Consider the following 40,797-nt stretch of genomic DNA (forward strand, 5'->3'; position numbering starts at 1 on the left):
CTCTGCGTCCTCTATTGAATTGACCTGTGCAGCGCAGACCGCAGGAACACCATCGTGCCCATGCTCCGCGTGGGCATGCCGTTCTGGACGCTCTGCGTCCTCTCTTGAGTGAATCTCGCTCTGGGCCAACTTGCAGTGCCCTGAATACCCGCTATTTTTAATCTGACCGGGCTCTGCGCGATGCGATCGGACGGAAGGCGCTCGTACAGGTATCAAGTTCGTCTGCACCGCGCAGATAACCATTGAGTCGTGTACAACGCTGCACTGTTCAGGGATCGAACCCATGATGTCGAATCATTCCAGCAGTACTCCTGCGCAAAGTCGTCCGCATTTCATCTGGTTTTCTCTGATTCCCGTCATACCTGCCGTTGCCTGGATCCTCACGCAATCCGGTACGAGTACGACCAATCTGCTTGCTTGTGCGGCACTGCTCGCTATCGGTCTGGGTGCCTGTGCACTGGCTGCCCGCACCCAGCAGAACGACGTGCGTCGGGCTGTTGCTCAAGCGCTGGACCATCACCAGGCACATAACGCTCAAATTAGCGCCATGGCCTCCCATGCCCAGCTCAACGAAGTCTTTCTCGGTGCCATGCCGATCTGGGCCAAACAGGTCGAAAGCTCGCGCCAGCAAACCGAAACCGCCATTGTCGAGCTGAGCAGCCGATTCATGGGAATTTCCGAACGCTTGCAGGAAACCGTACAGGCCTCGCAGCACGCTGCCGGTGAGCTGGACGGTCAGAATGCTGATGGCGCTCTGAAAGTCCTGTCCCAGAGTGACAGCGAGCTGAGCCAGGTGATTGACTCCCTTAAAGCCACCCAGGCCAGCCGCGACCAGACGCTCTCCCAGGTTCGCAGCCTGACCGCCTATACAGGCGAGTTGCGCACCATGGCCGCGGACGTCGCAGCGATTGCTGCGCAGACCAACCTGCTGGCCCTTAACGCCGCGATTGAAGCGGCGCGCGCAGGTGAAGCCGGCCGTGGCTTTGCCGTGGTCGCCGACGCGGTGCGCAGCCTGTCGAGCAAGTCCAGCGAAACCGGTCAGCAGATGTCGGCCAAGGTCGACATCATCAACAATGCGATCACGCAACTGGTGCAGGCCGCCTCCAGCGGTGCTGATCAAGACAGCCATTCGGTGGCAGCTTCCGAGCAAAGCATCCAGAACGTCCTGGAGCGCTTCCAGAGCATTACCGGTCGCCTGGCCGAATCCGCCGACCTGCTCAAGCAGGAAAGCTACGGTATTCGCGACGAAATGACCGAAGTCCTTGTAAACCTGCAGTTTCAGGACCGAGTCAGCCAGATTCTCGCTCACGTACGCGACAACATCGACTCTTTGCACGCGCATCTGTTGCAAGCCAGCCAGTCTCCCGATGAGGCCGTCGCCATCGACGCCCGGCAATGGCTGGCGCGCATGGAGTCCACCTATGCGACCGACGAGCAACGCCGTACTCACCGCGGCGAATCGGCAGCACAGCAGGATTCGCAGGAAATCACGTTTTTCTAGGAGTAGATCATGGCTAAGAGTGTATTGGTGGTAGACGATTCAAGCAGTGTCCGGCAGGTTGTCGGCATCGCGCTGAAAAGTGCCGGATACGACGTTATCGAGGCCTGCGATGGCAAAGATGCACTGGGCAAGCTGACCGGGCAGAAAGTGCACCTGATCATCAGCGACGTGAACATGCCGAACATGGATGGCATCACGTTCGTCAAGGAAGTGAAGAAGCTGGCCAGTTACAAGTTCACGCCAATCATCATGCTGACCACCGAATCTCAGGAATCGAAAAAGGCAGAAGGTCAGGCGGCAGGCGCCAAGGCCTGGGTCGTCAAACCGTTCCAGCCAGCGCAAATGCTCGCAGCGGTTTCCAAGCTGATCCTGCCCTGAGATCAAGGGCCATGGAGGCCAGCATGCCAACCCCAGACGACAATCAGGCTGACGCCACCCGCGTGCAGATCGACGGCGAGCTGACGATCTACACCGTGACCGAACTCGCCGCACGTTTGCTGCCGCAGATCACTGGTGCGGCGCGAGTGGAAGTCGACTTGTCGCAAGTTACCGAGATGGACGGTGCCGGCCTGCAATTGCTGGCAGTCATCCAGCGCGAAGCCGGCAAGACCGGGACCTCGCTGCACATGACCGGGCAAAGCAAGGCAGTCACCGAAACCTTCGAGTTATGTAATCCCGGTGTCGTGCTGTAGCGCGTCCATTTGCATTATTGCCGAGTGATCGACCAAGGAAGCCATCGTGAGTATTAACCTCGATCAGGCACAGCAAACGTTCATTGTTGAAGCGCGTGAGCTGTTGCAGGCCATGGAGGAATCCCTCCTGCAACTCGAAAGCGAACCCGGCGATCAGGACGCGATTGGCGCAGTGTTCCGCGCAGCGCACACCATAAAGGGTTCTGCCGGGCTATTCGGGCTGACGCCTATCGTCAGCTTTACCCACATCGTTGAAGACGTGCTCGACCGCCTGCGTGAAGGCAGCGTGTCGGTGGACGCCGGGCTGATCGCGGTGTTGCTCAAGTCCGGCGATCACATGCTTGAGTTGATCGATGTAGTAGCCAGCCGTGGCGAGCCATTGCAGCCGCCCGCTCTGGAACGCGAAGCGGCGCTGCGTCAGGCGTTACAGGTCTATCAGGCACCGGGCAATGCCCAGCCTGCTGACGAGGCGCGAGCGCCGAGTGTGATCGATGAACAGCCTGCCGAAGTGCTATGGCATATCTCGCTGCGTTTTGGCGTGGATGTGTTTCGCAACGGCATGGACCCGCTGTCGTTCCTGCGTTACCTCAATACTCTGGGGCAAATGGTTCAGGTCACCACAGTCACCGACAGCATCCCGGCGTTGGAAGCGTGGGACCCGGAATCCTGCCACCTGGGCTTCGAGATCGATTTTCGTTCGTCTGCCGGGCATGCCGCGATCAACGAAGTGTTCGACTTCGTGCGGGAAGACTGCGCCGTAGAAATCACCTTGATGAGCGAGACAGCAGACCACGTCGAGCCTACCGGCACCGAGCTGGTCTCGCAGACCGAACACAGCCCTGCGGTTGCCAGCGGCGAACTGCTGGGCGACCAGCGTGCCGTGCCGCGTACGCCTGCTGCGGCAACAGCTGTAGAACGCCCTTCTTCGGCCAGCGAGCAGAAAAACAAGGACGGCCGTTATGTGCGCGTCAATGCCGACAAGCTTGATGAGCTGATCAATCTGGTCGGCGAACTGGTCATTGCCAGCGCCGGGGCCAGCCTGCTGGCCCGTTCGTGCGACAACGACCCGCTTCAGGAAGCCAGCTCGACCGTGTCAGGGCTGGTCGAGCAAATTCTGGATGGCGCGCTGCACCTGCGCATGATCCCCATCGGCGACACTTTCAATCGTTTCCGCCGCGTAGTACGTGATGTCAGTCAGGAGCTGGGCAAGGACATCGACCTGATTATCAACGGTGCGGAAACCGAACTGGACAAGACAGTTGTCGAAAAGATCGGCGACCCGCTTATGCACCTGCTGCGCAATTCCATGGACCACGGCATCGAAAGCGCCGAAGCACGGCGCGCGGCAGGCAAACCGGCAAAAGGTCATTTGAGCCTTAATGCGTACCACGACTCCGGCAGCATCGTCATCGAAATTGCCGACGACGGTGCGGGGCTCAACCGCGAGCGTATCCTCGACAAGGCCCAGCAGCGCGGGCTGGTGGCAGCGGGTGCGAGCCTCACCGATCAGGAGATCTACAACCTGATCTTCGAGCCCGGCTTCTCTACCGCCGAGGCCGTCACCAACCTGTCAGGGCGTGGTGTCGGCATGGATGTGGTGAAACGCAATATCACCTTGCTGCGCGGCACTGTGGACCTGGACAGCCAGCCCGGTCAGGGCACCATCGTGCGCATCCGCCTGCCGCTGACGCTGGCGATCATCAATGGTTTTCTGGTCGGTATCGATCAGTCGACTTACGTCATCCCGCTGGACATGGTTCAGGAATGCATCGAGCTGGACGAACAGAATCGTCACCTGACCCGCGACAGCGGCTACCTCGACCTGCGTGGCGAAGTGTTGCCGCTGGTCTACCTGCGTGATCACTTCAACCATGAAGGCCCGGCTGCACGGCGCCAGAACGTGGTGGTGGTGCGCTACGCCGAACACAAGGCCGGGTTGGTGGTAGATGACCTGCTCGGCGAGTTCCAGACCGTTATCAAACCGCTGGGCAAGCTGTTCGGCGCACTGCGCGGCATCAGCGGCTCGACGATTCTGGGCAGCGGTGCGGTGGCGTTGATTCTCGACATACCGGCCTTGCTCAACCAGATCGTCCAAATGGAAGCCCGCTCGACCCAGGCACCTCAAGCCCTATTGCCCACTTCTCGCTGACGGATTCGCAATTCCCAAGGAGTTACTTCAATGAAATGGTTTTACGATCTGAAGATTTCCACCAAGCTGATTACCTCGTTCCTGGTGGTTCTGGCGTTGACCGCGGCCATGGGAGTCTTTGCCATTATCCAGCTGGGCCAGGTCAACCAGGCCGCCCAGGACATCAAGGAAAACTGGATGCCGTCCATGCGCGCGGCGTCGGGCATGCGCTTTTACGCAGCCAACTTCCGGCTGAAGGAAAACCGCCACATCGCCGCCGACTCTGCCCAGGAAAAGACGCAGATGGAGCTTGAGGCAGCAGAATCGCGCAAACAGTTTGAAACGCGGCTGGCCACTTACGACAAGTTGATCATCAGCGATCAGGACCGTCAGATGTTCAGTGCCGTGAGTGCCTCCTGGTCCAACTACCTGAAAGTCAGCGACAATCTGTTCGCTCTCTCCCGGCAGGGCCAGGAGACCGAAGCGCGTGCCTTGCTGCGCGGTGAGTCCAAACTGCACTTCGACGAAGTCACCAACCAGTTGCAAAAGATGGTCGAGCTCAACGACGCCGGGGCGACTGCCGCTGGCGACAAAGGCACGAGTCTGTACGAAAGCGCGCGCATCTCGATCATTGCCGTGCTGGTTGCAGCCTTGCTGGTCGGTCTGGGTCTGGCGCTGTTCATTGCACGGATTATTTCCCGCCCATTGAAAGAGGCAGCGACTGCCGCCGAGCAACTGGCTGAAGGCAATCTGAACGCCCACATCGGGCACGGTTCCAAAGACGAAACCGGCATGGTGCTGAACGCCATGCGCAACATGGTCGGCAAGCTGTCACACATTATCGGCGAAGTGCGTAACGCCGCCGACAACCTGGCCAGCGCATCGGAAGAAGTCAGCGCCACCGCGCAATCAATGAGCCAGGCCACCAGCGAACAGGCGGCCAGCGTCGAAGAGACCAGCGCGTCGGTGGAGCAGATGAGCGCCAGCATCAACCAGAACACCGAGAACGCCAAAGTCACCGATGGCATGGCCAGCAAGGCTGCCAAGGAAGCGACCGACGGCGGCGAATCGGTGCAGCAGACCGTCGTGGCGATGAAGAAAATCGCCCAACGCATCAGCATCATCGACGACATCGCTTACCAGACCAATCTGCTTGCCCTCAACGCGGCCATCGAAGCAGCCCGCGCGGGCGAACATGGCAAGGGCTTCGCGGTAGTGGCCGCCGAGGTGCGCAAGCTGGCTGAACGCAGCCAGGTCGCGGCTCAGGAGATTGGCGAGCTGTCGTCAAGCAGTGTGGAAATGGCCGAAAAGGCCGGCAAGCTGCTGGACGAAATGGTGCCGTCGATCAACAAGACGTCGGACCTTGTGCAGGAAATCAGCGCGGCTTCAGAAGAGCAGGCTGCCGGTGTGGCGCAAATCAACACCGCCATGACCCAGCTCAATCAGGTCACTCAGCAAAACGCATCAAGCAGCGAAGAACTGGCCGCCACCGCTGAAGAGATGAGCAGTCAGGCCGAACAACTGCAACAGGCCATGAGCTTCTTCACCCTCGATGCATCGCCAAGGAATGTCGCACAAGGCAGCCCTGTCGACAGCCGCAGCAGCCCGAACCGCCAGCCCCCGCGGCCACCGCAACAGGCTCCGCGCAAGGCGTTTGCGCAAAGCATGGCGGGCACCCCGGACGAATCGGAATTCACTCGTTTCTGATGACTGGCTGCTGATTGCCGGCCTCGATAGCGATTCACAGGGAGAACGACATGGGCTCATTGGTCACGACTCGACAGACCGCCACGGCGGTCGAGGAAGAGGCGCAGTACCTGACTTTCATGCTCGGTGGCGAGATGTTCGCCATCGGCATTCTGGGCATCAAGGAAATCATCGAATACGGCAGCCTGACGGTGGTGCCGATGATGCCCGCCTTCGTGCGCGGGGTGATCAACCTGCGCGGTGCCGTAGTGCCCGTGGTTGATCTGTCGGCGCGCTTCGGGCGACAGAACTCGGACATCACCCGGCGCTCGTGCGTGATCATCATCGAGGCCAGCAGCGAGGACGGCCAGCCGCAGGACATCGGCCTGCTGGTCGATAACGTCTCGGCGGTGCTGGAAATACCGGCCTCGCAGATCGAACCGCCACCGAACTTCGGTGCGCGCATTCGTGCCGACTTCATCAGCGGCATGGCCAAGGTCGACGGCAAGTTCGTCATTGTCCTTGAGGTCGATCGCGTGTTGTCTATCGATGAGATGTCCAGCCTCGCCGAAGCAAGCCAGTCGCTGCCTTCCGACACCGACGCGACGTGAGGCCTGCACATGCCTGACACAGCGTCGCTCACCGATCGCGAATTCGGCCAGTTCCAGAACTGGCTGTACAGCGCTGCGGGCATCAAACTGACGCTGGCCAAGAAAGCGCTGGTCGCCGGCCGCCTGTTCAAACGACTCAAGCATTATCAGCTGGACAACTACGGAGAGTATTTCAAGCTGATCATGAACGATCAGCGCAACGGCGAGCTACAAGTGGCGCTGGACCTGCTGACCACCAACGAAACGTACTTCTTTCGCGAACCCAAGCACTTCGATTTTCTGCGTCAGCAGGTGCTGCCCAAGGTCACGCACGGCAAAATGTTCCGCATCTGGAGCGCTGCCAGTTCGTCTGGCGAAGAGCCCTACAGCCTGGCCATGACCCTGGCCGAACAACTGGGCACCACGCCTTGGGAAGTGGTCGGTTCGGACATCAGCACCCGCGTGCTGAGCAAGGCGCGCAGCGGTCACTACCCCATGGAACGCACCGAGACGTTACCGCAACCTTTGCTGTTCAAATACTGTCTGAAAGGCATAGGTCGCCAGGAAGGGACCTTCCTGATCGACAAGTCGTTGCGCAGCCGGGTCAGTTTCGTGCAGGTCAATCTCAATGACACCCTGCCGGATCTGGGCGAGTTCGACGTAATCTTCCTGCGCAACGTGATGATTTATTTCGATCAGGAAACCAAAAGCAAAGTGGTGGCGCGGTTGATCCCGCGTCTCAAGCCAGGAGGCTATTTCATCATCAGCCACTCAGAAAGCCTGAACGGTGTAAATGACATGTTGAAAATGGTCTCCCCTTCGATTTACCGCAAGCCATGATCAAGCCCGTCGGCGTGGTCGAAATAGTCCTGGCTCCCGGCGAAGTGGTCTTCGAGACCCGGCCTGCGCGCTTGCGCACATTGTTGGGCTCGTGTGTAGCAATCACGTTCTGGCACCCGTGGCGGCGTATCGGTGGTATGTGCCACTTCATGCTGCCAGGACGTATTCGCAAGGGTCAGCCACTGGACGGCAAATACGCTGATGAAGCGCTGGAGATGCTTATTAGCCATGCGCTGGCCAGCGGGACGCTTCCGGAGGAATATCAGGTCAAGCTGTTTGGCGGCGGCGAGATGTTTCCGGCGCAGCGCCACGACCAGCAGATGCACAACGTCGCAGATCGCAATATCAATGCGGCGCTGACGCTGGCCGACCGGCATCGCCTGAAGCTGATGGCTCAGGACCTGGGCAGCACCGGTCATCGCAACATCATCTTCGACCTGTGGAACGGAAACGTATGGGTCAGGCACCAACCAATGGAAGCAATCGAAAAAGATGCCAAACAAAAAAATCAGCGTATTGCTGGTCGATGATTCGGCCGTCGTTCGCCAGGTACTCGTGGCCATTCTCAACGACACCCCCGATATTCATGTCATGGGCGCGGCGTCGGACCCGATATTCGCCATGGCCAAGCTGGCTCAGGAATGGCCGGACGTCATCGTGCTGGACGTGGAAATGCCACGCATGGACGGCATCACCTTTCTCAAGAAGATCATGAGCGAACGGCCAACGCCAGTGGTGATCTGCTCGTCGCTGACCCAGAAAGGCGCAGAAACTTCGTTGCAGGCGCTGTCTGCCGGGGCGGTGGAAATCATCACCAAACCTACCACCGGCCTGAAGAACTTCCTCATTGATTCAGCCGCCGAGCTGGTCGCGGCAGTCCGCGCAGCGGCGAACTCCAACGTCAAAAACCTCGGTAAGCGCACGGCTCCGCCCGTTCTGGCCCCGGCAAGCAAACTCACCGCAGACGCCATTTTGCCCGCAGCCAGCGGTCACGCCATGGCGCAGACCACCGAGCGCATTGTGGCCATCGGCACCTCGACCGGCGGCACCCAGGCACTGGAAGCGGTGCTGACTGCCCTGCCCCGCGTCTGTCCCGGTATGGTCATCGTTCAGCACATGCCGGAAAAATTCACTGCCTCGTTCGCCGAACGCCTCAACGGCTTGTCGCAGATCGAGGTACGCGAAGCCAGAAACAACGACCGCATACTGCCCGGCCTGGCCCTGATTGCACCTGGCGGCAAACATATGATGGTCACGCGCAGCGGCGCCTATTACCACGTTCAGGTGATCGACGGCCCACTGGTCAACCGCCACCGCCCTTCAGTGGACGTGCTGTTTCGTTCGGTCGCCAAATTCGCTGGCAAGAATGCTACGGGCATCATCATGACCGGCATGGGCGACGACGGCGCACGCGGATTAAAGGAGATGCTTGATGCCGGCAGCTCGACAGTGGCTCAGGATGAAGCCAGCTGCGTGGTATTCGGCATGCCCAAGGAGGCGATCAAACTGAACGCGGCGCAGCGGATCATTCCGTTGCAGGAGATTCATCAGGTGATATTGCATAGGTGAGATTGGAGGAGCGCCCTGGCTTGGGAACATATCAAGGTCAGGTTCGCCCGCATCATCGTGAAGACAGGCCCGGGAGAGCCGAGCATGGCCCACAAGGTAGATGAGTATTGTGAGGTCAGCAAACTTCATCAGTGCGTCGAGCTGTATGCCGGTTTGATCGAAGACTGGGCAAACACTCAATCCACTGCTGCAGCGCAACACACTAACGCCTCACAATAATAGCCTTTTAATATTAAGCCACTGTCTTAGCACACCTGTACTATTTCTTTAGCGTGCGCACTGGTTAAGTATTGTAACGGTCACTAACACCTATCAGGCAATTACTGAAATGCCTGTAATGCGTTAATGGCTTACTGACCAGAAACTTTGAAATAACACGACAAAAGGTGATTTCAAATGAATAAGGAATTGATGATGCGCGAACTCGATAATGAAGAGCTGGCACAGATCGGTGGCGGTATGACAGTAGGAGAAGGCGTGACAGCCATAGGCGTAGTGGCCGCTGCTGCGGCGCTGGCTCCGGTGACTGCCGTCGGTGCGGGTGTCATATTGGTCGGCGTGGCAGGGGCCAGCGCGATTGACGCCTTTCAGACCTACCAGATGGCGCAGTAATACGCCTTGCCATTCCGGGTGGGCAGCGCAGTGCAGGCACCTACCGGGAAAACAGGAGAACATTATGATGCCCGATCGTCATAAGCTCTTTGGGAAAACCGTCAATTCGCAGGGACTGTTCTGGCTGGCAGCGCTTGCGTTTCTTATTGCCGCCAGTCTTGATTTTCAATGGCATTACATTGGCCTTGCCGGCATGTTTACAGCGGTGGCCGCCATCGCTCGGCGTCGGCAGGAAACCTGACAAGCCCAGACTCATGATGAATGACTTGATCATCTAACCTCTTGCAACGGTTGGTCCGGCTGCAAAACTCACAGACCGCCAGCCTCTGGATACAACTTATTGCACATGAGGATCAAGTCACACAACCGCCAACTCGGTTTACCGTATTTTTCAATAACGACCACGAGGTTTGACATGATTATCCGCAATCAGAAAACCACTGGGACCATCGTCGACAATTATTCGGTTCATGCTCATGTACTGACCGACGCCGAGATGTACAGCGTCTCCGGTGGTGCCGATTTCACCATCATGCCGGTGCCTGGCATTGGCGTGATCAAACCGGACCCGATCTGCGTCTATCCATTCCCTGACGTGCCCCCGCCGTCGGATATTCGCGGGCCATTCATTACTGCCTGATGCAGCTGAATTCCCTGGCCCGTGTGCACGCAGGTCAGGGAATACTCATCCGCCGCTCGCGAATCGAGAGCAGGTTCAGGCGCAGTTCCGAAGGCCGCAACGGCTTGGACAACACTGAAACTTCCGCGCCCTGCATTGACTCAAGCACGACGTCCACTTCCCGCCCGGTAACAATCAGCGCAGGCACGTCCCAGCCACGGGCAGCTCGTATGCCCTCGATGCAGTCCAGGCCGTTGGCCACTGTGCCCAGATCGTAATCGGCGACGATAATGTCGCAATGAGTGGTCAGCCCCTCCGCCGATCGGGCGGTCTGCACTTCGCATCCCCATCGTTCAAGCAGCGCTGCGGTGGCCATCAGAACGTTCTGGTCGTCCTCCACCAGACACACCCTGACCCCTTTGAGCAGGCTCTCGCCCAATGCCTTCTTGGGTACCACCCGAACAGGCGCGCTCACCTCTTCAAGCCCATGAATGGTGACCGTAGTCCCGCGGTCTATTCGCGAGACAATCGCGATTTGCACATTGAGAATCTGGCTGAGCCTTTTGACGATGGACAACCCCAACCCGACGCCCTCCACGTCTTTGTCGCGCACATGGCGGATGCGGTAGAACTCGTCACAGACCCTGGGCAGATGTTCGGCAGCAATACCCCGGCCCTGGTCATACACACTGATCGACAGACGCCCCGCATGGCTGCGCACACCGATCAGCACCGGGTGGTCAGGGGCATATTTGAGCGCATTGGAAATGATGTTCTGCACCATCGTGGCGAGCAACGTGGCATCGACCCTGACCCAGCGCCGACAAGGTCGCACCCGAAGCTCTACACCGGCCCAGCGGGCGGCCGCAACGTTCTGATGAGCGACTTCATTGAGCATGTCACCCAGATTGACCACATCCAACTTGGCTGAAACCTTGCCGCTGTCCAGCGTGTAAATGTCCAGAATCGAGCGAAACAGCTGCGACACGTTGTGCAGGGAGCGATCGATGTTATCGACCAGTTGACGCTCATAATCGCCCAGCGGGCTGGACCGCAGGCAAGCGGTAAACATGCCGATGGAGTGGATGGGCTGGCGCAGGTCATGGCTGGCCTGAGCCAGAAACCGCTCCTTCTCGCGATTGGCCACGGTCGCCTGCTCTGACGCCTCGCGAGCCCTCACCAACAGAATGTGCGCATAGCCAGGCACCAGAATAGTGACGGCGACTAGCATCAAAACCATAAATGGCTGCGCCTGCCAGTACGGCGTCAATTGATAGATGACCAGTATCGCCAACAAGGCCAGGGACGCCGCAATTGCAAGATATCGCGAACCAAAGCGCATGCCGTTGCCTAGAGTGACCCAGACCATCACGCTGAAAACCGGCAGTGTTGCCTCCCCGCCAACGATCAGTCCGACGGAAATGGCAGTGTAGTCATGCACCATCCCGAGTACACGGCGCAACGCGAATACACCTGGATAGCTGATGATGTGCTGGCGCAAGACCAGAGAAACCACCAGAAAGCCCGCATAGTAGAAAATGATGGGCTGATAGGTGGCAACCTTGAGCCCCGGCAGAAGGCCAATCAACGATACATAGCTGATCGCAAACGTCGCCACGATCAACCGCAAGGTAGCCTGATCCAGTTCAGCGTTTTTCTTTCGGTCTTTCATGGACGCACCTCGTTGTGCCGCGAGCGCAGTACATTCTTGCGTCCTTGCAGTCGATCACGCAGGGCCTGGAACGGCATCAGTCGCCGATGTTCAGGCTGCCAAGGTCAGACGCCAACTGCAGCTTGGCGTTATGCCAGTTGACCAGAGACTCCACGCGTTTCTGAGTCGCCGCGCTCAGATCGTTTTGCGAGCGCAGAAGCTCAAGAATACTGCCAACGCCTGCTTTGTAACGACCCTGGGCAATTTCGTAAGACTTGCTGGCACTCTCGACAAAAAGACGACTGATTGCCAGCGCCCTCGTTCTGGACTCCAGGGTCTGTCGACTCTTCCAGACACTGAGCGCAATACTGTTTTCCACCTCGTGCAGGGCCTGTTCGCGGGCGGCGCTTTCGTAACGGGCGGCCCGCGCTCTGCGCCGATTGAGAAAGCCATCGAAAATCGGCACGGTGATTTGCACACCGATGGTCCAGGTGTTCACCTCCTGACGGGTTGAAACCTGCTCGATAGGCGTGTCCTGGCGGCTGTAATTGCTGAACAGCGACACCGTCGGCAGCCCCTGGGCTTTTGCCGCATCGGCCTTGGCCTGGCTCGCCGCCCAGTCGGCGCGGGCCTTTTCGATAGCTGGATGAGACGCCCTGGCCTGCTCCATCAGACTATTGACGTTGCCCAGAAACACTCCTTCATCGGCCCCGGGCTCATCCAGCTCAACCAGCTTGAGCGGTGCCGACGGCGACAACCCCAGCTGACTGGCCAACTCGCCCTGCACCGCCGCCAGATCGCCCTCCGCCATGACCCTGTTCAACTGTGCTTCGGCATAACTGGATTGAGCCTGGAGACGATCCGTCTGCTCGCCGGCACCCTCGCGATACTTTGCGTCAGCGGCTTTCAGACTGTTGGCCGCCAGACGCTCGGCGCTGATTCTCGCGTGCAACAACGCCATGTTCGCCTGCACTTGATAGAACACCCGGGCGGTGGCAAGCATCGACTTCTGCACCTCTTCGATCCGGCTGCTACTGGCGACATTCAATAACTGCCGGGCGCTTTCGACTTTGGCGGCGCGCAGACCAAAGTCGAACAATACCCAGCTCAGGTTGAGGCCGTAGACGCTGGTGTTGGAGTTCAGCCTGGAGTCGGCTTCTGGAAAACCCGGGTAGCGCGTGGTCTTGCCAGCCCGCCCCTTTTGAAACTGCCCCTGCACGGTCGGATAGTAAGCCGAATGCTCGGCATCCAGGTCAGCCTGCCGTGCCAGCTCGGTCAGCCACACCTCACGCAATTTCGGATCGGCACACAGCGCGACAGACACGGCCGTTGCCAGACTCAATGCGTCTGGCAGACGACTGGAGCCGGGGCATGCGTCCACACGGGCATCGGCCATGCACAACGACGCCATTAACAGGCCGAACGCGCTCAACAGACACTGCCAGCCAGCGCAACGAATCATGCCCCGCCGCCTCACGCTGAAGGAGCCTCATTGAGCACCGGGCCATCGTAGGCAACCCGGCCTTGCGCAAGCGCCACGACCCGATCCGCCGTGCGGATGGTTTCCGGGCGGTGGGCAACGATGATGCGGGTGATGTTCAACGTCTGCAGCGCCTGATTGACCGCGGCTTCCCTGGTGATGTCCAGGTGGCTGGTCGCTTCATCGAGAAACAGGAGTTGCGGGCGCTTGTAGAGGGCGCGGGCCAGTAGCACCCTTTGCTTCTGCCCACCGGACAGTACCGTGCCCATGTCGCCCACCAGCGTGTTATAGCCCATCGGCATCTGCGCTATATCATCGTGGACTGCAGCGAGATGCGCGCATTGCTCGATCCATTTCTGATCGGCACCGGTCTCGAAAAAACTGATGTTGTCGCCGATGGAACCGGCGAACAGCACATCGTCCTGAAGCACCGTACCGGTGATACGGCGCAGCCTGCCGATGTTTTCCGGCCCGACCGGCAAGCCATCCAGCAGAACACTGCCTGCGCAGGGCGCCAGAATGCCCAGCATGACATTGAGCAAGGTACTTTTACCGCCACCCGAGGGACCGACGATGGCTACCGATTCGCCTGCGCGGACATGAATTGACACGTCGTCCAGCACATACGGCTCGTGCTCGGAATAGCGAAAGCGCAATTGCCGTACTTCAAGGCTGGGCACCCTGTCGTTGCACGCGTCATCGAACGTATCCGGACCGGCAATCGGCTCGGCATCGTGCAGCACGATGTCGGCGAGCCGCTCACCGTGCAGGCGCAACATGATCACGTCGACAATCTTGTCGATCAGACCAGCCACCCGACCGTTGAACTGCTCCTTGTACGAGTTGAACGCAATCAGCATACCGGCGCTGAATTGCCCTTCCAGAACCAGTCTGGCACCCATCCAGATAACAATGATCGTGACCAGCCCGAACAGCACGCCGTTGAAGGCCCGATAGGCCAGTTGCAGTTTTTGCGGGTGCAGACCGGCATTGATTTCCTCGACCAGTAAAGCGCTCCAGGCACTGCAACGCTGCTCATGCCGATTGAACAGCTTGATGGTGCGCACGCCGCGCGCGCTTTCCAGAAAGTGCGACTGCTGACGAGCAGCATGGACCAGCTGGTTCTCGCTGGCACGCCGCAACGGCCCGAACCAGATCCAGCGCGCCAGGCCGTAGATAATCATCGCGACCACTGCAACAAGCGCCAGCTTCGGGCTATAGGCAATCATCAGCCCCAGTGTGACGACCGTCATCAGCCCATCCAGCAGGGCCTCAATGAACGATGTCGTCACGGTCTGCTGGATGGCCTTGAGAGAACCGAAGCGCGAGACGATATCGCCCAGATGACGACGCTCGAAAAATGCCACCGGCAGGCGCAGCAGATGGGTAAAGACATTGATCTGCCACTGTGACCCGAGCATCGTGCCCAGGTACATCAGCGCCCATGCACGGGCCAGCGCAACGGTGTGCTGAATGATCAGCAATAGGCCAAAGCCGATCGCCAGCACCGTCAACAGGTCCAAATCCGCGCTGACCAGCACCTTGTCGATAACGGTCTGCATGAAAAACGGACTGAGGATGGTACACAGCTCCAGCGCCAGGGCCAGAAGCAGCACCTGCGTCAGCACCCGGCCAAAGCCCTGTACTCGCCCCAACAGTTTGCGCAGCGGGATCGGCGGCTGTGCAGCGGCAGGCTGAAAATCACTTTCCGGCCACAACTCCAGTGCCACGCCGGTAAATGCTGCCGACACCTCGTCAAGCGTCAGCTTGCACACGCCACGCCCCGGATCATGCACCACCACACCGCGTGCGTTGACCTCCTTGAGCACTACGAAATGGTTGAAGTTCCAGTGCAGCACGCAGGGCAACTGCAACTGACCGAGCGCATTCAGCTCGACCCGCAACGCACGGCTGCCCAACCCGAGCCGCGCAGCCATGTGGGTCAGTTGCTTGAGGTTGACCCCTTTCATTGAGGGCGAGAGACGTTGCCGCAACGACAAGAGGTCACTGTGCTGGCCGTGATAGCTGGCGATCATGGCCATGCACGCCAGGCCACATTCAGTGGCTTCGGCCTGGAGCACAACCGGCAGCTTTCTCCCCACACCAAAAGCGAAGGTATTTCTCAGGTTCAAAGCCGCTTTCCTATTCCGCGCAAAGGCTCCAGCATCCATTCATAGAGCGGCAGCCTTTCCTGCATGATGTCGGCGTCCAGTTGCATGCCGGAACGCAAGCGCTCGTGCATGCCCTGGCCGTCGATGGTTTGAGACGCCAGGGCAACCGTGACCCGGTAGAAAGGCCCCTGTTCACGCATCGGCTCGGAAACGTTGCCCAGGGTCATGACTTCATCGGCCGGCAACGCGGTACGCGAGATCGATGACACCCTGCCCGGTTGCAGTCCAAAGCGTTGATAGGGATAGGCCTGGTAACGCAACATCACCGTGTCACCAGTGCGCACGAACCCCACGGAGCGGCTGGGCAGATACAGTTCGGCGTGCAGTTTTGCGTCGGCAGGCACAATGCTCAGTAACGGTCGCGTACTGTCGACTCGTGATCCATTGGAGACCGCGATCGCCGTGGCCTCACCCAGCGTCGGTGCGGTGATGAAAATCTCTCGTTTGGTTTCACTTTCGATCAAGCGGTCCTGATTCTCGGCCAGCCTGCGTCGCAGATCGGCAAGCTGCTTGCTCTGGTTGAACGGCAGCTCGACCAGTTCCGCCCGCAGCCTGGTGCTTTCGGCACGAACCGTCAGCAGCGAGCGATTCAGCTCTTCGCCCCGCAGGCGCATGTCCAGAACTGCATCCTGCTTTTCCTGAAGCTGATCACGGGACACGTAGTCCTGGCGTTGCAGGTTGGCGTAGCGCTCGGCAAGGCCCTTGGTCAAAGCCAGCCGCTGACGCGTCAGGTCGATCTGCGCGAGTATTTTCTGCTGCTCGGTTTCAAGCGCCGCGACCTGACGTTTCTTGCCCTCCAGCTCCTGAAGATGCAGAGCGAGCGTCTCGTCGATTTCCTGAGCGAGGCTTTCCTGACGACGTTTGATCGACAGGCTGATCGCCCGTTGCGCGCCACCCGCCTCACCGCTTTGTGTGTCGCTGGACAAGGCCATCAGCACAGCGCCGTCTGCAACCTGTTGCCCCTCGACGATGTCGAGCCGGGTGATCACGCCAGCTTGTGGTGAGTAGATCCTGATCAGGCCGGTTTCAGGCAGCAGTACGCCGCTTGCGGCTGTACGTTTGGTGTAGGTGGCGAAGGTCAGGAACAGGCCCATGCTGATGCAAAACAGCAACGCCACCGCAGCGGCCAGCCTCATCGATAATGGACTGACCAGCAAAACCGTCCCCAACGTACTGCGCTTTTGCGCATCAAGCGCTTCAGGTCGAAAGAGCATGAATGACCATCGCTTCAATCATCAGGAATGCTCCATAAAACAGGCACCACAAACGGACCACGCATTACAGTCCTGACGACAACTAACCTCAATAGCACACATGAACTAATGGCCAAAAGACACACTAACGAATAGCTCATTTGTGCTATTGAGGTGTGTGTAAGCGGTGACTTTAATGGTGTTGTCTTCCGTCGTTCAACGGTACGGAAGCCCTGATTTATCAATGACACTTTCAGAGGAAACAACGCCATGACTCAAGCAGTGAACCCACAACAGGCACATAATGCGCTTCCTGCCGGACCAGCACTTCGAGTGCTGAACGAGACCGAGTTGAGCCAGGTCGGCGGTGGTATTGAATTCAGCGCATTTGGTTACACCTTCGCAGGCGGAGAGTCGTTTGCGCCAGGTTTCAATTATGCATCCATCACCAACTCGCGGGGTATTCCGGTTTATTACACAACCTGGCAGAACTGACAGCGTTATCAATGCGCGGCTTACAGAACCCGGACATTGTCCGGGTTTTATGCTGACGGCTTCTATTTCTGAAGTGTGAATTCGGCTTTGTCAAAAGACAGCCAGCAAGCATCATTGTCGGTCCACTTTGATTCACTGGTGCCCAACACACCTTTCACAAGAACCCTGTCGCCCTTCTTGAAGCTGCTTATTTTTTTCTTGTTGACCAACAGGTCATCACGGGTCAAGCCCTGGCCCGTGCATTTGGGATTGGACGGATCGCTGAAGATGACCGCAATCTGATTCTGACCGACCGCCGTCCCGGTTTTAGTAATGCGCTGTACGACGCCAGGAATGATCAGTGTTTGAGCGTCCCATTTCTCTTTCGCGGTGACCTCATTGGTCTGCCAATCGCGCCATATTTCTGTCAAGGTTGTTTCTCTGGCTTCGGCCAGCCCTCTGAAATCCCCGCTCAGTACATCACCCGTTTGATCAAGAACGCCATTGGTCATTGACATGGCCTGATCAAGCCCCGCACACCCAGACAATGCCAGAATCAACGGAAACAAGGCTACACTTTTCATTCACACACTCCACTGACTGGCACACCAGGCACCTAACGCTGCCACTCATTATTTAAATAATTAACGTCGAATAACTTCGCACGCAACCGTAGTCACGGCGCAACAGAACATCAATAGTACAGATGCACTAAGTCATCACTGGCCAACTGATTAAACCGGACATTACTGTGTGCCACTAGTGCATACGCGTACGTGCCACTAGTACATGCGTGCTATTTCCATTCAACCTTCGCCTCTCAATACTCCCGTTGTTGGCACCCCGCCGAACGGAAACGCCTAAGCCCTCAGGGCTGGCAGCCACCCCTTGTGGTCTTTATGGAGTATCTGGAGTCGCTATGAACCCCTTATTCAAACTATCCCCGCTTGCTTTTGCGGTTACTCTTGCACTGCTTCCAGATGCTCAGGCAGCGGATTACGTTCTTACCAATGGTCAGGAAACCTTTAACAGCGACCGCGTCATTGATGGCTCGATCGAGGTGCGGTCAACTGACGGCAACTCTTCCAGCCTCACCATCAACAGTGGCGCAACCGTGACCAGCGAAGGCGGCAACATTGTTGGCCAAGCCAGCAGTACCGGCGTCAACCCGGCCCAGGCCAGCGTCATAGTCGAAGGGGCCGGTTCGCGCTGGGTAGTACCGCGTACCTCATTTGTACTGGGTAACACGATCGTTGTCGGTGGGGTCGGTCAAGGCGACCTGAACGTGCGCAACGGGGGTCAGGTGTCGGTGCGGGATCTGGATCTGGGTGATGTCAACGGCGCTCGCTCCAACGCATTTTCAAACGCGCAGTTGCTGGTGAGTGGCCAGAACTCCCTGGTCGACGCGGTCAATATCGAAGCCGGTGGGGTGTTTGTCTACAGGTCGAGCATAACGGCCAATGATGGTGGCAAGATCAACAGCCAGCAGGTAGACATCGACTCCGTCGTCAATCTTTCCGGCGCCGGAACCCGCTGGGACAACAGTGGCGCGTTCAGAAACAGAAACAACCTTACTCTCGATAACGGCGCAGTACTGACCACCGACTCGCTCTTACTGGGTTCGGCCATCATCGGCCGCAGCAATCAGGTGAGTATTTCCGGACAAGGCACCCGCCTGGCAGCGCAAAGCATGACGCTCGGCACCAGTGACTCTCGCACTTACCTGACGCTGTCCGACGGTGCCGAGCTGAGTTCTACCAACGGTATTCTCATCAGCACCATCAGCAGCATCAACAATCCGACACGCGGCACGCTTGCTGTGGGCGGTCCGGTCGTGACCGACCCCAACCGTACCGATATCGATTCGACGACTGCCGGAACAGCTCAGGCGGCCGGCCGACTGGACCCGCAAACCGCCATTAATTTCGGCACCGGCAACGGGGGGCATTTGGCGTTCAACCATACCGATACTGATCTGCAGGTTGCCAACACGCTGAACGGAACGGGCCGAGTGTATGCGTTCAACGGCAATACCACCTTGAGCGGCGACCTTACCGGGCTGGCCGGCAGCGTCGTTGTGCGCGGCGGGCGACTGGTGCTGTCGGGGAACGTCGACCAGGTCAATCAGCGCGGCAATACAGCCACGACCCAAAGCCTTTCGCGGTTTAACGTAGGCAACGGCACCCTGGTGGTCAACGGTATTGCCGGGCGCACCGAGTTCGGGACGTATACCAACAGCGCCCAGGTACTGGACGGAGGTGTTCTGGCCGGCGTCGGTCAGGTGGGTACTACGCAGGTAGCTTCCGGCGGTACCCTGTCGCCCGGCGAAAGCGCCATAGGTGCGCTGACCATACAAGGCGACCTCGACATGGCCGCTGGCTCACGTTACGCCGCGGACATCGCAGGCGACGGTAGAGCAGACAAGATCAACGTCAGCGGCACAGCCACCCTGCGCGGTACGCAGGTCAACGTGACTGCGCTGGATCCTGCGCAAAGCTATCAGAGCGGCAGAACTTACACCTTGCTCTCTGCTCAGGGCGGTGTGGTCGACGGTGCCGCCGCAGGGACCGCCTATGCCCAGGCGCTGACCAACTCGGCGTTCCTGAATGTCGGACTGCAGCGTACCGCCAATGATCTGAACCTCACCATCGAGCAAAAAAGCGTAGAGCCGACACCTACGCCAACCCCGACTCCAACTCCAACACCGGAGCCAACTCCAACTCCTGAGCCGACACCAACACCAGAGCCTACACCTACGCCCACTCCAGAACCCGCACCAACACCAGGCATCTTTCAGACGGTCATGCTGACTCAAAACCAGTTCAATACCGCTGGCGCGCTGAGCGTACTCGAGCAAAGCGGTGAGCCCCTGCGCCTCTACAACAACCTGCTGGTTCTGGATGCCGAAAGCGCTCGCAACGCAGCCGATCAACTGTCTGGCGACTACCTTGGCAGTACTTCAACAGCCCTGATCGCCAATAGCCAAGTGGTGTCCGGAGTGTTGGGCACCCGCATGCGTAATCTGCTGGATACGGGAACATTGCGCATGCCTGCCATGGCACTCAATCTGATGCCAAGCACACCGACCACGCAAAACGGTGCCTGGGTGCAGCCATTCGGCAACTGGACCAAGACAAGCGGCAATAACGGTGCCGGTGGTCTGCACCAAAGCACTGGCGGCCTGCTGTTCGGGGCCGATGGTAGCTTCACACCGGATTGGCGCGGTGGCGTCTACGCTGGCTACAGCCGTTCGAAGTTCGACGCCGATGACAGCGATGCAGACGGTCACAGCGACAACTATCATCTGGGCCTCTACACCGGTGGCCAGATCGATACCCTGCGCCTCAGTGCTGACGTCGGTTACACCTGGCACAAGCTGGAGAGTGAGCGGAATGTGGCGTTTGCCGGATTCAGTGATCACTTGACCGGCAAGCGCAACGCCCAGTCGCTGCAGGCAAGTGGTGAGGCGGCCTACCGCATACCGGTCGGCAGCATGGCTCTGGAGCCTTTCGCCGGTCTTTCCTACGTGCGCTACGACGCCAAAGACCTGCACGAAAAAGGCGGGCCAGCCGCACTGGACGTGTCCAGCGATAAACAGGACACCTTCTTCTCGACACTGGGTCTGCGCGCGTCGTCGAGCATCAATGTGGCGAACGTCAATACGCAGGTTTACGGCTCAGTAGGATGGCGACGTGCCTACGGTGACCTGGACCCGCGCAACGTCCAGTCTTTCGCTGGCGGGCCAAACTTCGAAGTGCAGGGCGTCGCTCAAACACGCAACACCGCCTTGACTGAAGTGGGCGCGAAACTGCGCTTGAACAGGCAGACCGATCTGGACCTGTCCTACCAGGGGCAGTTCGGTACCGACACGCGCTTCCATTCGGTCAATGCAGGCGTGACTGTTCGCTTCTGACCGTAGTTGTAGCGCTCAGCGCTATACACAAGTCTGTTCTCGATTCTGGCCTAAGGCCGTGGGAGCAAGCTTGATCGCCAAGGGTCCAGTACAGCACCGAAAACGGGGCGTCTGGACCCTTTTTTGTTAAGCAGGCTCATCACGGACTTCAGGGTCGAACTCATTCTCGAATGAATATAGATCGCACTTCTCGTTCAGCTGCCTGAAGAACCTCGAACGCAGCGTAGCGCCTGCGATGCTGGTCTGCGAGCGCTCCCTCTACCGGTGTAAACACGCGGTCCAGGCTCGCCATGCGTTCCATGACATCGAGCAGACGTAGACCCGCTTCAGCAGCAACGGCACCCAGCATGGCCGCCCCTCGCAATACCGGTTCCTCGGTGTCACTAACCGCCACCGGTACACCGGTGGCATCGGCAAGCAACTGCCGGACGAAATCGCTCTGGGCTGCACCGCCACTGGCAACGATCAGCTCGATAGGGATACCGTCACGCGCCAAGGCTTCGAGCAGTTGCCGCAGACCGTAGGCGATGCCGCAGAGGCCAGCGACGTATAAGCCGGGAAGTCCCTCCAGCTCCCGATCCAGGGTCAGCCCAGCGAGCACCGCACGGGCATCGGGATCAGCGAACGGCGAACGGTTACCGAGGAATTCGGGCACCACGTGCAGACCGTCGGCCAGGCCCAGCGCCGCGCTGCCGAGGGGCGCCACCTGGGCTTCGAGCCAGGCAAGCAGCGTCTGGCCCTGTCGCTCGGCCGTCTCGCGTGCTTCTCCCACTGCCGGATGCAGAGAGACCAGGTGATCGATGGCCGACCCCGCCGCCGACTGCCCGCCCTCGGTGAGCCAGAGCCCCGGCAGCATAGCCGAGTAATACGGGCCCCAGACGCCATCGACGTAGGCCGGCACCGGACTGGATGCCATGGAGCAGGCCGAGGTGCCGAAGATATAGGCCAGACGCTGCGTGACCGCCGTCTGCCCATCGGGGGAGGCACCGCCGAGGGAGCCGACCCCGCCAGCATGGGCGTCTATCAGCGCCGCGCCCACCGCCGTGCCCGGCAGCAGGCCGAACTCGGCCGCCGCGGTCGGGCAGAGACCCTGGCCCAAGGGCGTACCGGGTTCGACGATGCGCGTGCCAAGCCGTACGAAACCTTCTTCTGCCAGTTCGCCAAGCCCTATGGTCTCGAAATAGGAGGCGTCCCAGCGTTGCTCGTGGGCCAGATAGGTCCACTTGCAGGTGACGGTGCAGGCCGACCTCGCCAGGTCGCCGGTGGCACGCCAGGTGAGATAGTCTGCCAAGTCGAAGAAATGCCCGGCGCGGTCGAAAGCCTGTGGCCGATGACGTTTGAGCCAGAGCAGCTTGGGCGTTTCCATCTCCGGCGACATGCGCCCCCCTACGTAGCGCAGTACCGGATGGCCAGTCGCGGTGATCTCGATCGCCTCCGCCGTGGCGCGATGATCCATCCAGACCATGACGTTGCGCTGGTCGTCGCCTGAGTCGCCGACGCCGACCGGATCGCCCGCGGCCGTTACCACCACCAGCGAGCAGGTGGCATCGAAGCCGATGCCAGCGATAGCCTCGGCCCCGACGCCAGCCTTGTCCAGCGCGCCGCGGACGCTGCTGACAATGGCCTGCCAGATCTGCTCAGCCGACTGCTCGACCCGCTGTCCACCGCCATGCCAGATCTCAAGCGGAGCCTTGGCCGCGGCAAGCAGCCGCCCGCTGGCGTCGAACACGCCTGCCCGCGCGCTGCCAGTTCCCACATCGACACCTATGAAATGTCGGCTCATGGCATTAAAGGTCCACGCTGAAGGGCATGATGACCAGATCGCGGACCACCACGTTGTGCGGCCGGGTCAGCATGAACAGCACCGCTTCGGCGACCTCGTTGGCCTCCATCAGGGCACCCGACGCCTTGGCCTCGTCGAGCTTGAATTGCGGCCAGTCGCTGATCAACGCGGTGACCACCGGCCCGGGCGCCACCGCGCCGACGCGAATACCATGTTTAATCAATTGCCGACGCAGGCTATGAGTGAAGGCCTGGATGGCATGCTTGGACGCCGTGTAGATTGGCTCCCAAACCACCGGGATCAGCCCGGCGATGGAGCTGGTCAGCATGATGTCGCCGCTGCCCCGTTCGATCATGTGTGGCAGCACCGCCTGCACCGACCGGAAGGCGGCGTTGATGTTCAGATTAAGCATGCGATCCCACTGATCCGGATCGCCATCCGCAACTTCGCCGCCGATGTAGGCGCCGGCGTTGGCGTGGAAGATGTCGAGCCGGCCGAAGCGGTCGAGGATCTGCGGCAGCATGGTCTTGACGCTGTCCGGATCAAGCAGGTCCACCACCACGGGAAAGGCGTTCGGGCCCAGCTCGACGCAGACCTTTTCCAGGCCTTCGCGAGAGCGGTCTATCAACGCCACCTGGGCACCGGCAGCGAGCATTTCCTTGGCGCACGCCAGGCCGATACCGGAGGCACCGCCGGTGATGGCGGCGACTTTCATGGATAGTTTCTGGTTCATGTGTTCACCTCTGTATTCGAAAGTGGGGTGTCAGCGTCACGCCCGCCCGTGGACAGCCCGCGAACGGCGCGCCAGGGCGTCGATGATGACCGCGAGCGCCAGAACGGCACCGGTGATCATGTAGCGCAGCGCCGAGGACAGATCGAGCATGGTCAGGCCGCTGGCGATAGACTGGATAACGATCACCCCAAGCAGGGCGGAGTAGGCACTGCCGCGACCGCCGAACAGGCTGGTGCCGCCAATCACCGCCGCGGCGATGGCATTGAGGTTGACGTCACCGGTCCCCGCCTGCTGACTGGCCGAGGCCAGCCGCGCCGCGGCGAGGATGCCGCCCAGCGCGGCCAGGCTGGCGCACAGCACAAAGGCCGAGGTGTAGATGCGCCGCACATTGATACCGGCGCGGCGCGCAGCTTCGCGATTGCCACCCACCGCCATCAGGCTGCGACCCCAGCGGGTCCGGGTGAAGGCATAATTCATCGCCACCACCAGCGCGACGAAGAAGGCGAAGATCCACGGCACCCCACGATCCTGGTTGAGGTAGTAGGCGACAGAACCAAGCAGGACCGTCAGGGCCAGGGATTGCAGCGCCAGCCCGACCAGCGAGGGCGACGACAGCTGCGCCTGGCGCCGCCGCGCCCGTTCCCGGTAGCCATTGACGAACCGCAACGTGCCGGTCAGACCCGCCAGCAGGTAGGCCAGAAGCGGCGGCAGGGTGTCGAGTTGGCCGAAGCTCACCAGGAAGGAGTCGTACGGCAGGTTGATGGAGCCGGCGTTACCAAGCACCTGAAGCTGCAATCCCAGCACCGTCAGCAGTCCCGCCAGAGACGCTACGAAGCTGGGCATGCCCAGGCGGGTGAACAGCAGCGAATAGAGGCTGCCGATCAGGGCACCCGCGACCAGGGCAGCAAGGATCGCCAAGCCCACCGGCCAACCCTGATTGACCCAGAGAACGCCCACCAGCGCTGACGCGAAGCCGCTGATTGAACCCACGGACAGATCGATCTCCCCCACCATCAGTACGCACACAACTCCAAGAGAAATAATGCCCACGGTAGCGGCGTCGAACAGCAGGTTGGACAGGTTGGCGCTGGAGAGAAACACCGGATTCAAAACGCCGAACGCGGTCCAGATCACCACCAGGCCGATCACTACTGGCAGCGGTCCGAGGTCTCCGGCGCGAATCCGCTCGGCCGTGGCCTTGAGGCTAGCGGCCAGGCCCACGGTCTGGTTGACGCGGCTGTCGCTCCGGTCGAGTAACGCCGCCGTTTCGTTGGTCTGGCTCATGACGGCTGCTCCTGACTGGTTTCGAGGGTGGCGGCCTGAAGGCGCAGAGCGCGCCGCGAGACCGAATTGTCGTCAGCCCCGGTGATCGCGCCGATCAGCTCCTGGCTGCTCACGTCCGGGGCGAAAATACCGTTGTTGCGCCCAAGACGCAGCACGGCGATGCGATCGGCCACGGCCCGCACGTCTTCCATGTTGTGGCTGATGACCACCACCGCCAGCCCCCGGTCGCGCACCCGTTCGATGAGGTTGAGTACCTCGGCGGTCTGGGCCACGCCCAGAGCAGCGGTGGGCTCGTCGAGCAGGATGACCTTGGGTTCAAGCAGCAACGACCTTGCGATGGCCACCGTCTGCCGCTGCCCGCCGGAGAGCGCGGCGATGGGTAGCCGCACGCTGGGAATGCGCGCCGATAGTTCGCCCAGTAGCTTCCAGGTACGGACCTCCATGGTGGTCTCGTCCAGGGCCCACGGGTGCAGTTCGCGGCCAAGAAACATGTTGGCCACGACGTCGAGGTTCTCGCACAGCGCCAGGTCCTGGAACACTGTAGCGATACCCAGCGCCTGGGCCTGGGCGGGACTGGCAAGGCTCACCGCCTGCCCGCCCACCTTAAGCGAACCGGAGGTGGGCTGGTGAACGCCAGAGATGATCTTGACCAGGGTGGACTTGCCGGCGCCATTGTCACCGACCAGGGCCACCACTTCGCCGGGATACAGGTCCAGGTCGATATCGGATAGCACCGAGATCGCACCGAAGCTCTTGCAGATACCACGCAAGCTCAATACGGGCTCGCGCGGGACCGTCTGGCCGGGATGATCAGCCATGTTTGACTCCCTTGTATTGTTGTTGATGTCCAGCAGGACGTAAGAAGTCAGCGCGAGCTGAGCAAGGCGGCTGTCCGTCAATTACCGCGCTTGCCCCGCCCGCGCAATGTCATCAGGGCTTGATGCCCAGTTTCTGACAACCCGCGGCATAACGATCCGTGCACAGCTGGGCAGCGGTCTGGATCGGTTGGCCGGCCACACGTTGATCGATAATCTGCGCCTTCAAATTCTCGGCCGTGACCAGAGCCGGCACGAACAACCGCGACGGCGCGTCATATAGCGTGGTCTCAGGCTTGGGCGTCTTGCCAGCGATAAACTCGCCCGCAACATCAGCCGCCGCGCTGGCGACGATCTCGCTGGGCTTGGAGATGGTGTTGTACTGGTCGCCAGCAATGATCAGCTGTAGGCCGGCCACGGTGGCATCATTGCCGGTGATCGGCGGCACCGGACTCACCCCGGCCGCCTTGAAAGCAGCCACCGCACCGCCAGCGGTACCGTCGTTGGCAGCCACCACGCCCAGGATGCGCTTGCCGAAGCGGGTGATCTGGCCGCTGGCCCATTGCTGCGCCTTGGCGGGTGCCCACTCGGGCGTGTCGTAATCGGCGAGGATCTGATAGCCGCCTTCGGCAAGCCCGGCCATGATGCCCTTCTTGATCAGCCCCGCAGCGGCATCGGTGGGCGAGCCGCCGATCACAAGCAGGCCACCGCTCTGCGGATCGACCTTCTGCGCCTGAAGGTGCTGTACCAGCGAGGTGGCGATTGTCTTGCCAATCGCCTCGTTGTCAAAGGACACGTAGTAATCGACCGGCACCGAGGTCACCGGTCGATCGTAGGCGATGACCTTGACGCCACGGGCCTGCGCCTGACGGACCAGGGAGCCCGCCGCCTTGGAATCCACCGGATCTAGAACGATGACCTTGGCCCCCTGCGACAGCGCGGCGTTGAACTGCTGCTGCTGACGGGAGGCGTCGCCGTTGGCGTTCTGGTAAATCACTCGGCAGTCGGCACAGACCGTCTTCATCTGTCGCTGGAAGCCTGGCAAGTCGTGCTCTTCGTAACGGGTGGAACTCTGGTCGGGCATGAGGAAAGCCACCGGCGATGCCGCGGGCGGGGCCGCCTGCAGACCGGAGGCGGCCAGACTGGTGCCGACGGCAAATGCCAGCACGGTGCGGGAGAGCCGGGAGAGCTTGAAGATTCGCGCCATTTTCTTGTTATCCTTGGATAGGGCTTTGAACCGGGCTATTCGTAGACTGCGGCCCCGCCCGGTGGGTGGGGTGTGCTGCGGCGGGAGGCTCAGGATCGCTATACTCCCCTACCTGACGACACACACCCGACCGACGCCGATCACGAGATCCGACGAAAGATGGATATGGCCAGCGGCACAGCATTGCAGACCAGATTGCAATCCCATCGACGATGCTGCGTAAATTGCACAATCGATGGTGCAATAAGATTTACTCCTCGACTTCTACCACTGTCAAGTGACTTTGCGACCAATGGAAAAGCTCTGTGATGCCCCCTAGCAGCAAGAAGAAAGCGACCATCTACGATCTGTCTCAGCTTTCGGGCTCTTCCGCTTCCACCGTCAGCGCGGTGCTCAACGGCTCCTGGCGAAAACGACGGATCAAGGAGGCGACGGCGCAGCTCATCCAGTCTCTCGCTGACGAACATGGTTACAGCACCAACCTGCAGGCCCGTGGCCTGCGGCAGTCTCGTTCCGGCCTGGTCGGGCTGATGCTGCCGCTCTACGACAACCGTTTCTTTTCCGCACTGGCGCAAGGCTTCGAGGCACGCGTCCGGGCGCGTGGCCTCTGCCCGCTGGTCGTCAGCGGCTGCCGCGATCCGCAATTGGAGCTTAGTACCGTGGAGTCGCTGCTGGCCTACTCCATCGACGAGCTATTCATCGTCGGCGCTACCGATCCGGACAGCATCCACGGCGCCTGCGCGCGTGCCGGCGTGCGGCATCTCAATCTCGACCTGCCGGGTACCCTCGCCCCATCGATCACCAGTGACAACTACGCCGGTGCCTTCGAGCTGACGCAGGCAATCCTCAGCGAACTGGCGCCCATCAGCGACCTGTCATCGACGGATCTCTGCCTGTTCGGCGGCTACTCCGACTATGCCAGCCGGGAACGGATCGGCGGATTTCTGGCCGCCAAGCGAGCGCATTTCGGCGAAGCCACCAGCGACGACGTCTTCAGCGCCCCCGGCTATTCGCCAGCCATGACCCGCCAGGCCCTGACCGCTCACGTCCAATGCCATGGGCGGTTGCCGAGAGGGGTGTTCATCAACTCCACCATCAACCTGGAGGGCCTGCTCGGCGTGCTGCCGCAGCAGTCGACGGACCCTGTCGCGGACTTGGTGGTGGGCTGCTTCGACTACGACCCCTTCGCCTCTTTCCTGCCCTTCCCGGTCTACATGATGCGACAGAACGTCGAACGCATCCTTGAGCTGGCCTTTGAACTCATCGACCAACCCGAGCCAGAGGTTCGGCTGTACAAGGTCGCACCGATACTTGTACCACCACGCACGGCACTGCCCAGCTTGCTTGATGCATCCGCCCAAGACTATTGAGCTGGGCTATTTAAGCTGCAGGCGCGACTGGCTAAAGCAGGCTTGAATACCTGGACATGCCTGTCAAAGGACTGCGAAAAAGCAAACAACTGCGGGGCTATCTGCTCATAGAGCCTACCGACGTCTTCAGCGAGGTGCCCTATGTTCAAAGCGGTCTCGGCTGAAAATTTATCCTTGAACAAAAAAAAGCGTCCCTGGGGACGCCTTTTCTGTTGAGCTCAATCTTCAAGTCAGGCTTATACCTGGCTCAAGCTTGCTCGTCTTGCTTGTCATCGTCGTCATGCTTGAGTGCTGGCTTCATGCCTGGCTGAGGCGCGTGTTCAGCGTTGGGCGCAATTTCTTCGCCGTGGTTCTTTTTCTCTTGCTGAACTTTTTTGTCGTGGGCGACGTTACGTGGGTCGGTCATGGGAATTCCTTGATTGGGCAGAGGATTCAAGCACCCATCGACGTGATGCGTTGGCTTTGAGCGCCGGGGCAAGATTTGGAGTCAGACTGGGCGGAGGCGTTCAGTGCATTTCGCCGGCAGCACGCAACCACTCGCGCTCATCTCTGATGATCGACCCCGATCAACCAACGCTTCTAGCCGCTTGCTCAATATTGGAGCCCTGCCGCAAGTGTGCAGTTGACACGGTGTGCTGCCCGCAGAACACAAAACGTTCGCATTTATCCATCCTGCCAAGGTCAGATCCAGAGGATCCGTGCAAGCCCCTTCCCAATCCGTTCGGGTTCCATGCCTAAAGGACAATGTCATGGCGTCAATCGATAGCAAGGCCACCATCAACTACACCGTGCGAACAGGCCCGGGGACAGTGCAGGTCGACCCCTCCACGGGTGGCGATTCAAACTGGAGCATCATCCTTCAGCCTGACGGCAAAATCCTTGTCGGCGGTGAAAGCTTCCAGACTGCCATTGGCTACCCTGGCTCGCCGGGCGATGAAAGCTATGGCACGCGCGGCAGCTACACGGCGGTGCGACTTAACAGTGACGGCAGCCTGGACAACAGCTTCGGCCAGGAGGGAATTGCCCTCGTGCCCGGCAACCTGGACCCGGAAGATTATGCTTACTACGTAATGGCGGTACAGGCCGACGGTAAAGTGCTATCGGCGCAGCCAGGGCTTGGCGGTTTGAAAGTAGAGCGCTTTAACGTGGATGGCACCCTGGATACCACATTCGGCAATGGCGGTGCCGCGGGCCTTGATGTCCCGTTCGGCACCGATGGAATGGCTATTTACGCCACAGCAGATGGCTCGGTGTACGTCAGCCTTCGCGGCACGTCCCAGGCGATCGTGTTCAAGCTGGACAGCACCGGGGCGCCGGTCGAGGATTTCGGTGTCAACGGCGCACTTGTCCTCAACCCGACCGGGTATTACGGCACCGGTAATATCGCCACCGTTGTGCAGCCCGACGGCAGCGTATTGCTCGGCAGTTGGCTGTACGTGGGCGCCGACGGCCCTCACGACCCGGGCGATCCGGTTTATGCCGTTCAGCGACTTGCAGCTGACGGCAGCCTGGATACCGCGTTTGGCGTGGACGGCGTGGTGTACTTCGATACCGCGCTGGGGCTGGATTACCGCGCTGCGATAACCGTGCAAGCCGATGGCAAGATCATCGTGGCCGGCGAGAGTAACGACAATAACGCTTTCAACGTACTGCGGCTGAATGCGGATGGCTCGTTCGACAACTCCTTTAGTGACGATGGCAAGCTGACAATCCAGGTACCCCAAGGCGCGTCGAACTATGCCCACTCAGCAATCGTTCAGCCCGATGGCAAAATCCTTATCGCCGGCGACGTAATCACCCGTCTGAACGCCGATGGCAGCCTGGACACCACCTTCGGCAGCCAGGACGGCCAATACCACGTGGACGGATCCAGCCAGGCCAATCACCTGATTGGCAACGACACGGCCGAGATTATCCGCGGCCTGGGCGGAGACGATGTGCTGCAAGGCGGGGGTGGCCGTGACGTGCTGGCAGGCGGGACGGGCGCAGATATTTTCCGCTTCACCCAGATCAGCGACAGCTATCGTACCGCTACCGAAACAGGCAGCGACCGGATTCTGGACTTCGACGCCGCTCAGGACCGTGTCGATCTGATTGCGTTGGGCTTTACCGGCATTGGCGATGGCCACAATGGCACGCTGGCCATCCAGGCCAACGCCGAGGGCACTCGCACATACCTGAAAAGCTTCGATGCCGACGCCAACGGACAGCGCTACGAACTGGCGTTTGAAGGCAACCTGACGGGGCAGTTGAACAGCACCAACCTGGTGTTCACAGCCCCCGTCGTCGAAGGAACGGCTGGCAAGGACGTAATCACGGGGAGCGCAATGTCGGAAGTCATTTATGGCCTGGCCGGCAATGACCGTATCGACGGCGGCAGAGGCTCGGATGTGATCATCGGAGGCGCAGGCGCCGACCTGCTGATCGGCGGCGACGACCCGAACCTTTCGGTCTATGGCCGTAATGGCATCAATGACGCTGACGTATTCCGCTACACGGCAGCCACTGACAGCTACCGCACGGACAGCCAGAGCTTCGTGGACCTGATTGTCCGGTTCGCAGACAACAACGACAAGATCGATGTGTCGGCGCTGGGTTACACAGGATTCGGTGACGGTACCGGCACTACGCTGAAGATGGCCTATAACACGGATCTGGACCGCACCTACCTCAAGGATGTGGAACCTGACGCTCAGGGCCATCGGTTTGAGATTGCCCTCACCGGCGACTGGACCCAGGATCTGCGCACCAACGATATGATTTTTGCGCCAACCGCGGAAGTGTCGCTGGTGGGTGTGGCTAGCGCGGCCACCCCATCAACAGAAATGGTGTAAACCAGGGATAACTCCTGCAGGATCGTGGGAAGCAGGAGTTCTCCTTGAGGCGTTTGTGCGTAGCCAGACAGCGTATAAACAGCCTTACAGGTGGGGTCATGCGTACGAAGTACTGATCGCTTGACGGGTGTTGTAGCTATGAACCCCAAACAAAAAAGGCGTCCCGAAGGACGCCTTTTCTGTTGAGCTCAAAACAACTGTTTTTGAGCTCTGATCTTCAACCCTGATACAGCTGGGCGAAAATGGTCGGGGTAAGGGGATTCGAACTCCTGACATCCTGCTCCCAAAGCAGGCGCGCTACCGGACTGCGCTATACCCCGATGATGCTAAAAAACACCTCCGAGGAGGCGTTTTCTATTTGGGTGACGCTTGTGGCATCACTCCCTAAGATCTAGCCAGATACAAACTGACCAAAAATGGTGGGTCGTGTGGGATTCGAACCTACGACCAATTGGTTAAAAGCCAATTGGTCGGAACGCTGAGGCAGGACCCCGCTTGAGATCGTTGAGTATCCCAAACCGCAGTCTCTAATGTCCCCATTAGAGGCTTTAAATCATGTACATAACCTCGCTTTTGTCCACCAAAGGTGGTGTCGGTAAAACCACTTTGGCTGCCAACATCGGCGGCTTCTGCGCCGACGCCGGCTTGAGGGTCCTCCTCATCGACATGGACCCTGTACAGCCTTCACTTTCCTCCTACTACCCAATGGCACAGGAAGTCAGCGGCGGCATATTCGACCTCATCGCACATAACCTGACTGATCCAGAGCGAATCATATCGAAGACAAGCATCCCGAACCTGTCTTTGATCTTGTCGAACGACCCCAACAACCAGTTGATTAGCCTCCTGCTTCAGGCTGCGGATGGTCGTTTGCGATTGGCTTCTCTGCTGAAAGCTTTCGAGGGTCATTTCGACCTGATTCTCATTGACACCCAGGGCGCACGAAGCGTCATGTTGGAGATGGTGGTTTTAGCGTCAGATCTTGCTGTATCCCCGTTGCCACCGAACATGCTCAGCGCCCGCGAGTTTAACCGTGGGACGTTGCAAATGCTTGACGGACTGCGTCCTTACTCGAGGCTTGGCCTGCACGTCCCTCAAATCAAGGTTGTAGTCAACTGCCTCGACCAGACCGTTGACGCTCGCCAGATCCATGACGCAATCAGAGTGACCTTCGCTGATAGCAAAGAGATCGAGGTACTTCAAAGCACCGTCCCTGCTTCAGTAGTTTTCCGGCAGGCATCGACGTCGGGTATGTCTGCGCACCGGATCGAATACAAACAACCGTCCAACCGTCGAGCCCCGAGTGCGCTTCAGATCATCCGTGAACTGGCGACAGAGGTTTTCCCACAATGGAATGACCTCTTTGAAGCCATGACGGAGTCGGTTGTAGCGAAAATCGTCAAAGAGGATCGCTGAAATGGGGACGCCACATCTCACCGACGCATCCGGGATTACTCCGGAATTGATGCGCAAGATGAACGAGCATTACAACTCATCACAGCTGCGCGCCGCTCAGACCAAGCTTACGAACACGTCACGTGAGCTCCGCAATTTAAGCTCCGGCCATCAGATGGGCCGCGGCTTGGTTAGCCGACTGGGTGATTACTTGAGCGTAGAACAGCGTGAACTGCTCACTCAGGCCGCGCAGCTCCTTGAATCAGTCAACTCTCATGTCGAGCATGCCAAGGAAAAACGTGTCCGCGACGAGAAAGCGGCCAAACGTCGGCAGGACGCGCGGAACGCAAGAGCGAAACAACTGATTGCTGCTACATATCCTATGCCCATTGAGAGCCTGGACCAGAAACTTGAGCTCCTCAAAACAGTGCTGTTATTCAACCGTATTGGCGTATACGACGGTTTCTACACCTCAGTCGAGCTCAATAGCGAGATCCGAAGCACTCTACTGACACCGTTCAGCAAACTGATCGGCTGGACAAACCTGACCGCGTACCGAGTCAGTCGTCTCTGCTCGCATCGTATGCAGCTCGTTAAGGCACTGATTAATGAAATCTCCTACGACGATGGATCTGAGGTCGAGGATCGGCTAGCCGCTATGCAGTCAAAAGTCCGTGATGCGAATGCTAAAGCCGCGCTCACAACTGAAGAACATGAAACCCTCAGACTCTGGAAAGAGGCTCTGGCAGTTGAGGCAGTACCGGAGGTACGGCCATGAGCATTGACCGCCAACGGATAATCGACAAAGTCATCAAATGCTTCGCACTGGCACGTTCTGCGGGTGCCTCTCCTAATGAGGCTGAGACAGCCCTGCGGCAAGGCCGCAAGCTTATGGAGCAGTACCAGCTCGAAGAGCTTGAGGTGGACGCCCACCTCGCACGTGAGGCGTCAGTATCTGCCGGCACAAAGCGAGCGCCAGCGAGTTGGCTGCACAGCCTGGCAGGCACTTGCGCGAGCGCTTTCGACTGCGATTGTTTTGCTTTCCCCTCACGGCCTGGAGACTGGCATTTCAAGTTCGTCGGGTTAGGTGTATCGCCCGATCTGGCGTGCTATGCCTATTCTGCGCTTCATCTGCAGCTTGTTTCGGCGCGTCGTCAGCACGTTTCGCAGCTCAAACGCTGCAATCCAACCACCAAAAGACGACGTGGACGGATTTTTGCCGAAGCATGGATCAATGCGGTGGCCACCAACGTTTACAAATTCGCCGGTCGACAAAATGCTGAAGCTCAGCAAGCGATAACCGCTTACCTAAGCCTGCACCACCCCACCGTAGTCGAAAAAGAGCTTGAGCCTACCTCTGTTAAGGGCCACGACCTGAAATCTCAACATCAGGGCTGGACGCAAGGTTCTAGAGCAGCGTTGCACAGAGGCGTCGATCAGCACTCCCAGTCCCCGGCAAGAATCGGGAGGGCTTGATGGACATTTCTCATATGTCACCTCCCCACTCCGTGGAAGCCGAACAAGCTGTGCTTGGCGGACTGATGCTTGATAACGAGTCTTGGGACCTGATCGCAGACCGTATCAAAGCTGATGATTTCTACCGGGCCGAGCACCGTCTGATATTCCAGAGCATTGCAGGGCTGGCTGAATCGAACAGGCCATTTGACGTGGTCACGGTTTCCGACTCCATTCCGGCTATAGATGCTGCTGGGGGCTTGGCTTACCTAAGTGAACTCGCCAAAAACACTCCGTCTGTGGCCAACATCAAGGCTTATGCAGAAACAGTGAGTAACCGAGCTCATCTACGTCGGCTTATTGCACACGGGTATGGATGCACACGCGAGGCTTCGGATCCACAGGCGGACGCGACTGTAGTCCAGGACGTCCTCGAGCAGCAGCTGTTTGCCTTGGGACAAGGACGCCAGACTTCCGACTTTGTGGATGTCAACCAGATGCTGATGCAAGTGGTCGACAAGATCGATCATCGCTTCAACGCCGGAGAGTCCGTTGTAGGTGTCCCTACAGGAATTGACGATCTTGATGAGCTGACCGGCGGGCTGCGGCCAGCGGATCTGATAATCCTCGCTGCTAGGCCATCCATGGGCAAAACCAGCTTAGCGCTCAACTTCGTTGACCCGGCGCTTCAAAAAAAACCGGAGTCCACCGTTCAGATCTACAGCATCGAGATGCCCGCCGAGGCGATCATGTTCAGGCTCATCTCAATCCTGGGGCATCTGAACCTGGAGAAATTGATACGTGGCCAGCTCGACGATGAGGACTGGCCAAAGCTCTCTATGGCAGTGGCAAAGATCAACTCATATGGGAATCGCCTTGTAATTGATGACCAAGCTGACCTGACGCCTTCATCAATCCGTGCACGGGCACGCAGGGGTGCACGGCGCTTCGGAGAGCCATCTCTGATATTGATCGATTATCTGCAATTGATGAAATGTCCAGGTAAAGAAAATCGGGCCAACGAAATCAGCGAAATATCACGCTCGCTTAAAGCGCTCGCCAAGGAGTTCGACTGCCCAGTTGTCGCGCTTTCCCAACTAAATCGAGAGCTTGAGAGACGCCCTAATAAGCGCCCCATCAATGCTGACCTTCGTGACTCGGGCGCGCTTGAGCAGGACGCGGATCTGATTCTCTTCGTGTATCGGGACGAGGTTTATAACGCTGACACCGACCACAAAGGCATCGCCGAGCTGATTCTTGGTAAGCATCGGAATGGGCCACTCGGCACAGTCCGAACGGCCTTCATCGCCCAACACACTCGTTTCGAAAACCTCTCAGCCGCCGCATGGCAAGGAGCTCGATCATGAGCGCGCGCAATAAACCTCTTTGCATAACTCATGAGTGCCGCACTTGCGGCCACCACCACCCTTTCACTGCGGTCATGCCAGCAGGAAATCGTGCGCCCGAGTGCCCTTCGTGCCACAGCGGTGAAGTCGTCGAACTGGAGCTGGTGCACCCACAGTGGAGCGTTGTGGCCTCCAGTAAGGCACCAGACAGCAAGGAGTACACCGTCGTGTTCCGCATGAGCCCAGGTACTTCCAGAAAAGCCTTCATGACAAAACTCACTGACACCTTTGTCGACCACGAGGTTGAAATCCTAGAGATCCAGTCGGGTGACAAGCTCGGCGGATCGGGAGGCCAGTGACATGCAGCTATATCACACCACTGAAGAAGATTTACCTGTCCAGTCGGACCGGGAAAAAGAGCGCCTCCGGAGCGATATCGAGAAGGCGATGGCTGATTACTTAAGTCGTGGGGGCGCTATCAACCAGGTTGAAGCAAGCCAGCGCTCGAATGACAGCTCATTCATCATCAACTCTGAAAAAACCGCACAGTTGAAGGCGGATACCAGCGCTCATGGGCGGAAAAAAACAAACGATCTGACCGACACAGAGCTGGCGCGACTGCTGAAAGCCCACTGCACAGCAGGGGCATCACTGGCGTCCGCCGCTTCGACGCTCAATCAAACGCGGAAGCGTTGTGAAGCCATAGCTCGTCGCTATCAGATCCCCTTCCGCTCTGCTGCTTTTACAAAAGCGAGGGCGCGGTCATGAGCAATACATCTACCTCTCTTCGAGGCAGGAAAAAGTCCCTGCAGGACTTGGCTGACTTCGCCATCTCACAGGGATGGGCAGTGCATCGCACTCATGGTGGCCACATCAAGTTCACCAAAGGTGGGTGTTCTCCCATTTTCACTTCATTCACACCCAGCGACCACAGGGCCGGCCTCAATGCTCGCGCTCAACTGCGCCGCGCACAAAACCCAAGCCAGATTGGAGATCGCCATGTTGAGTAACGAAGCCGTGAATATTCGTGAGGACGACAAAGACGAGAAATTCGTCATCCGCCTACCTATAGGAATGCGCGGTCGTGTTCGAGGGGCTGCAAAAGCGAACCATCGCTCCATGAACTCAGAAATCATCAGCAGGCTTGACGCGACTCTTCGTCAAGACCAGGAGATCGCAAGGCTCAAAGCTGTGATCGATGTGCTGCTGAAAGCCGAAACCTCGACCGGCAACGTCGTCCAACTTCCTGAGGTGGGCCAATAATCATGGCTAGCAAACTCACTGCAGATCAAATCTCGGGCAAGTTGTTACAAGGCTCATTCAGTCGTTCTGGCCCCACAGTTGATCAGCTGCCAGACCCGATTGTAGATACGCCCATGGTTCTCACCCTGGACGAGATGAAAGCTTTCGAGCAAAACCCGCGTACCGTGACCAATGCGAAGTACAAAGAGATCAAAGATTCCATCAGGCAGCGCGGCCTGGATCACCGCCCCTCAGTCACGCGTCGACCTGGCGAACAAAAATTCACCATCAACAACGGCGGCAATACACGTCTGCAGATTCTCCGAGAGCTATACAGCGAAACCGGCGAAGACCGCTTCTATAGACACAATGTTCTGTTTCGGCCTTGGGACTCAGCACGTGGGGAGATTATCGCCCTCACAGGTCACCTTTCGGAAAACGATCTTCGCGGTTCTCTGATGTTCATCGAAAGGGCGGTGGGCATTGAAAATGCTCGTGCCATTTATGAGACAGAAGCCGGTGAGTCCATATCTCAAAGGGAGCTGGTTCGAAGGCTAAGTGCCGATGGCTATCCGGTTTCCCAGTCACATATCAGCAAGATGCAGGATACGGTTCGCTGCCTTCTCCCTGTCATACCCAGTGCGCTTTATTCCGGATTAGGAAAACCTCAGATCGAGCGTCTCCTTTCGCTACGCAAGGCTGCTGGCCAGACCTGGCTCACGCATACAGAGGGGAAAGAACACATCCCTGACTTCGAAGGTTTGTTCCAGGACGTACTTTCGCTGTTCGATGGGGATGCGAGCGAGTTCGTATACGAGCGGGTTCAGGATGAGCTGATCAGTCACATGCAGTCGGGAACGGGGCTGTCTTATGAGCAGCTCCTGCTCACACTGAGTGAAAATCAGAACCAAGCACGGCGTTCATCTGTGATCGATACACCAGTGAGTTTGACGCCAGCTCAACAGCCTCGACCTGACGGTCTTCCGCCCGAGGGTGACGATCCGGGTAGCGATCAGCAACAGGAACCAGGCATTCAGGCCCCCCCACCTGAGTCTGGCAAAAACAAGGGCAAACAGGACGTATCACCGAAGTCCTCAAAAAACGAAGCAGACAAGCCGCCGCCTCATGCTCCTGAACTCTCCGAGGAAGAGCGCGCGGCAAGGCTTGCCGGCCACATAGTTAGCCCGATCTCGACCACAGAACGCGTGGAGGATGTAAAGCGGCAGTTGGCAGCCCTCGATGGGGAAAATCTGCCCGACTTCAAGACAAATGCGCTGATTTCGATACCCGTCCAAGCGGGTGGGTTACATCCTATCTCTGACGTCTGGTACATCGAACGTATCCTCGATCAGCCGGATGAATTGCGGCCGGTAATCGCTCAGCTGGCCCGGGAAATCGCCCACCTGTCAGGCATAAATCCAGACAGCGTGATTGATGTCCCAGGTGGTTTGGGCTTCCTCTGCCAAGACCCTCCTGAAGATGTAGACCTCAGCGATCTGGCCAATAACGTACTGACCCTTCTCCAGTCGATTAGTGGGATATACGCAATTGCCTTGATCAAAGAGTCCCCCGAGCAACCCCTGGATGTGTCCGAGTTTCAGTTCACCGCCGCGCTGGCCCAGTTGCTGTTAGGTAGCCCGAGATACGAAGACCGTGAAGCAATTCTCGAGGGACGCTTGGACGATACCTGCCTCGTGAAGCTTTTCCGACTCATTCGCCTTGGCCGACGGCTGGTGGAGCTGGAAATGGGGAGCGTCAGCGTGGTTCAGACCCCATGAGGTTTTTTTCCGACGTTGTGAGACAGGAGTTTGGTCATGTCGAAAAAACATAACCCCCTCAACGAAGCCATGGTCGCGCAAATTCTGCATCACTTGCGCAACGGTGAGGTGAGGCGCTGCCTTGATATGGGACTGGACCCAGAAATTCTGGCACTGCTCCAGCAACCCTCATCACAAAGTGTGTTGCTTAACTCTGCAGTTATATGGTGCCGAGTGGCAGTTGATCCGGACATGGTGAAGCGTCTGCTAGCGAACAAGGAGCGCACCGATCAGGAAAACCGAATAGTGCAGCGCGCGCTTCGCTTAGGGGCGACTACTCCAATGCTGCAGGAATTCTTCGGCATGTCCCCTCAAGAAGTGTCTTTGCAACGGGTACTGGTAGGTGTTCCTGGACGCCCAGGGCGGTTCAGAGACATTCCCGATGACGCACCTCTTTGGCATAGGTTTGTGCAGCTGATGGAAGAGTACAGCGTGGATCATACGGATGGTGTCGCATTACTTGATATCGCGATGATGCTGACAGAGGAAATAAACGTTCCTCCTGAAGAGCCCCACAGCCTGCCTACGGACCAGATCACTCTGGGCCTCGTCTGGAACAAGATTCAAGGATGGCTGGCTCAGGACCTATACCCCAATGGCAAGAAGCGTAAATCGGCAAGCCTCGTAATGCTGGGGGAGTCTCGTCAACAGTCGACAGCAAACGCTAATCGGAGCCGGCCAGGTCAAAGCCAGGCGAACAAGTCCGTTGGCAAGGTAGAAGGCGACCGGATGTGATAAGGATGAACCGGCGCCCTTCTCTGGGGGGAGCCATTAATGCCGCTGCCGGGGCTCTACAAAATCATCTGCTGCTCCAGCAATTAAAGCTGGCTCAACAGCAGAGCACTGGCTCAGATAATAAGAAGTCGGTTGCTGGCTCAGAGGCTGATGAGACATTCGACGGTATCGTTTTCAGTGGGAATCCACATGAGACAGTGCCGCGAAGTCTCCTGCTTGATGATCGGCTGTCACCGCTTGAGCGCAACGCTTGGCAAGTTTTCAGACTGCTTATCAACGCAGATGGCATCACTGCCTTTCCAACTTATGAACAACTGCGTCCCTACCTGGGCTCAGTACCAGGAAAGTTTGCATCCAGAGAGACTGTAGCGAAGGCTCTGACGGTGCTTCGCTTGACGCGCTGGCTTAGTCTCGGGCGGAGAGTGAGAGACTCACTGAGTGGTCGAGTGCAGGGAAACGTCTACATCCTGCATGACGAACCGGTTGGTTGTGTTGAGGCCATGGAGCTTGATCGCGATTACCTGTTGCTTGTAGGCCATTCCCTCGATCATGCGAATAAAGCTGTCAGGACCGTGGCAGATTTGGCATTCAAAGAATTCGCAGCCGACCCGAATCAATCTACAGGCGTACTGCCCACGCGGCTTGATGTCATTGAGGGTAGATGGCGGAGTCAGGGTTGGCATGATGCACCGAAGGCCAGGGATCGCGGAGAAGACCAGCCTGAGTTCGGAATCCGAACTCAGCAAGAAAGCGAGCCTCCGGCACTGAGTTCGGAATCCGAACTCAGTGAAATTAGTGAGCAAGCGAATCTCGACAGACCGAGTTCGGAATCCGAACTCAGTCTAAAATCAGCGTCATACGGCACAGTTCGGATTCCGAACTCATATAGTACGTATACGAATACAAATACATCTGTATGTAAAAGCTCTGTACCGCGCGAGGCTCTGGGCGCTTCAGCCGATCTACCAGCAGGGTTTGAAAGGTTTACCGAGGATCAACGTTTCAGGGCAGTAACCGCATTGCAGAGCGTTGAGCAGTCACTGCGGGAACCGTTGCTTGATCAATGGCGTCATCGTTGCAATAGCGGATCCGTAAAGAACCCATTCGGCTATCTGTTGAGCTGCATGCAAAAAGCCCTGAGTGGCGAATTCAACGCCCAGTGGCAGGCACCTCAAGCATCATCTCAAAATCCACAGGTGCACTCCCCTCATCCGAAACCTCGCGGCAACGAACCTGGTCAACCCAAGCCGACTCTCCCGCCTCTCGTGAAAAAAGTTTCGCCCCAAGATCGTGACGAGTCCTCACTTGCTGCCGGGCGCAGCTCAATGATGGACATCAAACGGTTAATCCGCCCGAGATCGCAGGGTTGAACAGCTCAACTGAATGCTGCCATCAAGGCAAGCACTTTGACTCCACTGGAATCACCTTGAACACCGGTCTGGGTAATTCCCCGGGAATCACTTTTAGCACCGACCACGGTGATTCCACTGGAATCACTTCGAACGCCGGTCAGGGTGATTCCCCGGGAATCACTTCGAGCACCGACCAAGGTGATTCCACTGGAATCACTTTGAGCACCGATCACGGTGATTCCACTGGAATCACTTTGAGCACCGACCAAGGTGATTCCACTGGAATCACTTCGAACGCCGGTCAGGGTGA

38 protein-coding genes, 1 tRNA gene and 3 pseudogenes are annotated in these 40,797 nt (G+C 58.6%); 29 read left to right on the forward strand and 13 right to left on the reverse strand.

Annotated features, from left to right (window positions below):
- The first annotated feature begins 667 nt into the window (after window positions 1-667).
- The 13 genes and pseudogenes from RYC17_RS13810 to RYC17_RS13870 all read left to right on the forward strand — a co-directional run bounded on the left by RYC17_RS13810 (window position 668) and on the right by RYC17_RS13870 (window position 10,258).
- Window positions 668-1,501: a methyl-accepting chemotaxis protein gene (locus tag RYC17_RS13810; protein ID WP_410478458.1), complete on the forward strand. Its 834-nt coding sequence runs from the start codon at window positions 668-670 to the stop codon at window positions 1,499-1,501.
- Window positions 1,502-1,510: 9 nt separating this feature from the next.
- On the forward strand, window positions 1,511-1,879 hold the full coding sequence (locus RYC17_RS13815) for a response regulator (RefSeq protein WP_002553206.1): 369 nt from the start codon (window positions 1,511-1,513) through the stop codon (window positions 1,877-1,879).
- A gap of 23 nt (window positions 1,880-1,902) precedes the next feature.
- Window positions 1,903-2,193 (forward strand): lipid asymmetry maintenance protein MlaB, encoded by a 291-nt coding sequence (locus RYC17_RS13820; RefSeq protein WP_004658672.1) that lies wholly within the window; start codon window positions 1,903-1,905, stop codon window positions 2,191-2,193.
- 46 nt (window positions 2,194-2,239) lie between these two features.
- Window positions 2,240-4,342, forward strand: a complete 2,103-nt coding sequence (locus RYC17_RS13825; protein ID WP_122281771.1) for a chemotaxis protein CheA — start codon at window positions 2,240-2,242, stop codon at window positions 4,340-4,342.
- 30 nt (window positions 4,343-4,372) lie between these two features.
- Window positions 4,373-6,028: a methyl-accepting chemotaxis protein gene (locus tag RYC17_RS13830; protein WP_316903398.1), complete on the forward strand. Its 1,656-nt coding sequence runs from the start codon at window positions 4,373-4,375 to the stop codon at window positions 6,026-6,028.
- A 50-nt stretch (window positions 6,029-6,078) separates the two neighbouring features.
- Window positions 6,079-6,618, forward strand: coding sequence for a chemotaxis protein CheW (locus tag RYC17_RS13835; protein ID WP_044318969.1), 540 nt, complete (start codon window positions 6,079-6,081; stop codon window positions 6,616-6,618).
- A gap of 9 nt (window positions 6,619-6,627) precedes the next feature.
- Window positions 6,628-7,437 carry a CheR family methyltransferase gene (locus tag RYC17_RS13840; RefSeq protein ID WP_122281769.1) on the forward strand — a complete coding sequence of 270 codons (810 nt, stop codon included), beginning with the start codon at window positions 6,628-6,630 and terminating at the stop codon, window positions 7,435-7,437.
- The gene (cheD, locus tag RYC17_RS13845; protein ID WP_122281768.1) at window positions 7,434-7,967 is read left to right on the forward strand and encodes a chemoreceptor glutamine deamidase CheD; all 534 of its coding nucleotides are present in this window, start codon (window positions 7,434-7,436) and stop codon (window positions 7,965-7,967) included. The genes RYC17_RS13840 and cheD overlap by 4 nt, the downstream gene beginning before the upstream one ends.
- The gene (locus RYC17_RS13850) at window positions 7,930-9,006 is read left to right on the forward strand and encodes a chemotaxis response regulator protein-glutamate methylesterase (RefSeq protein WP_316903404.1); all 1,077 of its coding nucleotides are present in this window, start codon (window positions 7,930-7,932) and stop codon (window positions 9,004-9,006) included. The genes cheD and RYC17_RS13850 overlap by 38 nt, the downstream gene beginning before the upstream one ends.
- 66 nt (window positions 9,007-9,072) lie before the next feature.
- Window positions 9,073-9,225, forward strand: a pseudogene (locus RYC17_RS13855) (M20 family peptidase); the annotation flags it as partial.
- Window positions 9,226-9,420: 195 nt separating this feature from the next.
- Complete coding sequence (locus RYC17_RS13860) at window positions 9,421-9,618, forward strand: hypothetical protein (RefSeq protein ID WP_316903565.1); 198 nt, start codon at window positions 9,421-9,423, stop codon at window positions 9,616-9,618.
- A 64-nt stretch (window positions 9,619-9,682) separates the two neighbouring features.
- A complete protein-coding gene (locus tag RYC17_RS13865; RefSeq protein WP_316903406.1) occupies window positions 9,683-9,859 on the forward strand; it encodes a hypothetical protein in 177 nt (58 codons plus the stop codon).
- Between the two features lie 174 nt (window positions 9,860-10,033).
- Complete coding sequence (locus RYC17_RS13870; RefSeq protein WP_316903407.1) at window positions 10,034-10,258, forward strand: hypothetical protein; 225 nt, start codon at window positions 10,034-10,036, stop codon at window positions 10,256-10,258.
- A 34-nt stretch (window positions 10,259-10,292) separates the two neighbouring features.
- On the opposite strand, the gene RYC17_RS13875 is transcribed toward RYC17_RS13870, so the two are convergent.
- The 4 genes from RYC17_RS13875 to RYC17_RS13890 form a co-directional block, all read right to left on the reverse strand.
- Window positions 10,293-11,909 (reverse strand): hybrid sensor histidine kinase/response regulator, encoded by a 1,617-nt coding sequence (locus RYC17_RS13875; RefSeq protein ID WP_122259814.1) that lies wholly within the window; start codon window positions 11,907-11,909, stop codon window positions 10,293-10,295.
- Between the two features lie 76 nt (window positions 11,910-11,985).
- The gene (locus tag RYC17_RS13880) at window positions 11,986-13,350 is read right to left on the reverse strand and encodes a TolC family protein (protein WP_316903409.1); all 1,365 of its coding nucleotides are present in this window, start codon (window positions 13,348-13,350) and stop codon (window positions 11,986-11,988) included.
- Between the two features lie 11 nt (window positions 13,351-13,361).
- Window positions 13,362-15,500: a peptidase domain-containing ABC transporter gene (locus RYC17_RS13885; RefSeq protein ID WP_316903411.1), complete on the reverse strand. Its 2,139-nt coding sequence runs from the start codon at window positions 15,498-15,500 to the stop codon at window positions 13,362-13,364.
- Complete coding sequence (locus tag RYC17_RS13890) at window positions 15,497-16,753, reverse strand: HlyD family secretion protein (RefSeq protein ID WP_058400329.1); 1,257 nt, start codon at window positions 16,751-16,753, stop codon at window positions 15,497-15,499. Before RYC17_RS13890 ends, RYC17_RS13885 begins: the two co-directional genes overlap by 4 nt.
- 249 nt (window positions 16,754-17,002) lie before the next feature.
- Here RYC17_RS13890 and RYC17_RS13895 point away from each other — a divergent pair, with 249 nt between their 5' ends.
- Window positions 17,003-17,227, forward strand: a complete 225-nt coding sequence (locus tag RYC17_RS13895) for a hypothetical protein (protein ID WP_004658688.1) — start codon at window positions 17,003-17,005, stop codon at window positions 17,225-17,227.
- Between the two features lie 62 nt (window positions 17,228-17,289).
- On the opposite strand, the gene RYC17_RS13900 is transcribed toward RYC17_RS13895, so the two are convergent.
- Window positions 17,290-17,790 (reverse strand): hypothetical protein, encoded by a 501-nt coding sequence (locus RYC17_RS13900; RefSeq protein WP_004663667.1) that lies wholly within the window; start codon window positions 17,788-17,790, stop codon window positions 17,290-17,292.
- Between the two features lie 335 nt (window positions 17,791-18,125).
- Here RYC17_RS13900 and RYC17_RS13905 point away from each other — a divergent pair, with 335 nt between their 5' ends.
- Window positions 18,126-21,119 carry an autotransporter domain-containing protein gene (locus RYC17_RS13905; RefSeq protein WP_316903413.1) on the forward strand — a complete coding sequence of 998 codons (2,994 nt, stop codon included), beginning with the start codon at window positions 18,126-18,128 and terminating at the stop codon, window positions 21,117-21,119.
- A gap of 160 nt (window positions 21,120-21,279) precedes the next feature.
- On the opposite strand, the gene RYC17_RS13910 is transcribed toward RYC17_RS13905, so the two are convergent.
- The 5 genes from RYC17_RS13910 to RYC17_RS13930 form a co-directional block, all read right to left on the reverse strand.
- Window positions 21,280-22,902, reverse strand: coding sequence for an FGGY-family carbohydrate kinase (locus tag RYC17_RS13910; protein ID WP_316903415.1), 1,623 nt, complete (start codon window positions 22,900-22,902; stop codon window positions 21,280-21,282).
- A gap of 4 nt (window positions 22,903-22,906) precedes the next feature.
- On the reverse strand, window positions 22,907-23,635 hold the full coding sequence (locus RYC17_RS13915; RefSeq protein ID WP_316903417.1) for an SDR family oxidoreductase: 729 nt from the start codon (window positions 23,633-23,635) through the stop codon (window positions 22,907-22,909).
- Between the two features lie 36 nt (window positions 23,636-23,671).
- A complete protein-coding gene (locus RYC17_RS13920; protein WP_058400325.1) occupies window positions 23,672-24,919 on the reverse strand; it encodes a sugar ABC transporter permease in 1,248 nt (415 codons plus the stop codon).
- On the reverse strand, window positions 24,916-25,737 hold the full coding sequence (locus RYC17_RS13925; protein WP_316903419.1) for an ATP-binding cassette domain-containing protein: 822 nt from the start codon (window positions 25,735-25,737) through the stop codon (window positions 24,916-24,918). The genes RYC17_RS13920 and RYC17_RS13925 overlap by 4 nt, the downstream gene beginning before the upstream one ends.
- 112 nt (window positions 25,738-25,849) lie before the next feature.
- The gene (locus RYC17_RS13930) at window positions 25,850-26,941 is read right to left on the reverse strand and encodes a sugar ABC transporter substrate-binding protein (protein ID WP_316903421.1); all 1,092 of its coding nucleotides are present in this window, start codon (window positions 26,939-26,941) and stop codon (window positions 25,850-25,852) included.
- Between the two features lie 308 nt (window positions 26,942-27,249).
- On the opposite strand from RYC17_RS13930, the gene RYC17_RS13935 reads away from it, so the two are divergent.
- Window positions 27,250-28,311, forward strand: a complete 1,062-nt coding sequence (locus tag RYC17_RS13935; RefSeq protein ID WP_058400323.1) for a LacI family DNA-binding transcriptional regulator — start codon at window positions 27,250-27,252, stop codon at window positions 28,309-28,311.
- A 24-nt stretch (window positions 28,312-28,335) separates the two neighbouring features.
- Window positions 28,336-28,475, forward strand: a pseudogene (locus RYC17_RS26940) (conjugal transfer nickase/helicase domain-containing protein); the annotation flags it as partial.
- An 83-nt stretch (window positions 28,476-28,558) separates the two neighbouring features.
- On the opposite strand, the gene RYC17_RS13940 reads toward RYC17_RS26940, so the two are convergent.
- The gene (locus tag RYC17_RS13940) at window positions 28,559-28,717 is read right to left on the reverse strand and encodes a hypothetical protein (RefSeq protein ID WP_005732296.1); all 159 of its coding nucleotides are present in this window, start codon (window positions 28,715-28,717) and stop codon (window positions 28,559-28,561) included.
- A 343-nt stretch (window positions 28,718-29,060) separates the two neighbouring features.
- Here RYC17_RS13940 and RYC17_RS13945 point away from each other — a divergent pair, with 343 nt between their 5' ends.
- A complete protein-coding gene (locus RYC17_RS13945; protein ID WP_316903423.1) occupies window positions 29,061-31,145 on the forward strand; it encodes a calcium-binding protein in 2,085 nt (694 codons plus the stop codon).
- A gap of 243 nt (window positions 31,146-31,388) precedes the next feature.
- Here the strand turns inward: RYC17_RS13945 and RYC17_RS13950 are convergent.
- A tRNA-Pro gene (locus RYC17_RS13950) sits at window positions 31,389-31,465 on the reverse strand.
- A 235-nt stretch (window positions 31,466-31,700) separates the two neighbouring features.
- On the opposite strand from RYC17_RS13950, the gene RYC17_RS13955 reads away from it, so the two are divergent.
- Genes RYC17_RS13955 through RYC17_RS14005 form a run of 11 tightly spaced genes read left to right on the forward strand, consistent with a single transcriptional unit; the run spans window position 31,701 to window position 40,505 of the window.
- Complete coding sequence (locus RYC17_RS13955) at window positions 31,701-32,561, forward strand: ParA family protein (RefSeq protein ID WP_316903425.1); 861 nt, start codon at window positions 31,701-31,703, stop codon at window positions 32,559-32,561.
- A gap of 1 nt (window position 32,562) precedes the next feature.
- Window positions 32,563-33,318, forward strand: coding sequence for a hypothetical protein (locus tag RYC17_RS13960; protein WP_316903427.1), 756 nt, complete (start codon window positions 32,563-32,565; stop codon window positions 33,316-33,318).
- Window positions 33,315-34,016 carry a DUF2786 domain-containing protein gene (locus RYC17_RS13965; RefSeq protein WP_316903429.1) on the forward strand — a complete coding sequence of 234 codons (702 nt, stop codon included), beginning with the start codon at window positions 33,315-33,317 and terminating at the stop codon, window positions 34,014-34,016. The genes RYC17_RS13960 and RYC17_RS13965 overlap by 4 nt, the downstream gene beginning before the upstream one ends.
- On the forward strand, window positions 34,016-35,362 hold the full coding sequence (gene dnaB / locus RYC17_RS13970) for a replicative DNA helicase (RefSeq protein WP_147232460.1): 1,347 nt from the start codon (window positions 34,016-34,018) through the stop codon (window positions 35,360-35,362). The genes RYC17_RS13965 and dnaB overlap by 1 nt, the downstream gene beginning before the upstream one ends.
- On the forward strand, window positions 35,359-35,700 hold the full coding sequence (locus RYC17_RS13975) for a hypothetical protein (protein WP_019335176.1): 342 nt from the start codon (window positions 35,359-35,361) through the stop codon (window positions 35,698-35,700). Before dnaB ends, RYC17_RS13975 begins: the two co-directional genes overlap by 4 nt.
- Before the next feature lies 1 nt (window position 35,701).
- Entirely contained in the window at window positions 35,702-36,109 is a 408-nt protein-coding gene (locus tag RYC17_RS13980; RefSeq protein ID WP_074809546.1) for a hypothetical protein, read from the forward strand.
- Entirely contained in the window at window positions 36,106-36,351 is a 246-nt protein-coding gene (locus RYC17_RS13985) for a hypothetical protein (protein WP_025991958.1), read from the forward strand. Before RYC17_RS13980 ends, RYC17_RS13985 begins: the two co-directional genes overlap by 4 nt.
- A complete protein-coding gene (locus tag RYC17_RS13990; RefSeq protein WP_187126166.1) occupies window positions 36,287-36,604 on the forward strand; it encodes an Arc family DNA-binding protein in 318 nt (105 codons plus the stop codon). Before RYC17_RS13985 ends, RYC17_RS13990 begins: the two co-directional genes overlap by 65 nt.
- A 2-nt stretch (window positions 36,605-36,606) precedes the next feature.
- Window positions 36,607-38,361, forward strand: coding sequence for a ParB family protein (locus tag RYC17_RS13995; protein WP_316903446.1), 1,755 nt, complete (start codon window positions 36,607-36,609; stop codon window positions 38,359-38,361).
- Between the two features lie 36 nt (window positions 38,362-38,397).
- Window positions 38,398-39,135: a DUF2857 domain-containing protein gene (locus RYC17_RS14000; protein WP_005783327.1), complete on the forward strand. Its 738-nt coding sequence runs from the start codon at window positions 38,398-38,400 to the stop codon at window positions 39,133-39,135.
- Between the two features lie 5 nt (window positions 39,136-39,140).
- On the forward strand, window positions 39,141-40,505 hold the full coding sequence (locus RYC17_RS14005) for an STY4528 family pathogenicity island replication protein (RefSeq protein ID WP_162181473.1): 1,365 nt from the start codon (window positions 39,141-39,143) through the stop codon (window positions 40,503-40,505).
- 5 nt (window positions 40,506-40,510) lie between these two features.
- Here the strand turns inward: RYC17_RS14005 and RYC17_RS14010 are convergent.
- Window positions 40,511-40,797, reverse strand: a pseudogene (locus RYC17_RS14010) (hypothetical protein); the annotation flags it as partial.

The organism is Pseudomonas syringae group sp. J248-6 (assembly GCF_032586995.1).
Taxonomy (GTDB): Bacteria; Pseudomonadota; Gammaproteobacteria; order Pseudomonadales; family Pseudomonadaceae; genus Aquipseudomonas; species Aquipseudomonas amygdali.

What these genes read in the sequence shown, in the direction of transcription:
- RYC17_RS13945 (WP_316903423.1), top strand. Translation starts at nt 29,061, where the DNA reads ATGGCGTCAATCGATAGCAAGGCCACCATCAACTACACCGTGCGAACA.
- RYC17_RS13810 (WP_410478458.1), top strand. Translation starts at nt 668, where the DNA reads ATGGGAATTTCCGAACGCTTGCAGGAAACCGTACAGGCCTCGCAGCAC.
- RYC17_RS13880 (WP_316903409.1), bottom strand. Translation starts at nt 13,350, where the DNA reads ATGATTCGTTGCGCTGGCTGGCAGTGTCTGTTGAGCGCGTTCGGCCTG.
- RYC17_RS13935 (WP_058400323.1), top strand. Translation starts at nt 27,250, where the DNA reads ATGCCCCCTAGCAGCAAGAAGAAAGCGACCATCTACGATCTGTCTCAG.
- RYC17_RS13900 (WP_004663667.1), bottom strand. Translation starts at nt 17,790, where the DNA reads ATGAAAAGTGTAGCCTTGTTTCCGTTGATTCTGGCATTGTCTGGGTGT.
- RYC17_RS13815 (WP_002553206.1), top strand. Translation starts at nt 1,511, where the DNA reads ATGGCTAAGAGTGTATTGGTGGTAGACGATTCAAGCAGTGTCCGGCAG.
- RYC17_RS13930 (WP_316903421.1), bottom strand. Translation starts at nt 26,941, where the DNA reads ATGGCGCGAATCTTCAAGCTCTCCCGGCTCTCCCGCACCGTGCTGGCA.
- RYC17_RS13870 (WP_316903407.1), top strand. Translation starts at nt 10,034, where the DNA reads ATGATTATCCGCAATCAGAAAACCACTGGGACCATCGTCGACAATTAT.
- RYC17_RS13980 (WP_074809546.1), top strand. Translation starts at nt 35,702, where the DNA reads ATGCAGCTATATCACACCACTGAAGAAGATTTACCTGTCCAGTCGGAC.
- RYC17_RS13965 (WP_316903429.1), top strand. Translation starts at nt 33,315, where the DNA reads ATGAGCATTGACCGCCAACGGATAATCGACAAAGTCATCAAATGCTTC.
- RYC17_RS13895 (WP_004658688.1), top strand. Translation starts at nt 17,003, where the DNA reads ATGACTCAAGCAGTGAACCCACAACAGGCACATAATGCGCTTCCTGCC.
- RYC17_RS13975 (WP_019335176.1), top strand. Translation starts at nt 35,359, where the DNA reads ATGAGCGCGCGCAATAAACCTCTTTGCATAACTCATGAGTGCCGCACT.
- dnaB (WP_147232460.1), top strand. Translation starts at nt 34,016, where the DNA reads ATGGACATTTCTCATATGTCACCTCCCCACTCCGTGGAAGCCGAACAA.
- RYC17_RS14005 (WP_162181473.1), top strand. Translation starts at nt 39,141, where the DNA reads ATGAACCGGCGCCCTTCTCTGGGGGGAGCCATTAATGCCGCTGCCGGG.
- RYC17_RS13940 (WP_005732296.1), bottom strand. Translation starts at nt 28,717, where the DNA reads ATGACCGACCCACGTAACGTCGCCCACGACAAAAAAGTTCAGCAAGAG.
- RYC17_RS13860 (WP_316903565.1), top strand. Translation starts at nt 9,421, where the DNA reads ATGCGCGAACTCGATAATGAAGAGCTGGCACAGATCGGTGGCGGTATG.
- RYC17_RS13835 (WP_044318969.1), top strand. Translation starts at nt 6,079, where the DNA reads ATGGGCTCATTGGTCACGACTCGACAGACCGCCACGGCGGTCGAGGAA.
- RYC17_RS13890 (WP_058400329.1), bottom strand. Translation starts at nt 16,753, where the DNA reads ATGCTCTTTCGACCTGAAGCGCTTGATGCGCAAAAGCGCAGTACGTTG.
- RYC17_RS13850 (WP_316903404.1), top strand. Translation starts at nt 7,930, where the DNA reads ATGCCAAACAAAAAAATCAGCGTATTGCTGGTCGATGATTCGGCCGTC.
- RYC17_RS13920 (WP_058400325.1), bottom strand. Translation starts at nt 24,919, where the DNA reads ATGAGCCAGACCAACGAAACGGCGGCGTTACTCGACCGGAGCGACAGC.
- RYC17_RS13820 (WP_004658672.1), top strand. Translation starts at nt 1,903, where the DNA reads ATGCCAACCCCAGACGACAATCAGGCTGACGCCACCCGCGTGCAGATC.
- RYC17_RS13830 (WP_316903398.1), top strand. Translation starts at nt 4,373, where the DNA reads ATGAAATGGTTTTACGATCTGAAGATTTCCACCAAGCTGATTACCTCG.
- cheD (WP_122281768.1), top strand. Translation starts at nt 7,434, where the DNA reads ATGATCAAGCCCGTCGGCGTGGTCGAAATAGTCCTGGCTCCCGGCGAA.
- RYC17_RS13905 (WP_316903413.1), top strand. Translation starts at nt 18,126, where the DNA reads ATGAACCCCTTATTCAAACTATCCCCGCTTGCTTTTGCGGTTACTCTT.
- RYC17_RS13840 (WP_122281769.1), top strand. Translation starts at nt 6,628, where the DNA reads ATGCCTGACACAGCGTCGCTCACCGATCGCGAATTCGGCCAGTTCCAG.
- RYC17_RS13910 (WP_316903415.1), bottom strand. Translation starts at nt 22,902, where the DNA reads ATGAGCCGACATTTCATAGGTGTCGATGTGGGAACTGGCAGCGCGCGG.
- RYC17_RS13875 (WP_122259814.1), bottom strand. Translation starts at nt 11,909, where the DNA reads ATGAAAGACCGAAAGAAAAACGCTGAACTGGATCAGGCTACCTTGCGG.
- RYC17_RS13865 (WP_316903406.1), top strand. Translation starts at nt 9,683, where the DNA reads ATGATGCCCGATCGTCATAAGCTCTTTGGGAAAACCGTCAATTCGCAG.
- RYC17_RS13960 (WP_316903427.1), top strand. Translation starts at nt 32,563, where the DNA reads ATGGGGACGCCACATCTCACCGACGCATCCGGGATTACTCCGGAATTG.
- RYC17_RS13925 (WP_316903419.1), bottom strand. Translation starts at nt 25,737, where the DNA reads ATGGCTGATCATCCCGGCCAGACGGTCCCGCGCGAGCCCGTATTGAGC.
- RYC17_RS13985 (WP_025991958.1), top strand. Translation starts at nt 36,106, where the DNA reads ATGAGCAATACATCTACCTCTCTTCGAGGCAGGAAAAAGTCCCTGCAG.
- RYC17_RS13990 (WP_187126166.1), top strand. Translation starts at nt 36,287, where the DNA reads ATGCTCGCGCTCAACTGCGCCGCGCACAAAACCCAAGCCAGATTGGAG.
- RYC17_RS13915 (WP_316903417.1), bottom strand. Translation starts at nt 23,635, where the DNA reads ATGAACCAGAAACTATCCATGAAAGTCGCCGCCATCACCGGCGGTGCC.
- RYC17_RS13955 (WP_316903425.1), top strand. Translation starts at nt 31,701, where the DNA reads ATGTACATAACCTCGCTTTTGTCCACCAAAGGTGGTGTCGGTAAAACC.
- RYC17_RS14000 (WP_005783327.1), top strand. Translation starts at nt 38,398, where the DNA reads ATGTCGAAAAAACATAACCCCCTCAACGAAGCCATGGTCGCGCAAATT.
- RYC17_RS13995 (WP_316903446.1), top strand. Translation starts at nt 36,607, where the DNA reads ATGGCTAGCAAACTCACTGCAGATCAAATCTCGGGCAAGTTGTTACAA.